We start from the raw sequence: 57671 nt of genomic DNA, 5'->3' as shown, positions 1-57671 counted from the left end.
CGGTGCTGCAGGACGTAACGGATCAGGAGAAGCTGGAGCAGGCGAGGCGCGAATTCGTAGCGAACGTATCACATGAGCTGCGTACGCCGCTGACGACGATCAAGAGCTATCTGGAAGCGCTAGATGATGGCGCAATCGAGGAGCCGCAGCTGGCTTCACGCTTCATCAGCGTTACGCGCAGCGAGACGGAGAGGATGATCCGCTTAGTGACGGATCTCTTGCATCTATCGAGGCTTGATTCCAAGCAATCGATGATGAGTAAATCCTCGACGCTTGTGAGCGAGATGCTGGAGGAGGTGGCCGACCGCTTCTCCTTCCAGCTGCAGCAGCGTAAGATTCAAATTCTAATTCATGTGGAGCAGGGCGTAACCAGCTTACTGCTCGATCGGGATAAAATTGATCAAGTACTCGACAATCTCGTGTCGAATGCAATTAAGTATACGGGTGATGAAGGGGCCATTCAGCTTGAAGCGAGGAAGATCGAGAAGGATGTTCTGGAAATTTCGGTTCAGGATAACGGAATTGGCATCCCGAAGAAAGATCTGTCCCGCATTTTTGACCGATTCTACCGTGTGGATAAAGCGCGTTCCCGCAATATGGGCGGTACGGGGTTAGGTCTTTCAATTGCCCGGGAAATAGTAAAAGCACATGGCGGTTCGATCATTTTGGAGTCGGAACTGGGACAAGGAACTCGTGTTGTATTCACACTGCCGATTCAGCAAGAGGAGGAAGATGAGCTATGATCGAGAGTCTGAAATCCATCCTTCTTGTTGTCCTGATTGGGACGAGCTTGTACCAAAGCTTCTATCTAGCTTCTTACACCCCGCCGAAGATTGAGCCTATACAACAAAGTAATTATGTTCAGACGGAGACATTAGGGAAGCAATCGGAGCTGCATGACATGCTGTTCCCTGATCAAATCATCGTTCACTTAGGCAATCAGCAGCACTCTGTTCTGTATCCAAACAATTACTACTATACAAGACTGCTCGAAAATATTAAGCAGCGAAGTTTTAAAGGCTTTCGCAAAACGTCGATGTATTTGGTCAATGTGAACTGGGAAGAAGTTCGAACGAAACAGCAAGGGGTTGAGATTCGATTCCGCGACGGCATCCCTTTTACGATTCTTCAGCAGCTGCTTCGTATTGAAGGCGAAATGCCGATTGATAATGATAAAATCACACGGATATGGATTTACTCTAAGGGCAATAACGAGGATGTTCGTGCCTTCTTCTTTACGGATTCCCCGGGCGTTGGGTATGAAGTCATCGGGGCCGATTTTACCAGTAAAGATGTGGAAAATTTCGCGGCATTTGGTGACCTCACGAACCTATACAAAACGACAAACAGCGGGGATTACTATCTCCCAATAAAGCCGCTTCGACTGCCGAACTATATATTTAGTTATAGCTTGTTGACGGCAGATCAATTAAAACAAAGCCTGTTCGTTGATCCAGGTATTACTAGGTATCTCAAAGAGCGCGACGGTTCTGAAATTTATACGGACAGCAAGCGCGGTTTTCAGCTAAATCGAGATCTGCGGTGGGTCACGTATTCGGATCCTGTAGCGCCAGTAGAAAGTAAAACAGAGGTATTGGAAGACTTGCAGGCGGGTATCAAATTTATTAATCAGCATATCGGTTGGGATGGGAAATATATAGTTTCTCACACGCCACAGAAGCAATTAATCGATAATCACTCGTTCACGTTCCGACAGTACTATGAATCTTTGCCGATTATTACGCCGCAGGCTGAGGGCTATGGTTCCATGAAAATGCAAGTTCAGAAGGGAATTATTTCTGGATTCGAGAGGTCGATGATTATTCCCGATCTGAAGACAGTACAGCGTCGTGATTTTGAAATCATGTCCGGTGATGCTTTGGAAGAAAGGCTGCAGTATTATCAGAAGCGATCCAGTATTGTTACTATTTTCCCAGCATATCGTCCGGTAATAACGGATAAGACGCTTGTATTGACGGCAACATGGGCTATTGAACTGCGTGATGGCACATACGATTTTGTGGAGTAAACAGGTTCCATTTCTGAGGAAAGGTTGGTGAGATCATGAATTGGAGTCGGGCTAAAACGATTTTGATTTGTTCCTTTTTGATGTTGAATATGATTCTTGGTTTCCAACTTTGGTCCACCAATCGTTCCAATCAGACGGAAATCGCTTTGGATACATCAAGTACTGTAGAAGAGCTGAATAACGCGCTCCGAAATAAAAATATACGGCTAATGGATGAGTTACCGACGGATCAACTGAAGTTGAAGGTCATCACGGTGAAGTACGACGATAGTATAAAGCCAGGTGAGCAGAAAACATTGAAAACACCCATTAACATGAGCCTTCTCCTTGGTAAAGGGGCTAGTAAAGAAATTCAAGCGCAATCGGAGATTCCACACTTTGGTCTGTACCAATTGGATTCGATGAGAAAAAATGGTGTCTATGTGTTCACACAGCTATATGGCAAGCTTCCGCTCTTCGACGTTTGGGTGGAGCTGAATGAACAAAATGGAGAAATTACCAGTTACCGTCAAGCTTACGTTGAAGTAGAATCAGGAGTAGAACAGACGGAGCAGAAGCTGATCCCTGCCCAGTTAGCTGTTCGCAGCTTAGTGGACAATTATTTGAATGACGGCGCTATTATTACGGAAGTCAGACTGGGGTATCACGGACAGCCGTATAACTCAGAAACGCAACCGATGTTTCCACATTGGCGGATTACGATCGATAACGGAGATATTTATTATTTACAAGCTTTCAATGGAGCAGTTGAGTCTCCGCAGAAAGGGTCTGAACTAGCTCCATTTGGTACGCAAGTGGATGGTGCGAAAACAACGGAGAACCCTGAAAATAGCGGGGACAAGAGCAAGGATAAGAAGTAGGCAAGTGTGATAGTCAACAATGGACGGCTAGATGGATGACATGTAGGCATAGAGGAGTAGGGAAGATGGGTATGAGGTTTACGGTACTGTCGAGCGGTTCGACGGGTAATGCGACGGTGGTTGACAATGGTGAAATCAAGCTGCTGATTGATGTGGGATTTAGCGCCAAGAAGATGGAGCTGTTAATGAAGGAACGTGAGCTCGAGGCGAGCAGTATTGATGCCATTCTGGTCACACACGAGCATTCGGATCATATTAAAGGGCTGGGAGCGCTGGCTCGCAAATATGATTTGCCTATCTATGCGAATGAGAAGACTTGGGAAGAGCTGGACCGTCAAATCGGTGTGATCGCGGAAGGCAACAAGAAGGTGATGGAAACCGGAGGTATCGAGGAATTCGGTACGCTTCGTGTTGAATCATTCGGAATATCACATGATGCAGCGGAGCCGGTGGGGTACTGCTTTTATGAAGGGGAACAGAAGTTAAGTGTTGTAACGGACTTGGGATACATGAGTGAGAAAGTCAAAGAAAAGATTACGGATTCAGATAGCTTGGTACTCGAGACGAATCACGATGTGGACATGCTGCGCGTGGGGCATTATCCATGGAGTATTAAGCGTCGTATCCTTGGGGACAAGGGTCATTTATCCAATGAAGCTGCAGGGGAAGCGCTCTGTGACGTGTTGACGAACAAGACGAAGTCTGTCTATATGGCGCATTTAAGCCGTGATCATAATTTAATGGATTTGGCCAGGCTAACGTTGAATAACATAGTACAAGAGCGTGCCCCTGAAGCTAAACAGCTGCGGCTGATGGATACATATTTTGACCGCTCTACGAAATGGGATGTATTGGATTCGGAGTAAGCGCAGCGTCGAGCTCTTTGGATTTGAGCTGGATTTCTTGCGCAGTGATGAGACCCTTATCGATCAGAACTTGAATGAGAGATGAGAGGACGAGTGACTGGTGGTAGTGACTATCTTTAAGGTCAGCGAGCTTACCAATCATGTTAATTTCATCAAAATGGGAAGGAATACGGTTCATTCTGAGCATTCTCCTTTATTTGTATGATTTAAAATTTCAGTTAACTCTAGTATTTCGTTAAGAGATTTGGTTTACTATTATTGTAGGCAAGAAGTGAACGAAACATTCCTATTATTTGAAAAATAACAATTCAAGGCGAGATCGAAAAGCAAAGGCAAGATCGAAGACAATTCAAGGCGAAGTCGAAAAACAATCCAAAGATAAAAATAGAACAATCCAAGATTAGATCGAAAAACAATTAAAGATAACAATAAATGATCCAAGGCGAGAGCGGCATAGCTTAACCCCTATCAGCGAGGAGGGACCCGATATGAGTTTGTTTGATGATGATTTTTATTCTACCAAAAGGTCCAGGCAGCGTCAGGATTCTTGGCGTCCCAAAGGGACAGGGGCATTCACTAGCTTCGCGGGACGCAGACGGAATGTGGCCCTCATTGCTGGAGTAGGCGGAGCGCTAGCCATGCTTTTGCTGGTCGGGGTATTTGGCGGCTTCGGGAAAAGTGACTCATCTGGGGCAGCGCTAGCTATACCAGCTTCTGCGGCAAAAGCCGAGGTGCATCCGATGAATAGCAACGATTCTGTTGTAGCGGCAACGGAGAAAATAAAGCCTGCTGTGGTCAGCGTTATTTCCTCGAAGAAGGATGATAAAGGGCAAGAGACCGGACTGGGGATTGGGTCGGGTGTTATTTTCGCACGGAATGGTGATAAAATTCGAATTGTGACGAATAGTCACGTTGTTGAGAACGGGAACCAGTTCGAAATCGTTAATTTTCAAGGTGAGCATCGCAAAGCAACCCTAATCGGTCGCGATCGGATTACAGACCTGGCTGTGTTGGAAGCGGATGGGAAAGACATTAAAGTGCTTGCTGAATTCGGTGATTCTGAAACGCTGCGAGCAGGAGAGATGGCGATTGCGGTAGGCAACCCGCTTGGACTTGGATTCTCGCCGACCGTTACCCAAGGTATCATTTCTTCGCCAAAACGAACGATACCGGTTTCGCTGACACGTGAAGGCACGGATTACGACTGGGAGATGGATGTTATCCAAACGGATGCGGCTATCAACCAAGGGAACAGCGGCGGACCTCTGGTGAACATCGAGGGCAAGGTTATCGGAATCAATTCCATGAAGATATCAGATACGGGCGTGGAAGGGTTAGGTTTTGCCATTCCTATTAATAGTGTGAAGCCGATTATTGAGAGCTTGATCAAGGATCATAAGGTGAAAAGACCGTTGATGGGTGTTTCGACGCAGGAACTGCAAGCTTTTAAAGGGACGGATGTATTAAAGCTCCCTACGGATGTTAAGACTGGAGTTATCGTCTTCGATGTGTCGGGACCTGCCAAAGAAGCGGGCCTCAAAGCTCAGGATGTCATTGTCCAGTTGGATGACCGCAAGATTGACAGTACGATCTCGCTGCGGAAATATTTGTATAACGAGAAGAAGATTGGCGATAAGGTCAACGTGGTGTACTACCGCGGCGGTAAGAAGCTGAATGCGGTGGTTACTTTGGTTGAAGCGATGGATAAGTGATGAAAGATAAAAGATGAAAAAGATGAAAGATAAGTGATATTTGAAGAGATACAAGATATGCGTGGATAGAAACATTGCGGATGAGAGGTACTTGCATGCATGTAGTTTGTAAAGATCATGTGGAAATCGCGATTGATGAGTTTGTTGATGAGTATGAGGAAGCTCCGGACATTGTGGATCTGCAGAAGACCCACTTTGCTAGTTGGGAGCCACCGACGCACTGCGAACACTGCAAGGAGTTAGCGCGATTTCTAGTTGTATGAGGAAGGCGGAGGCCTTCCTTTTTTGTTTGGATTGGGAGCGGGTCGATCAACACGAACTGGACGAGTTTGATTGGATTAGATCCAATGAAGTCTCCTGACATCCGCGGTTGGGGTTAGTTCCATTGGATTTATACAGTGGAATATGTGGAAACTAGCTCAGAGGAGCTGTTTTTGGAGCATTCTGTTGGATTAACTCCAATGAAAGCGTGGAAATAGGGTGAATGAGCTCGATTTGATTGTATTTTATCCAATGGAGCAAATGAGGGGAGATTGTCGGTTATGCATTTACAGATATTAACCGTAGGGAAATTGAAGGAGCGCTATCTCGTGGACGGGATAGCGGAGTATGTTAAGCGCCTTGGGCCGTATGCCAAGGTGCAGATGATTGAGGTGCCGGATGAGAAGGCACCGGAGAACATGAGCCCTGCTGAGGAGCAGCAGGTGCGTGTGAAGGAAGGCGAGAGGCTATTAGCCAAGCTCGCTGCGGACGTGTACGTCGTGGCGCTGGCCATCGACGGCGAGATGTGGTCGAGCGAGCAGCTGGCAGGCTCGCTCGACAAGTTGGCCACCTATGGGCGGAGCCAGGTGGCCTTCGTGATCGGCGGCTCGCTGGGGCTATCGAGCGAGCTGCTGCGCCGTGCGGATATGCGGCTGTCTTTTGGCCGCATGACGCTGCCGCACCAGCTGATGCGGCTGGTGCTGGTGGAGCAGATTTATCGCGCGATGCGGATAAATCGGGGGGAACCTTATCACAAATGACGGCAAGTTTTTGATGAAAGATTTAGGGTGCATATCGAATTGAGCATTAAATCATATGTGATGTATGATTGCGGAACCAAAAGAATGGATGCCATTAAGCAGGAAATTCATTCTTTGGAAAAGGACACTACCGATACGGATTGAGAACTATTAAAAACTGGACAAGGAAACAGAACATACAACTAGGAGATACTACATGGAAATGTACACATCATTTTTATTGCTGAGCCTCACTTCATTCTTTACACTCATTAATCCACTTGCCATTATGCCAATCTTTATGTCGATGACAGCCGATCTTGAATCACAGAAGAAAGTCCACACTGCTCGTAAAGCAGTAATTGTTTCATTTTTTATATTGCTCATATTTTCAACTACTGGCGAATGGGTATTTCACTTTTTCAACATTTCAATTAACAGTTTAAAGATTGTCGGTGGGGTTATTTTCATTTTAATGGGACAGGATATGCTTCAGGCACGACTTGTTCGTACAAAGGTTGATAAAGCGGATGTCGATACATATGTAAATGATATTTCCATTACTCCATTGGCTATTCCAATGATTTGTGGTCCTGGGGCAATTACTAATGGAATTGTTCTTATGGAATCTACGACAAATTTGATGGAGAAGATTATATTAATAGTTGTGATGGCGGTTGTACTTATGCTTACTTACATTGTCCTTGTTAACTCAGCTAAAATTTATCAATTGATTGGGCCAACAGGCAATAATGTGCTAATGCGTTTAATGGGACTAATTGTTATGGTGATTGCCATTGAGTTTATGGTAAGTGGAATTACGCCGATTATCCAGCAAATTCTGAAAATTTCGCCCTAGCGATGGTCAACAGCGCAAGCTATTGACCGAGGTGTATATAATTGAAGCGTCGAAGAACAATTGTGTGTCTTTGACGCTTTTTTGGTCTGATTTATTCAAAAGTTAGGGAGCGGGGCCCGTGTATCGTCAATCTTATGTGGAGGGGCATTTTTTGTGTTAGCTGCAAGCCTAGGGAAACTGAACATAAAACGAAGTAGTCTCATTCAGCACGCTTTTCGCGTAAATCTTTCCTTTATGCTGTTCGACAATTGATTTGGCTATAGCGAGTCCCAGGCCATATCCGCCATGCTTGCGTGAACGAGATGAATCAGCGCGGAAGAAGCGGTCGAAGATTCTTTCTAGATGCTCTAGTGGGATGCCTTCGCCTGTATTGGTCACCTTTAGCATAATATCGTTATGACGCTTCTTTAAGGTGAGCGAGATAGATCCTTTAGGATTGGTGTATTTGATGGCATTATCCAAGAGAATCATGACCACCTGCTTGATTTGCTCGCTGTTGCCGTGAAGGGGCAAGTTAGGTTCAATCTCGTAATTTAATGAAATATTTTTCTCGAACATAACGGCTTCCATCGTTAGAATGACGCTTTCAACGGATTCGCTCACGTTGAAGTTCGTGAAGATCATTCTTGCTCTGGAGTCATCCATTTCGGTTAGGTATAGGAGATCGTTGGTCAGCGTCTTCATTCTTTCCGTTTCCGATTTGATATGGTGCAACCACTTCGATTGATTGTGAATCGTATCTTCGCTATTGGATAAGAGAACGTCCGCATTGGTGTTAATGACGGCTAATGGCGTTTTCAATTCATGGGAAGCGTCGGCGATAAATTGCTTCTGTTTATTGAAGGCTTCTCTGACAGGAGCGATGGAGCGGTTCGCGAAAAATCGGCTCGTAAAGTAGATGACAATGAGCATAATCAATCCCACGACAGAGAACGTATACACGAGATTCGTAAGGATGTTCTGCCGAGCAGTGACGTCAAGGTATACAACGGAATACCCTGTGGCATTTTTTTGCACGATATAAGCCCATGAATTGCCATCTAGTTTAAATTGGCCGTCATCCGAGTTATTGGAGGCGGCTTTCTTTATCGCCAGGTCGTAGAACTCGGTGTCCATGTCAAATCGGGATTTGGTGGCTGTGATCTTCCACTGTGCGTCTGTTTGCAATAAGAAAGAGACTGAGCGTTCCGGCGACAGGTCGGCATTTACCTTGGACTCTTGTGGAGGATGATCCCCATCTGGTCGCGGCTCTCCCTTTTTTCCGCCAGGCTTGAGGTAGAAGTCGGATACTTTATGCAGCTCCATATCGATATCGCGCCGTACGTTCTGATAGGTAATCGTATAAATGGAAGCAAAGGCCAAGAGCATGATGAAGGAGATGATGACCAGGTTAGCGATAAGAAATCGATTGCGAAGCTTGCTGAACATTAGGTGGTCACCTCCAAAACATAGCCTACGCCTCTAATGGTGTTTATTCGGACCGATGAATTCAGAAAAGCAATTTTTTTCCTCAAAAAAGAGATGTAGACTTCCACGTTGTTATGTTCAACCTCGGAATCGAAGCCCCAGAGCTTTTCGATGATCTGTTCTTTCGATGTTACCGAAAGCTTCCTCGACATTAGCAGCTCCAGCAATTCGCTTTCTTTTAAAATCAGCTTGAGTTCCTTTCCTTTGCACGTAAGCTTGAGATTCCCCGTATTCAATTCGATATCTCCGAACTTTAACGCATCTTCGGGCATGACCTCGCCTTTGCGCCTTAAAGCCGCTCTAATTCTCGCGAGCAGCTCCTCGGTCGAGAACGGTTTGGCAACATAGTCGTCAGCGCCGTAATCCAGACCTGAAATCTTATCGGATATTTCCCCTCTGGCTGTAAGCAGGATAACGGGAGTCGAAATCCCTTTGTTGCGAATCGTCTTCAATAAGGTGATGCCGTCCATCTCAGGCAACATAATGTCGAGCAATAACAGATCATATATGCCGCTTAATGCATTATCCAGTCCAGATTGGCCATCATGGACAGCGTCGACGGAGTAATTGTGTTTTTTTAAAATTTGGGTTAAAGCCTCCGCTAAATGAACCTCATCTTCTACAATTAAAATTCTCATGATTGCTTCCCCTTTTTGTGTCAGTTTGGTAAAGCCACGCTGCATGACTTCATTATAGGGATCGAACCTTTAATCAAACTTAATCTTAACACTTGTCTAGAGCTTAATAAAAAATTTACATGAAATCCATCATTTAAGTTTCACTAAAGGTTCGAGGGCTAATATACAGACATGAAGCAGCAAGCACTCGCAAAGGAGAAAGGGGAGCATCCCAATGGCGATCGAAGTGTTCAACCGATATGAAAATAAATATCTGATGGATAGCAAAGCCTTTTACGTTATATATAACCGATTGCTTGAATATATGGAGCTCGATGAATACAACAAGAATGATAAGTTCTATTCGATAAGCAACATGTATTACGATACCGAACATGATTCTTTAATCAGGAACAGCTTGGCGAAGCCAAAATACAGGGAGAAACTCCGAATAAGAGCCTACGGCATTCCTGAAGAAGATGGCAAGGTGTACTTGGAGCTTAAGAAGAAGGTATTCGGTTTAGTGAACAAAAGAAGGACGGCGCTAATGCTGAACGAGGCTTATGATTTTGTCCGCTCTGGTGTTGAGCCGGAATTCAAGGCTTATATGAACAAGCAAGTCATCCAGGAAATCAAATACTTCCTTCAAAGATATGACCTGCAGCCCAAAGTGTATCTGGCTTATGACCGAATTGCGATGTTTTGCAAAAATAACCGGGATCTGCGGATTACTTTTGATACGAATATCCGATCTAGGCGGTATGACCTCAAGCTTGAAAATGGGGATCAAGGAGAATCGCTGATCAGCCGCGGGCAATGGTTAATGGAAGTGAAGGCGGAGAAAACGGTGCCCCTCTGGCTATCGAAAATGCTGTCTGAACACCAAATGTTTCGAACAAGCTTCTCCAAGTACGGTAATGAATACAAAAAAATGCGAAATGAAAGATTAGCGGGGGAGAGAATTCAATTATGATAGAATCCATTTTGGCTTCGGCTCAGGTAAGTTCGGATTTAACCTTAGTCAATGCGTTGTTAACTATCTTGATTTCTTTCGCACTAGGTGCGATTATCAGCTTCACTTATATGAAAACTCAACCTATGTATAATCAGAGCTTCACTTTGACGATGATTGTATTGCCTGCGATCATAGCGGTTATCATCCTGTTGATCGGCAGCAACATAGCTAGAGCCTTTAGTCTTGCCGGAGCCTTCTCCATTATTCGGTTCAGAAGCGCTCCTGGAGATCCGAAGGATATCGCGTTCGTCTTGTTTACGATGGCGGCTGGACTTGCATGTGGTGTCGGTTCATTCGGTTACGCGGTGCTGTTCACAATAGCTCTTTGCTTATTAATGTTCTTCCTGAAAGCTATCAAATTTGGAGCAAAAAGATCCTCGCAGAAAATGCTGAAAGTAACAATCCCGGAAAATCTGGGGTACGAGGAAGCTTTTGATGAGATCTTCAAGACATTCAAGATTGATTATGAGTTGAGAAAGGTCAGAACCACCGAACTGGGCAGTTTGTATGAGCTTGTATATCTGGTTACCATCGATCATCTCACGAACCAGAAAGAATTCCTCGATGCCGTCAGGTGCAGGAATGGAAACTTGGATATTACCCTAACGATGAGTCCAACCGTATCAGAATACTAAAATTAGAGAGGTAGATGAGATATGAAAAAACTTTTAATAACAAAACAAGCCGGTGTAGTTCTATTATGTGCTGTTATAGCATCAGCATGCAGCGATCAAACCGCCACAACAAATTCCAATGCGGAGGCTTCTTCGACAGCATCAGCGTCAAGTACGAAAGCAGCCAGTACCGATCTAATCCAGAAGGTCGAGTATGCTGATGATGACAAGTACACGGATTGGAGCTCGTCGAATCCGACCGAAATCAAGCTGAATGGTACCGGTGCAAGCATTAACGGTTCAGGGGCAGAGGTGAAGGAAAGTACGGTTTCGATCACAGCGGCTGGAACCTATGTGGTGAGCGGGAAACTGGATAACGGTCAAATCGCGATCGACGTAAAGGATAAAGGAACCGTTCGTTTGGTATTGAACGGAGCGGAGATTTATAACAACAGTACCTCGGCTATCTTCGTCGAAGAAGCAGGGAAGACAATTATCTCGTTGCAAGAGGGAACAAATAACCTGGTCTCAGACGGAAAAACTTACGTCTACCCGGATGCGTCAACAGACGAACCCAATTCGGCTATCTTCAGCAAAGACGATCTTACGATCAATGGTGCCGGAAAGCTCGTCGTTCAAGGAAATTACAACAATGGTATTACCAGTAAGGATAAGCTGAAAATAACCGGAGGAACGCTTGATATTCATGCTATTGACGATGCACTTATGGGGCGCGATTTAGTGGCTGTCCAAGAAGGCAGTGTGACCATCGAAGCTGGCGGACACGGAATCAAAACAACGAAGGATACAGAGGGTTCCGAAGGTTACATTGACATTGCCGGCGGTTCGTTCAACATCAATTCCGGCGAAGATGCCTTGCATAGCAGCGGCGGTCTTCACATAAATGGGGGAGATATGCATATTAATGCCGGCGACGATGGGATTAACGCGGAGGTCTCGATCGCTATCGCGGGAGGTACGATTGATATTGCCAAAAGCAATGAAGGGATCGAAGCCCCTACGGTCGTGATCTCAGACGGTAAAACAAGTGTTGTCTCGAGTGATGACGGCGTGAATATCTCATCGGGAGATGCCGAAGCCGCTGGTGGAGGTGGGCCTGCTGGACCTGGTGGAAATCAATCCGGCGCGGCTTCAAGCAACAAACTTACGATTAGCGGAGGGAATCTTACTGTCGATTCGAAAGGCGATGGTTTAGATTCGAACGGTTCGATTGCAATGACCGGCGGTACCGTTATCGTTAACGGTCCAACTGAGAACGGCAATGGCCCCTTGGATTACGACGGGACATTCGTAATGACGGGTGGATTCCTGGTTGCCGCAGGCAGCTCCGGCATGGCGCAAGCTACATCCGAGCAATCGACACAGCCAGGCGTTCTGATGACCTACTCGAAAGCGCAGCAAGCAGGCGCTATGGTTCATCTGGAAGATAGCGATGGCAATACGGTTCTAACATTTACTCCACCGAAAAGCTATCAGTCTTTGTTCGTCAGCTCCCCGACAATCAAGAAGGATGCTTCATATACGCTTAGCTCGGGAGGAACGTCGACTGGTAGTCAAGTGAACGGTCTCTATGACGGCGGCAAGTACCAAGGGGGGACGAAGGTGGTTGATTTTACAACCTCGAGTGTCATAACCTGGTTGTCCGAATCGGGTGTGACCGCGGCAAGAAGCGGGATGGGAGGTCCCGGCGGCAATCGAGGACAGGGCGGAGGCAGAGGTGGAATGCCACCAGCAGGTGGTGGAGAACCGCCGCAAAAGACGCAGTAATTGATCAAGTTAGCTAACAAAGTTCCGTGGGTGATCGAGGCTGTATTCGAGGATCACTGCGAATCTAAGGGCACCCAATTTGGGTGCCCTTAAAATTCGCCTTTTTAGAGTGATACAGAGAGGCGTGGAGAGATGCAATTTATAAATATCGCAGGGATACGCTCGAATGCAGTATGCCCATACCGACGCTTATTATCAATACCTCGATGCCGCCGTGGCCTATCCCTACAGCAATGCCATCTTTGCGCTCTTTGCGCTTTTTTAATAGAAAAGAGAAGCCTATCCAACGTCCACCGTTTTCAAATATACCTGCGGCCAGCCCGCCGTAGATGATGACTATCTATGCAAGAGCGCTGATTTAATCATCATCCTTGTAATTCGCTTGCTCGCCGATTGCCAATAACAGGCCGATCATTGTTTTGGTAATCGAGCCAATTTCATACAGGTATTTGGATGAATCAACTCCGTTGCCCTGTCCCGAAGTCCAGATCGAACGCGTGGAATCGTGAACTAATCCGACTGTTAACTGATGGTTGGGACGCTCCGCCCACCGCTGAATACGCTTTTCTGAGAGATATAGAGATTTCTCGCGCTACCCTAGATGACAAGGAAAAGGACCTGAAAGCTAATCCTAAAGTGTATCTCATAGTAAAAATTTATTAGGTAGTTAGTAGGGGTAAAGATAGGGAATTTTGCAATCTTTATGAAAAATTAACCAAATTTAATAAAAAGGTACTATTAATTAAAGAAATTACATTGTATAATTTAGCCATTATTGAGAGATGGGGTCGAAATATGTCGTCACTTTTGCAAAAACAAAACTTAACAACGGAGCAACTTCAATTACTTGCATCCGAGATGAGTAAGAAACAAAAAACGGGTGGTATTGCTTGGTTACTTTGGTTCTTTACAGGTGGTATCGGAGGGCACCGTTTTTACCTAGGCAGAGTTGGAACAGGGGTTGCCATGTTACTTACGCTTGGTGGATTAGGAATATGGACATTAATTGACTTATTTCTTTTGTCCGGTATGATTAAGGATACCAATGAAAAGATTGAGAATGAGATCCTTTCTGAGCTTCGTCTGATTAGTCAAGCAAGAGCTAACTCAGAAGTAGCCGCGGGATAGGTTTACGAGTATAAGAAAATGGATAACTTACAATTATTGCGCACTTTAACTTTGGAAGAGCTAGGCATATTAGAGGCAGAATTACTCAAAAAGCGAAAATCTAAAGAAGCAGTTTGGGGCCTTTGGGCAGGATTACACTTCTTTGGTGCTCACAGGTTCTATACTGAAAACTATTTGTATGCAAGCATAATGTTTGCGACTACATTTGTTCCAAGTATCGCCATAATTTTATTAGCTGTTTACACTGATTTAGAATCGTTCAATTACTTCATGTTGTGGGTGCTCATCTTCATACTAAGCGGATCCTTACTTTGGAGTTGGATAGATGCTTTTTTCCTAAATAAGCGTATAGAAGAAATGAACCATGAGCAGGAACGGAATATCATTCATCGAATTAAAGGAATGGATCATTAATAACCTGAACAATCGTAGCCCTATCTTATGAGATAGGGTTTTGTGTTTTATATTCCCGCTCGAATAAACGACCTCACTCACGGAAGCGAGGAGCAGGGGGGGAAACAGGGCATGTGGGTAAGATTACCACGTGTCCTTTTTATATGGGTACCTAGGGGAGGTTTTATGAGTGCAACGTCGAATGATTGTGTTACAAGATCGATCTGTAAAATCGTATGGAAGATATCAACATTAACGGAGGTGTTTTTACATGAAAGCGCTATTTATCGGAGGCACAGGGACGATCAGCTCTGCAATCACCAAGCAGTTATTAGAAAAAGGATGCGAACTTTATCTTCTGAATAGAGGCACAAGGAATGAGGACTTGCCGGCAGGCGTAAATATTATAAAAGCAGATATTAAAGATGAAGAGCAAGTATCTAAGCTTATTGCGAACTTGGAATTTGATGTCGTTGCTGATTTCATAGCATTTGAACCGGCTCAGGTGGAGAGAGATTATCGCTTATTTAAGGGTAAAACGAAACAATTTATGTTTATTAGCTCAGCTTCTGCCTACCAGACGCCTTTATCCGACTATAGAATTACAGAGGGAACTCCTTTATCAAACCCATATTGGGAGTATTCCAGAAATAAGATTGCTTGTGAAGAATATTTAATGAAGCAGTATCGTGAGAATGGTTTTCCGATAACAATCGTAAGACCAAGTCACACCTATAGTGAACGTTCGATCCCACTTGGCGTACATGGAAGTAAGGGTACCTGGCAGGTTGCTAAGCGAATGCTGGAGAACAAACCCGTGATCATTCACGGAGATGGTACTTCCCTGTGGACAATGACACACAATAGTGATTTTGCAAAAGGTTTTATTGGTTTAATGGGCAATATACATGCGATTGGTGAGTCCGTTCATATCACTTCAGATGAGACGGTTACTTGGAATCAAATTTACGAGGTAATTGCTGATGCTCTAGGAGTAAAGCTTAAAGCTGTCCATGTTTCGTCTGAATTTCTGGTTGCCTGCAGTAAGGAGGATTATAGGGGTGGGTTGCTAGGAGATAAGGCTAACTCGGTCGTATTTGATAATTCAAAACTGAAACGACTTGTTCCTGAATTTGTTGCAAGCACACGATTTGATCAAGGGATTAGGCAAACGATCGCATATATATTAGCCCATCCTGAACATCAAAAAGAGGATAAGGAATTTGATAGTTGGTGTGATAAAGTTATCCATGCATTAGATGCTGCTATAAGGAATATATCTGAATAGGTCATTCCAAAGGTAGGGATCAGCCATGTATTGGTTATTTTTAATCATTATTTTGATAATCGTTCTAATTTTTTTGGTCCTGTTTGCACGCAAGGCTAGAGATAAACTTGAGACAAGAAAAGTAGTTCAATTATCACTTAAACAAAAAAAGAATTCGGTGAATAAACAAACTTGTAGTTTTTGTCGTAAAAAAGCCAAACGTCTTCATTTTTATTCATCAGAAAGCGGTCAGGTACTAGGAGTATGTGATCAATGTAAACCACAAGCGGAGCGACGAGCTTTGATGAGAATATAACTAATTATGAAGGCATTCGTTGGTGACATATAATAGTCAAAGAACAGGTCGGGAGAACTTTTTCCTGGGCTGTTCTTTTTGTGTTGATTAAAGATAATTCCTCCCATAATGCTAGAATTATTCAAGCAGGTAATAGGAGGAATCTAGTTGAGTATAATTGGAAATTGTCGTTTTATGAGATTTTAGAACAGGATATTCTTCTTTAAGCTATTTGAAACTTTTTCCCATCGACAGTTTAAAAATCGATCGTTCTTTTGCAAGTAATATCTTTGCGGATTCAAAGGATGCAGCACTTGTTCAAATGCCGCTTCCGTTATTATTTAACCAGATCCTCAATGGAAGTAATGTTCATATATTTCGGAACGACTAGACCGAGCTTGGTTCCTATTAGGTTGGGTCCCAAGTCCTCGAAGTTACCTTTAAACTTCTCATAATAATCTTTATGCGTGGTTGGCAGCCAAGCAGCTACCATGGCATCAGCATCCCCGCTAGCGATGCCGGCCCACATAGGTCCAGCCTCAACCTGAAGCATATCCACTTGGTATCCCAGCTTGCTCTCCAGCACGTATTTAACCACATTTGTACTGGCAATTTCTGAATCCCATGCTACATAGGCAAGCTTTAACTTCTTCCCTTCCACCTTGGGGATACCGCTAATCCACGCATTTACCTTATCCGGGTTAGTCTCCACCCACTGGGCAGCGGATTCCTCTGGCTTCTGGCCATCTTGGATGTTCGCCATCACCATTTCCATATCGGCAGGTTTCCACTGAAATTTATCGAGGAATTGATAGGCCGAAGGTTGATCGGCTTGCAAATGGAGACGTACAATCGTGTGAATCTCTTCATCTCCGCCGAATACGTTTTTCGGATCTGCCAAATATTTCAGATCATACTTAGAAAACATCCAGTGTGGTGTCCAGCCTGTCACAATGATGGGCTTGCCTTCCTTATAGGCTTTGTCCAAGGCAATAGTCATAGCTGTACTGGAACCTTCAACTAGCTTCCATGAGGAAAGATTATAGGCCTTAAGTGCTTTGTCCGCAGCATTCATTAAGCCGGAACCAGGGTCAATGCCAATAATGCTGTAATTTACCTGGTCTCCAACAAAAGTACTCGTTGAAACAGGAGATTTCTTCCCTATTCCTATAAAGATAGCAACGACACAGAAAGTGGCTATAGCCGCGATTACCAGGGGCTTCTTTAAGGCGAAAGACTTTTTCCCTGTTCTCTTCTTTCCAATGACGCTTTGTGTTAATCGGTCCAGTAGGATAGCCAAAACGACAACAGCAAGTCCTGCCTCAAACCCCTGTCCTGTCTTCAATTGAGTCACAGCTCGGTATACGTCTGCTCCGACGCCCTGTGCTCCGATCATTGAAGCAATGACTACCATCGACAGAGACAGCATAATGGTCTGGTTGATCCCGGCTAATATGGTTGGCAGTGCCAAAGGAAACTGTACTTTGAAAAGCTTCTGAGCCGGGGTTGACCCAAATGCATCAGCAGCTTCTACTAAATCGGCTGGTACCTGTAGAATACCAAGGTTCGTTAAGCGAATGGTCGGTGGGATCGAGAAAATAACCGAGGCGATAACGCCTGGAACCACGCCAAGACCGAAGAAAGTAACCGCAGGAATGAGGTATACAAACGCAGGCATTGTCTGCATAAAATCCAGCATCGGGGTCAGTGTACTCCTCACCGAGCGGTTTCTGGCACACCAGATCCCGAGTGGCAGTCCAAGAACGATGGAAATAAGGGCGGAGGTTAATACCAAAGCCAATGTGTCCATTGTGGAATCCCAGTATCCGAGATTAAGGATAAGCAGCAATCCGAGCACGGCAAATAGTGCCAGCCGCCACTTGCCGAAATAGTAAGCAAGGAGCGTTAGAAGTATGATAACAACGATAGCGGGGAAGGCATGAAATAAGAAAGTAAATCCGCCTACGATCCCGCTTATGATAGATGAGAAGAAATTAAACAGGAAGGCAAAGTTGGTATTGAACCAACTGATGATGGATTCGACCCAGCGGTCCAAAGGAATTTTCGTGAACATTAGGGGTTCACCTTCTTGTCAGTAGTATCATGGGTGCCTGCGATAGCAGCTAGGACTGCGCCACGAACTATAATGCCTAGTAAACGGCCTTTTTCATCGACCACTGTAACCGGAATTTTGGCACCGCTAATAAGCTCGAAGCATTCATTTAAATGGATATCAGGCGGGACTGTAAGCACATCACGAATGACGATATCCCCAATCGTTTTATGATCTTTGACTGCAAGAACTGCATCTTCTGCAGTAATGGCGCCAATGAGCCGTTTTGCTTTGTCCACAACGTACAGGTTTGAAATCCCACTATCCTGCATTAACTGCAAGGCAACCCTAGGTCCTCGTTCCAAAGTGATTGTTTCTGGCCTGCGCATCACGTGTGCAGCCGTTAATACTTTGGACAGATCGACATCCTCTACGAATCGTTCCACGTACTTGTTCGCTGGATTCATTAATATTTCTTCTGGAGTCCCAATCTGGACAACGGAACCCTCTCGCATAAGAGCGATTCTGTCACCAATTCGCAAGGCTTCATCCAAATCATGTGTAATAAAAATAATTGTCTTTTTCATTTTATCCTGGAGCTCCAGCAGTTCATCCTGCATATCCTTACGAATTAAAGGATCCAGTGCACTGAACGCTTCATCCATGAGCAAAACATCAGGATCGTTCGCTAAAGCGCGCGCTAGTCCAACCCGCTGCTGCATGCCTCCGCTCAGTTGGTCGGGATGGCTGTCCTCCAATCCTTTTAAACCGACAAGCTCCAAAGATTCCAGCGCCTTTTGCCGATTGGCCTGCTTGGAGCCGCCTTGAATCTCCAGTCCAAACTCCACATTCTCAATGATTGTTTTATGCGGAAACAAGGCGAATTTCTGGAAAACCATACTGATCTTGTTGCGCCTAACTTGGCGAAGCTGTTCATGGTTCATCGATACAATGTTCTCGCCATCAATGAGAATTGTTCCAGAGGTGGGTTCAATCAGACGATTCAATAGACGGACCAGCGTAGATTTACCGCTTCCTGACAATCCCATAATCACGAAGATCTCGCCCGCCTGTATGGTTAAATTGACCTTATTTACACCAACGGTATGCTTCGTTTCTTCGTATATTTTCTTTTTGGACCATCCTTTATCAAGAAGTAAAAGGGCCTTCTTGGGATCTTGTCCGAATACCTTCGTCAAATTATTGACTTCAACAATATGCATAGCTACCTCCTGTTGTTTAGTTGAAATCAGACTATCCTTAAATCAGAAATTCCCTCTCCGATCAAAAAAGCCGTAATAAAAATATAAACATAATAGCGGGAATTGAAACACGAGGTCTAAAAAGGGATAACAAGTGCGAGAGGTTTTTTTGTTTCTGGATTCTTGGAAAGGCGAAACAGGCGAGCTATATACGAGTATGGTGTAATCATTGACGTACCAGAAAATGAGGAATTATTATTTCTCACAGAGTGAGGCTGATTGGCGAAACGGAGTTCTGCATTTTTATAAAAGGGGCTTTCCTAAGAGTCTAAGACTTAAAAGGTAGCCCCCTAAAGTTTTAAGTTGATGTTTGTTGGGAGCCAGGAGGAATGAAAAACGGCGGCATTTTAATCCACCCGCGTTTCATCATTAATTGTTTTAATTTTGCCCCCAACATGACTTTTTCCGCTTGGAATTGAAGAAACATTAAGCCAAAATCGGTCCGAATCGATTCTGCATTGGCACCTGCGGCACGGAGAATCAAACTAACGATTTTAAAAGATAATTCGTTGGCAAGTACTTCATCCGTCAATTTAACGCCAAGCGGAATACTATTAGGATCCGAGTGAGGCATATTTTCATGAGCAGGAGGTAAAGTAATTCCTTCCTTAAGCATGAATTCATAGAGGCGTTCCCGTTGACTATGATTGAGTTCCAAATCATCCTTAAGCATGGCTTTCAGATCCTCATCACTCGTGGTGTTTATACCCGCTTGAACAGTTGCTTTGGCTATTTCAAGGCCTGCTAAGTAAATCCAACAAGCCATCACCTCTCCTACATGAAGAGGTTGGGGTTTTTCTTCATCAGTTAAAGATTTGATTGTAGTAATTGCTGCTTCCAATATGCCAACCATTGTGATTCCTCCCGACATTGTCATTTATTTGCATATTGTTTACTTGGCAATCTTTTTTATTCATACTATAAGTGCAATCTATAGAACAGCCAATCAGTTGTAAACAAAGGAAATGGGTTTGACTGAAACTGAATTGAAAAAAGTGCTTAACAGGCAAACAGCGATTCTTTTCTTCGCACCGATTGTTGTGGCGCTTGTCCATGGGGCCGTGGCACTTACGGCATAATTTTTCATCGTTCGCTTTTTCTATACGAAACAAATTAAAGCTGTCATTTAAAAGGAGAATGACGGCTAAGCTTTTATTCAAATGAGGGATCATGTATGTTAGTATAAAGCATTAGAATTTTAGTTCATGGGTAGCGGATAAAATCTGACCCCCCAAGTAGGTGCGAATCGAAAGATGCAGAATTTGGTCAAAAACGAAAGATTGCAAATAATCGTCATCGCTATAGCTACGGCCACTGGCGCACAATTCAAGATAAATCCTTTTAGCAACGATTATTTTCGCATTGGTCTTGGGGTTAGTATCTTTTTGTTTTTTTTATTGCTCATGCCGCATCTACCCTATGTGAAGACGGGTTTCCTAACGGGGATCGTTAGCATGATCGTTCAGTCTGGAGATTGGATCTCTCACGTGCATTCATTTACGATCTTGGAGAGCTTACAGAATAATGCAGCAGCCGGTTGCTACTATGTTGTATTTGCATTTGGAATGAGTAAGCTTCGAAAAAGATTGAACGAATTTCACCCCCTCATGTTAGGTGGATATATCGCATTAATTGACTTCGTTTCTAATGAAACGGAGCTCTTATTGCGTGGGGTATTCCTTGGTACGAATACCTTTTATTTTAAAGAATGGTTCCTTATAATGGTCATAGCCGTAGTACGCAGTTATTTTGTTATCGGTCTGTACAACAGCATCGTTATTAATCAGATGCGGTTTCTCCACGCTGAGCAGGAAAAGCGGATGGAGCAGATGCTAAACATCAACTCTGGTTTGTATGGAGAAGCCTTTTATTTAAAAAAAGCAATGGATACCATAGAGGGGATTACCGCGGATAGCTATGACCTCTATCGGAAATTAAATGAGGACAATCTTAAAAGCTATAGTCAGCGTACGCTAGGAATTGCTCAACAAATCCATGAAGTTAAGAAGGACTCCCAACGTATTTTGGCAGGTTTATTAAAATTATTCGATAGTGAAGTTGTCGTTCATATGAGTCTTTCGGAGATCATGCACTTTGTCGTAAAGGGAAATCAAGAATATAGCGAAATGTTAAGGAAAAAGGTTATCATTGAAAAAGAACTGGCATTTAATCTGAACACTACGCACTATGTGCCTTTGCTGACGATCATAAATAACTTAGTTGCCAATGCGGTAGAAGCTATAGAGAAAAATGGAATCATACATATTCGGGTCTTTGAAAAAGAAGACGACGTATATGTTATCGTCATAGATTCAGGAAAAGGAATTCCTGATCATAAGAAGGAGCTTATTTTCGAACCAGGTTACACGACAAAATACAATGAAGAAGGGATAGCAGCAACCGGGATCGGTCTTTCTCATGTACGCGATATTGTTCATTCCTTTGGGGGGAGTATCGCAGTAGCATCAATGGAGAAAGCAAGCGGTACTCAGTTTGTTGTTCGTCTCCCAATAACAAGTCTAAGTAAAGAGGGTAGAGTCGATGGCACTTTCAATTATGATCGTTGATGATGATATCGTTTGCAGAAGTATGCTGCAAGATATTATTGATGAATGCGGCATTGGCGAGGTTATGGGGACAGCGGAAGGTGGAATTGAGGGGACTCGAATGATCCTTAAATCGAAACCGGATGTCGTGTTGATTGATTTGCTGATGCCTGATCAGGACGGTATTGAGACAATCACGCAATTAAAAAACAGTGGGTATGACGGAAAATTTATTATGATTTCACAAATTGAGAATAAGGACATGGTAGGAGAAGCTTATCAAAAAGGAATCGAGTTCTTTATTCATAAGCCGATTAATCGCGTGGAAGTAGAGCACGTATTGAGCAAAGTCAATGAGCAGTGGAAATATGAGCGGTATGTTTCTGAGATCAAGCAATCTTTAGCTAAATTAGATATCGCTGGACCGTCCTCTCCTCGTAAAGAACGAAAAGTTCGTGATGTGGTGAAGACAATTCTAATGGATTTGGGAATCATCGGTGAGATAGGCAGTAAAGACATTATAGCTTTAATGGAGAATGCCATCGAACATAGAGAAGCAACTAGTTTCCCTCCTTTAAAAGAATTGTATGAGTCTGTCGCCCACACCTATAAACAAAGCCAGAAAGATATTGAGAAAGAAAGTAAGGCGATTGAACAACGCATTCGACGGACGATCATGGCTGCATTAAATAATATGGCTTCCATTGGTTTAACCGATTATAGTAATCCTAAGTTCGAATATTATGCCCCGCTGTACTTTGATTTCCAGGATATTCGGATGAGGATGAAAGTCATGGACGAAGAACAGCATCCCGATAAAGGAAAAGTAAATATCAAAAAATTTTTACAAGTTTTTTATATGGAAATACTAGAAAAATTAAATAGTTGAGTAAGGAATTCAACCTCTCAAGTCTGGAGATAGTAAGGACTGAAGGTTTGGATTCCTTTTTTTATTTCGCTGTTATATATCATCACATGAGATAGATGCCGATACGAAATGTAATCGGATACAAATTTTTCAAGTAAATTTAATCGTCGCGCATGTAAACTTTATTTTCATGTCGTGTAATTGTTTTTGTAGGATTCTGTATGTTGCTGTAGAGCGGGAGGTAGTATGTAATTACAAACAGATCGAATCCATCGATCTCAATTTTAATAGAAGAAAAGGGGTTCTTACATGAAAAAAGGTTTATCAGTAGTACTGGGAACGGTTATAGCTTTAACACTTAGTGCTTGTGGAAATGGTGCAACTACGGATAATAAGACTACGCAACCCGCACAAACAGCAACAGCTAAAAAATACACGTTTGGTACAGATGCGACGTATCCCCCTTTCGAGTTTCAAAAAGATGGCAAGTACATTGGAATAGATATTGATTTAATCAACGCAATAGCCAAAGAAGAAGGATTTGAAGTTGACTTAAAACCTATGGACTTCAAAGGAATTATACCTGCTATTACATCGAAACAATTGGATGGCGCTATCGCTGGTATCAGTATTACGGACGAACGTAAACAGGTTGTTAGCCTTTCGGACCCGTATTACCAAGCCGGACTTTCGCTAATCGTTCGAGAAGATAACACAACAATCAAAACTCCTGAAGATTTGAAGGGGAAAGTCATTGCTATTAAAAAAGGAACTTCCGGAGCAAAACTTGCCGATGAATATGGTAAAAAATATGGCGCGACAATTAAGTATTTCGATGATAGTCCGGCCATGTATCAGGAAGTCGCCAATAAAAATGCAGATGTAACGTTGGAAGACTTTCCGGTTATCTCTTATAAGATTGCAGTTGATCCCAATTCCAAACTGAAAATCGTTGGGGAACGTTTGAACGGGGATTACTATGGTATCGCGGTAAGAAAAGATAACGAAGAATTGATGAAAAAAATTAATGATGGACTCAAGAAGATCAAAGCTAACGGAAAATATGATGAAATTATCAGCACTTATATGGGAAAATCCACAAAATAGATAACACAAGCGCTAACCTTTTGTCACCCAATGTTCGCTGGGCTTCAGAAGGTTAGCGTCATTATGAATTCCATTAAAAAGGAAGGGTTGGGATCCGGTGACTTCCTCGTTGCAGGTTATTTTAGATGCACTACCCATGTTGTTGAAAGGCGCTTTAATCACCTTTAAAATTGTTATCATCTCTTTACCGATCGCTTTTCTTATAGGTCTAATTACGGGTTTGATGAATGTTTCTTCTAGTAAAATTCTTCGGACTATTGCTACCTTTTATGTTGATATCATTAGGGGAACACCGCTATTAGTGCAGGTCTTCTTTGAATATTTTGGTATCCCTGCTTTCTTTGATATTCGAATACCTGCAGAGACCGCAGGTATTATTGCCATCAGTTTAAATGCGGGCGCTTATATATCGGAGATTTTCCGTGCAGGTATTGTCTCTATTAACAGGGGACAGATGGAAGCCGCGCGCTCGTTGGGATTAAGTAAATGGTTGACGATGCGATTGGTCATTTTACCACAAGCCATTCGCCGGATGGTGCCTGCTTTTGTCAACCAATTCATTGTAAGTATTAAGGATACTTCCCTTTTGTCCGTCATTGGAATTAGCGAGTTGACACAGAGCGGGGAGATTATTATCTCTGCGAACTATCGTGCTTTTGAGATATGGGGAGTCGTGGGTGTCATCTACTTTATTATCATCTATGCTTTATCCCGCTTAGCTCGCGTATTTGAGAGGAGGTATGCTTCCAAATGATCGTCGTACAAAACTTGAAAAAGAAATTCGGTACGAACGAAGTACTGAAAGATATTTCTACTACGATCCGAGAGAAAGAAGTGGTTTGCGTCATTGGACCCTCTGGATCAGGAAAGAGTACATTCCTACGTTGTCTGAATCTTCTTGAGGATGTGACGTCTGGAAAAGTTGTGATCGGCGATGTCGAAGTTACTTCACCTAACACGAATATCGATCAACTGCGCCAAAATGTAGGAATGGTATTTCAACTCTTTAACTTATTTCCTCATCTGACCGTATTGGAAAATATCATGCTAGCCCCGAAGCACATTAAAAAGGTAAATAAGCAGCAAAATGAACAAAAGGCCATGGAACTGCTGAACAAAGTGGGCTTGGCCGGGAAGCGGGATGCGTACCCTGACCAGTTGTCTGGTGGACAACAGCAGCGTGTAGCCATTGCCCGTGCGCTGGCTATGAATCCACGCGTGATGTTATTCGATGAACCGACTTCGGCCTTAGACCCCGAGATGGTAGGCGAAGTGCTGCAAGTGATGAAGGATTTAGCCCATGAAGGGATCACCATGATTGTCGTTACGCATGAAATGGGCTTCGCTCGCGAGGTGGCAGATCGTGTAATCTTCATGGATGGAGGGTATATCGTAGAAGAAGGAACACCTTCCGAGTTATTCGATTCCCCCAAACACGAACGTTCTCAAGCATTTCTTAGCAAAATCCTATAAATGGATTTATAATGGTTATAAAAACTCACCTCTAGCAGGTCGCTCATCTTTGAACGGCCTTGATAGAGGTTTTCTACATGTTGCTCTTTTATGTAAGCGGAAACCATGCGAAAGGAACGTTTCTATGAAAAAGATACTTTTATTAGCTACGGGTGGAACCATTGCATCTGTGGTTGGGGAGGATGGATTGACCCCGGGGATGACGGCCGATGAACTGATAAGCTATTTGCCGGCACAAAATCACCTGTATCAGGTAGACAGTAACGTACTGATGGAAATTGACAGCACGAATATGCAGCCTGAATTTTGGGTCCGTATCGCGGAAGCCATTTATAAGAATTATGATGAGTATGATGGATTTGTGATCACGCATGGAACAGATACGATGAGTTATACATCGGCCGCGCTTTCCTATATGCTGCAAAATATGAGTAAGCCGGTTGTAATTACAGGTTCTCAGGTTCCAATCCACAACAACCACACAGATGCCATCCATAACATGCGCAATGCTGCCCAGTTTGCGTGTGAAGACATTGGTGGTGTATTTATTGTTTTTGATGGCAAGGTGATTAACGGGACAAGAGCCGTGAAAGTGAGAACCCGCAGTTACGATGCCTTTGAAAGCATTAATCATCCTTATGTGGCTTACTTTGAAGGCGATGAAATCAAGTACACTACGTCTGTTGTACCTGAACAAAATAAAGAGATAAAGCTGGATATATCGCTATGTCCCGATGTTTTTTTGTTAAAGCTGCATCCAGGTACGAAGCCTGAACTTTTTGACTATCTGAAACAAAACTATAGAGGCGTGATTATCGAAGGCTTTGGTTTAGGAGGGGTTCCTACCCAAGGTCGCAACCTTCTTCCGAAAATCATTGAGCTTATAGAAGCAGGAGTCGCTGTTGTCATTACGACACAATGTCTGGAAGAAGGCGGCGATCTGACGCTTTACGAAGTTGGGCGACGAGTAGGCAGAGAACAGATTATTTCGTCGAAGGATATGAATAAAGAAGCAATTGTTCCGAAATTAATGTGGGCTTTAGGCAAGAGCAATGACCTCAAAGAGATAAAGGAATTGATGGAAACGTCGATCGCCGATGATACCACTTTATAAAAAGCGACTTATCTCGATAGCGATCTTATTTCACTTATTTACATCATACAAGTAAAACACATAATCACTAGATACACCTGCATGTCCGAGCTGGCGGAGCATAGAAGTGATGTTGCCGCGGTGGTAAGTGCCGTGATTAACAACGTGCTGGATAAGCTCTTCGTTGCTGGCATGCAGGACGCCATAGGTTGGATGCGGAAAGTCTTTCATGGCTTGCCAATCGGCATCGCTATTCAGAAAGGTTTTGTAAGTCTCGGCTAATTCCGAGAAGGCGGCCTCTAGTTGTTTTAAGCTTTTCCCTTTGGTCTTTTCTTCAGCAGTGACGATCAGCTCTCTGGTCTGCTCATAGCTGCTTCCCCTCATGCCGGACAACCAGACAGTATCCACTCTGAAGATGTGCACAAGGCCGGCACAGATGGTTGGAAATACATTGCTCATCTCCTGCAGCAAAATCTCCTCCGGCAGTTCCTCTAAACGAGCGAAAACCCGCTTATTAGCCCATACATGATACTCGTAATTTTTGAGAATTTGAGTAGACATCGGATCAATCCTCCTTCTTATTTGCTTGATAGAGTTCTATTAATGTGCCATCCGCATCCCGAAAATGGGCAAGTCGTCCATTCCATGTCGGATGATTAAATGGTTCTTTGACGAATTCGATGCCTTTATCGGATAAACGATTGTAGGTATCATCTATATTTTCAACTTCAATATTGAGTACAAAATTCGTTGCATAGCTGCCGCTTTGCACCAAATCTTCTCCCAGTGCTTCGCCCATGGCTTTGCGGGACAGCAGCTCGATACGAGCAGCTCCCGTGTTAAACAAGGCGTATTCCATCGACTCCTCATACCAGTCAGCTTTTAACTCTAATTGATCCCTATAAAAAGCTGCGCTTTTGTGAAAATCATTTACCAAAATACGAACTTGTAATAAATTCATGGTCGTTCCTCCTTAGGTTTCACCTAAGACCCATTGTAGCCCATCTTCACTGACAGAAACGGTCAGTCAAGCTGCGCCGCCGCATAATAATTGTGTAAATTTTTAGTTACCTCAATCATTTGGTTTTGGAGCAGCTGCGGTTCTTTAATGCGAAGGGTCCCCCCATAAGTCAGAAGAAAGTATGGAAGATCATACAGGATGTATCGCTCTTCCAGTTTAAAATGTGCTTCAAGCTGCGAACGTTCTACCAACGCATGGGCCAGAAACCAATGACCACATAGATCATCTAGTGCTTGCTCTCTTCCTGTAATTTTGACAGATATGAGCTCATCTAGCTTATCCGAATCAGGCAGCACACCTGAAAGGATAAATTTGCGTGCCGAGAAATCAGCAGGCCGTTCAAAAGTCTTCTCCGTCGTATCCAACTTTCGAATACGATCGATACGAAAGCTTCGAATTTCTTTGCGAAGATGACAATGCCCTACCACATACCATTTGCTTTTCCAGCAAACAAGCCCGTAAGGATCCAAATGACGAGATTCTGTTACAGATCCGTAGCCTTTTTGATAATGCATAAATATCATTACGCTCTGAGCCACCGCGATTTCCACTTCTTGAAGCAGGGATACTTGCGAGGCATCAGCTTGAGGAAGAATGACGTCAAGACCTTGCTCATGTAGATTGATTTGATGGCGTTGTTCTTCATTGGAATACATTTTGAGCTTAGCGACGGCCTGACTCAATTTCTCTCCAAACGGATACCCCGCCTCCTGGGCAAAAGCGGCCGCATGAATTAACGCTTTTTGTTCATCTAGATCAAATATAAGCGGAGCTTCATTGAACTGACCTAGCAAGCTATAACCGCCATGATGCCCGGAATCGGCAATAATCGGGACTCCGCTGGCACATAATGCATCGATGTATCGATAAACGGTTCGGATGTTAATCTCCAGCTTCTCAGCAAGCTGCTTAGCTGTTATTCGCTTCTGAGATTTGAGCAACCACAGGATAGTAAGCATATGATCTGCTTTTGACATAACCCATATTCCTTTCCGAGGAAATGCTTTCCATATGGGTTCATCATACCACTGACAGACCGATGAAAAAACACCCAATCTCATTGAGATAGGGCGCTGGGTTTATAAAAATATATCGTTAAAATAACGTTATGCCGTACTCCTCAATTTTACGATATAGCGTCGTTCTTCCTATTTTCAATTGTCCGGCGGCCTTACTAAGGTTCCATTCCGAGGCCTTCAGCGCCTTCTTGATCGCCGTGATTTCCGCGTCCTTCAACGTGAGTGTGTGATCTTTGCCTGATCCTGCTTGCACAGACCCATCGGATTCTTCGAACGATAGATGCTCAGCGTCAATCGCCTGGCCTCCAGCTAGGAAGACTGCTTGCATAAGAATGCCGCTCTAAGCTCTCTTATATTGCCCGGCCAGCTGTAGGTTAACAGCTTTTGCTGCGCTGCTTCCGTTATGAATGGACAGGGCGAAGCATGCTTCTGGAGTAAATGCACGGCTAATGTCAAAATATCGCTTCTTTCTCGTAATGACGGCAGCGTAATATGTATCCCTTTCAACCGGTAATACAGATCAGCCCGGAATCGGCCTGCCTTTATCTCCGTGGCCAAGTCCTTATTCGTTGCTGCAATGACTCTAATGTCAATTGCTTTGCTCTTCGCGCTGCCTACCGGAGTAATCATGCCTTCCTGTAGCACTCTTAATAAAGCAGCCTGCGCACGAAGAGGCATGTCGCCTATCTCATCGAGAAAAATAGTACCCTTGTGCGCGGCCTCGAATTTCCCGGCATTGCCGTCTTTGTTCGCTCCCGTGAAAGCGCCGCGAGCATATCCGAATAATTCACTCTCGACCAGGCTGTCCGGGATGGCGCTGCAATTCAATGCAATGAACGGCTCCGCCGACCGGGTGCTAGCGGTATGAATGGATTGCGCGAACAATTCCTTCCCCACGCCGCTTTCACCCAATAATAAGACGGGAAAATCAGTCGTAGCCGCCTTCTTGGCTAGTTCTTTCTTCTGTATGATGGTCGGACACGTGCCGACAATATCCCTAAACGCATACAAATGCTGCTCGTTTGCCGCTTGCTTCTGAATGGAGACGAACTGCCACAGCTTCTGATGCTCATTATGAATAGTTTTGACAGAAAAGCCTTCCAACTTCGTAAACACTTTGCCAATTGCGTCACTACCAACAATGCGGATGGCGGCATGATTAGCACGAAGGATGCGGTTATCCCGGCTTAGAGAGAGCAGTGGTAAAGGATGATTTTGTGAGGAATGCTCGAGTTCTTTGAGGGTAATGAGATGCTCCTTCTTCGACTCTTCCAGCAGAATTTTGTTCTGCAGGGAATGGGCTGCCATACAGGCAAGTGTAAACGTATAGGCGTGGTAATTCTCTTGTTTGCCGCTAATATTGATGATACCGATCAGCTCGCCGATTGAATTGAAGACGGGTGCTGAGGCGCAGGTCAAGAAGTGATTGGAGTTGAAATAATGCTCTTCGGCATGCACACGTACGGGTTTTTTCTCTGCGAGGGCGACACCAATGGCATTTGTTCCTTTTCTTCTCTCGGCCCAATTTGCTCCTACTTGCAGCTGAACCGCTAACGCCCGGCGGGAGAAATCGATATCTCCGACTGTGTGAATAATGGTTCCCTCCGAATCGATAAGCAGTGCCATCTGGCCGGATTGCTTGATGCTTGTGTGCATTTGCTCGAATATTTGCTCCGTGTAATGTATGGTTTGCTCGTTTTGCCTTAATAGAGATTGAATGTGGTTTCCGGTTAAGATGTCATCGTCAATGGGGTCGGTGTGCATTAAACCAAGTTCGTGACAGCGCTTCCAAGATGACGCCGCCGCTTCTGATAAAAAGTTATTTTCCACGGATAGCAAAAATAAACACCTCCATTGCAATCGGTTTCCTAATCCGATCATATCATAGATGCTTTTATTAATGGAGTACTGAAAGAAAGAATGTCCCAAAATGGAACACTTCCGTTGTTTCAGAGCGGAACAAAAACTAGTAAGCGCTCACCATATTGCCTTATTGGACGGTATTTAATATGTTGGCACGATCCTTGCTTATATATTTAACGTATTCCATTTTAAGGAGGCTGAGCTAGATGATTTATGCACAACCTGGACAAAACGGATCAAAGGTTACGTTTAAAAAACGGTACGAAAATTTTATCGGAGGAAAGTGGACAGCGCCTATTAAGGGCCAATACTTTGACAATCCATCACCTGTAAATAATCGCGTTTTCTGCGAGGTTCCTCGTTCATCTTCAGAGGATATCGAGCTGGCTTTAGATGCTGCGCATGCTGCAAAGGACGCATGGGGGCGCACGTCCGTTGCGGAGCGTGCCGTCATTTTAAATAAAATTGCCGATCGCATGGAAGCGAATTTGGAAATGCTTGCGGTTGCCGAGACCTGGGATAACGGGAAGCCGGTTCGGGAAACGCTTGCGGCTGATCTGCCACTGGCGATCGATCATTTTCGCTATTTTGCAGGATGCATTCGCGCCCAGGAGGGTTCGCTCAGCCAATTGGATGACAATATGGTGGCTTACCATTTTAATGAGCCTCTTGGCGTCGTCGGTCAGATTATACCGTGGAACTTTCCACTGCTTATGGCGACATGGAAGCTTGCTCCGGCACTTGCGGCCGGAAATGCGGTCGTCCTGAAGCCCGCTGAGCAAACGCCGGCATCCATACTGGTGCTGATAGAGCTCATTCAAGATTTGCTGCCGCCGGGCGTACTTAATATCGTCAACGGTTTCGGACTTGAAGCCGGCAAACCGCTTGCTTCGAGCAGCCGGATCGCGAAAATCGCCTTTACCGGCGAGACGACGACAGGCCGCTTAATTATGCAGTATGCTTCGCAAAACCTGATACCGGTCACCTTGGAGCTGGGTGGCAAGTCGCCGAATATTTTCTTTGAGGATGTGGTCGCAAGTGATGACGCTTTCTTCAATAAAGCGCTCGAAGGCTTTGCGATGTTCGCCTTGAATCAAGGAGAAGTCTGCACCAGCCCGTCACGCGCATTAATTCAGGAATCGATTTATGATCAATTTATGGAAAGAGCTTTGAAGCGAGTCGCTGCCATCAAACAGGGCAACCCTCTGGATACGGAAACGATGATTGGCGCACAAGCCTCTACCGAGCAGGTTGAGAAAATTATGAGCTATATCCATATCGGTGCACAGGAAGGCGCCGAATGCCTGATCGGCGGAGGTCGGGCAAAGGTAGAAGGAGATATTTCCGACGGCTACTACATTCAGCCGACCGTTCTGAAGGGGCATAACAAAATGAGAATCTTCCAAGAGGAGATTTTCGGACCGGTTCTTTCCGTTACGACGTTCAAGGATCAGGAAGAGGCGCTGGCGATCGCCAATGACACGCTCTATGGTCTTGGCTCCGGCGTATGGACGCGCGACATGAACACGGCCTACCGGATGGGGCGCAGCATTCAAGCCGGCCGCGTATGGACGAATTGCTACCATGCGTATCCTGCCCATGCGGCCTTCGGCGGCTATAAGAGCTCGGGCATAGGCCGCGAGAATCACAAAATGATGCTCTCCCATTACCAGCAAACCAAAAATCTACTCGTCAGCTACAGCCCCGACGCACTGGGCTTCTTCTAAGAGAGCTGTACGATGACGATAGAAGTGAGCAAGGTTGTTGCTACCGATGCCGCTCTAGAGCTAATCGAAATCGTAAAGGCCAAGCATGGCCCTGTCATGTTCCATCAATCCGGCGGCTGCTGCGATGGCAGCTCTCCGATGTGTTACGCGCAAGGGGAGTTTCTTATCGGCGACAGCGACGTATGGCTAGGGGAAATAGGCGGCGCACCCTTCTATATGAGCAAGTCGCAATACGACTATTGGAAGAATACGATGCTCATCATCGACGTGGTGCCCGGCAGAGGCGGGATGTTCTCGCTTGAGGGGCCGGAAGGGCGGCGCTTTCTGACTCGTTCGAGGATGTTCTCGGATGAGGAGCGGCGTGTGTTGGGTCTCTAAGCTTTTTTATAGGATACGATGAAAACCCTGTTCTCTTCCTTGACGAAGGGAGCAGGGTTTTTTGAGCTGCAGCCAGAGTTTTACAAGAAAGGCTCCTCTCATATTAGGCCTATGACTATGAAGCAAATCGCAGAAAGGCTGTATGTGCATGATTCAACGGTAAGCCGTACCGTAAATAATGGCAAGTTGTACAGCGTGCAACAATTTCCTTGATTTCTTCCAGGCAAGCTAAGGATGTTGTATGTTGTACAACAATTTAGCCTCTTTATATGAGTTAGAGCTACTTTTGGCAGGAATTGTTGTGTTTTTTGCAACATTCGCAAAGTTTAAACTTTACATTTAAATCCTAAACTTTAAAGCTTAAATCTTAACGTTTAAATCGTACAAGTTAAAGTTTAAATCTTAAACTTCAAATTTTAAACTTTAAACTTCATTCCAACTAGCTGCTAAAAATACCAATTTCTCCAAATACCCTCTCAATTGGCCCTTGTAACGCGAATCTTTATATAAACTCAAATAAGGCCACCGGAGAGGGGAATAGACTTGACAAAGAACGAAGTCTTAACCACTACCATCACGCTGTCTATTGATAATGGCAGCAGTCACGTTAAAGTGATTTACGACCATTTGGACAATAACTTTATTTTCCCTAATGTACTAGCGCAACCGTTTGGTGAACGATTTCTTTTGATGGAACAAGGTGATCCCCTGGATTTTCTTGACGTACAGATTACATCGCCTTCGATAGAGAGCGATCAGTACCGACATGTTTACGTGGGTAACTTAGCGATCGGTGACGAAGGGATTATTCATGAAATTGTAGGGGATAAAGCGGTGCAAAAGAAGGCCCAGAGACCCGAAACAATGGTGACACTCCTTACGGCTGCGGCGTATGCCATTGCCAAGAAACATGAGGATGCCATCAGGCGGGGGAAAAAGCGGATAAAAGCCGCTGTCAACTTGGGTACAGGTCTGCCGATTCGTGAAATAACGAAATTCCGCGAGGAATTTGCTCATAAGATTACAGGAGGCGTACATTCCGTTACATTCGGGACGACCCCCGTATTTAAAGGGATAACGGTGGAAATGGAATTTTCGCTTCCTACCGATATCAGCATAGACGATGTTTCCGGTGTTTACGACCTTGAGGCTACTTCCAAATCACATCTATCCCACAAAGGCTTCGGCATTGCGGATGTAGGCGGTGTCGACATGGATATCGCGTTCTTCAAACCCGGTCTCGATCTGGATCAACGGCACTCTACCGGCGCTAAGATCTACCTCAATGATGCTTTAGAGAGCATTCGCAACGAGGTTAATTCACAAGGCGAGGAATTAATCGCAAGCACGGCGGAATTGACCCTCATGTTGGTCAACAAAGAGTATGAGATTTATGCGGAGGGTAAGGTTGTTTTTGACATGACAAGCCTTATTAACCGGCATATGCGCATATTAGCGGAGAAAGTGCTGAAATACGCCCGTAACTCTTGGAAGCATGTACGCTACGCCAATGAGTTTTGGTTCATCGGCGGTGGAGCGGTCGTTTTGCAGCCTTGGATTGAGAAATTAAACGCCGAGCTGGGCCTGCCCATTAAGTTTGATACCGTGGAACACAGCCAATTCCGAAATGTGCGAGGCACCTTTCTTATGCTTGACCACGCGCTGAAACATGCGGACGAATCCGCGGCGGCTAGTGCTGACTCTGAAGGAGTATCCGAGAGCGGGAGCGAATCGGATTGAAAAAGCGGAGATCCACCGTTTACGTTCGTTCAGGTAAGGATGTTACCCTGTATATTCCGTCAGACACACCGCCTGAGGTCATCGATTATTTAAACCAATTGAAAATGGAAGGCATTTTCAGTCAAGGAATCATGGATATTTTGACAAGGTATGTTCGAGAAGAGCAATCGGGTAGGAGACCGATTACGGAATTATTTCCCGGGAAAAAAATGGTCTCGGACATGGATGAGGCCGTTTCTCTAGCAGACAGCTATAGTGACATGGAGTCGGCAGAGCCTATTGAACCTGCTCATGAAGCGAATGATGATTTCAACCAGCCAAAGAAGGAGATCCCGGATGCCAATGATCAGAAAAAATTCAGTTTGGCGCAAATATTCCGGCAATCTCGGCACAATTCGGGAAAGCTAGTACAGCCCTCGGATCATGGCAACAATAATGAGTAGGTGAACTCCATGGTAATGAAAAGGAGGACATCAGATGGACAACGGACAAGCTAAGGACGCAGCGCGTCATTTTAATCTTTCAGATGAAGTTTTTCACCATCCCGGCATGGATATTTATACACAAATGACCTTTATCGTCTTGAAATGTTTTTCTTCGGAATCGAACATTCCAGGATTATCTGATATTGCTAAGCTCGGTCGCATGAATCTCAAGCAGGCGACTAAAGCTTTGCAGCAACTCGTAGAGCTGAGAATTGTCTCGCACAAAATATTCCGCCGTATGGTTGGAGATTTCCAAGACGATCGGCTTTCCTGGGCTGCTAAGGGCTTGCTTACGTTTTGCAAAGAGAACCCGAACATCAACCTAGACGATCTAGTGGAACTATCCAGTGAATCGGGCGAGGATGAACATAGCATACGCAAGGCTCTTAAGGAATTGAACGAATATGGGTACTTGGAAGAGTACCCTGTATGGAGCAAAATTGCTAACTAAGGTATAGCGGAAGGACAGAATTAATTTTGTGAAACACTCTGGAAGTCTGAGGGTACTTAAAATAGACCATGCTATCTACGTTTGTAGAAGCATGGTCTATTTTTTGTTTGAAAGACTCTAAATAGTTCAATGTTTATCTTGTATACAACATTATATGTAAGGGGTATCAATTCAAATATTGTCGAATTTACAATGTTAGTTTCATAAATATAGGAAAATCATTGAATTTTAACTAATAAAGAAGATCAAAAGTACTAGAATATATGCGGATCATGAATCTTATAGTTAAATTTACCTATTCAAATTACTAGGAATATAGTATTATGGCAGAGATAGAAGTATCGAAATCTCAAGTGAAAAGGGCAAATTACAGGAAACTGTGAGACGCAAAGCCAAGGGCCTGAAACGCGTATTAAAAAACGTGCATGGTAGCCGGTTACCACAGGGAATCATAGTGTTTTTCTATGAACCTTGTTTAAGGTTCTTTTCTTTTTTTGAGATCTATCAATCCTTATTATAAGAAGGGAAGGGAGTCAGATGTCAATGAAGAAATCAAGACAAATGTCTATGGTTCTCACACTGCTTTTATTTGTTCAATTAATCTTTCCAGCCTTACATGCGTGGGGAGCAACAGACAACGGAACCATCTTACCTCCAAGCAATCTTGCTACTCAACTTCTAACGCCTGATGATGTGAAATTAACGTGGAGCCCGGTGTATGGAGCTACAGGATACACTGTATACAGCATCACCTATGGGCAGCTTATTAATGTCGGGACAACGACAACAGCTTCTTTTACCATAAATGACCTGACAGAGGGCTCATACAGTTATGTAGTGTCTACTTTAAGTTCAGGTGGCGAATCGGGCCCATGTGCTCCGGTGAATATCAATATCACTTATCCTGATATGATTGCCCCGGCTACATTAACGTACACCATACAAAATGGTAACAATATCGTTTTGAACTGGGGAACTGCTCCTAATGTACAAACATATAATTTGTATGTAAATCAAGAAGGCGGAAGAAAGTTAGTCTATTCGGGGACAGCGAGAACTTTTACCGTCAACAACGCCGCAGAGGGAATATATACATATACAGTAACAGCTAGCCATCCTTTGTATGGCGAATCTCCAAACTCAACAGCAGTAGAAGCTGCTATAGGAAATCTGACGATGACGGCTCCTAGCGGTTTAACGTATACGGTGGCTACCGATGACGTTACACTAAAGTGGAATACTGCTGCTTATGCAACCGGCTATAACGTCTATCAAATTATTGATAATCAAAAAGTATTAAAAAGCAGTAAAATAACGGGAAAAACCGTATCCTACATGAATTTGCCCGCTGGAAATTATACATACATGGTTCACTCTTTCAGTGACCGTTTCGGAGAGTCTGTCGAGGGCAGCACGATTTCATTAACCGTAGGAACGATGGTGCCGCCAAGCAACCTGACTTTTAAACTTCAAAATGTGAACGACGTGGTACTTACTTGGAGTGCTGCGACCAACGCAACCTCTTATAAAGTTTATCAAGTAATCGATGGAGAAAAAGTGTTGAAAAACACAGTAACCGGTACGACGGTTACATTTACGAATATGCTGACCGGCGATTATGTATATGAGGTCCATTCGCTAAGCAACTTGTTCGGCGAGTCAACAGACGGTAGCACCGTTTCCTTGACTGTAGGATCGGTCACGATGACGCCTCCGGCAACGTTAGCTTCCAAATTACAAAACCTAACCGATATCGTGCTGACTTGGACGGTTGCACCGAATGCTACCTCCTACAAAATCTATCAAGTTATCGGTGATGAAAAAGTACTGAAAAGCACGGTAACAGGCACGACAGTTACCTACGTCAACCTGCCTGCGGGTGATTATTTATACGAAGTTCATTCTGTTAGTACCCGTTTTGGTGAGTCTGCCGAAGGAACCCAAGTTGCCTTAACGGTAGGGGAAGTAGTTATGGCTGCTCCTGGTAATTTCGCATACAAATTCCAGAATGTAAATGATGTTGTACTGACCTGGACGGTTGCACCCAATGCTACGGCTTATAAAGTGTATCAAATCGTAGATGGTTCGAAGGTACTTAAAAGTACAGTAGCCGGAACGACCGTGACCTATACGAATCTGGCATCAGGGAATTACACATATGAAATTCACTCCAATTCCACACGATATGGAGAATCGGCTGAAAGTGCCCAGGCAACTTTCTCTATCGTACTTCCAACAATGCTGCCGCCATCTAATTTGGTGCAGAGTGTAACATCGGCTACGGCGTTTTCATTAAACTGGGACGCAGCAGCAAACGGTAACAGCTATAAAGTGTATCAAATTGTTAACGGTCAAAAAGTATTGAAAAGTACAGTAGCGACAACAAAGGTATCTTATAGCAACATGGAGCCTGGTGATTATACGTATGAAGTTCATACGGTTTCAACACGGTTTGGAGAATCTCCAGAGGGAACGATATTGACATTCACTTTGAACGACCAAACGATGCAAGCTCCTGCTAGCCTGACTTACAGTTTGGCGAATGCGAATGATCTTACATTAAAGTGGACCTCTGTACCTAACGCAACAAGTTATAAAGTATACCAGGTTATTGATGGCCAAAAAGTCTTGAAAAGTACGCTGACAGGCTTAACGGTAACCTATGCAAACATTCCTGGTGGGGACTATCAATATGTAGTAGATTCCTATTCAACGATTTTAGGAGAATCCCCAGAGGGAGCAGAGGTTAGCTTCAATTTGATTCTGCCGACAATGGTAGGACCGGGTAATCTGGCAGCTAAGGCGCAGAATGGTAACGACGTGGTTTTAACATGGGTTGCAGCACCTTATGCTAACAGCTATAAAGTTTATGAAATTATTAATGGTGCTGAGGTTCTAAAAAGTACAATGACCACGTTAGCAGTAACGTACACGAATGTGACAGCAGGGGATCATACGTATGTTGTTCACTCTGTTAGTACTAAATTTGGAGAGTCGCTGGAAGGAAGCAAAGTGAGCCTATCCATAGTTTTCCCAGTGATGCAAGCGCCGGGAAGTCTGACCCAGACGATTGCAAATGGTAATGACATTACTTTAAAGTGGGGAACTTCAACTTACGCTACATCTTATAAAATTTATCAAGTAGTTGATGGTGAAAAGGTGTTGAAAAGCACACTGACAGGAACAACTGTAACATATACCAATATGCCAGCAGGTGACTATACCTATGAAGTGCACTCTTATAGCAGTCGCTTTGGTGAGTCTCCGGAGGGAGAAGAGCTCTTATTCAAGCTGGTACATCCGATCATGGAAGCACCGGGTAATGTGACGAAAAGTGTCACGAATGGCAATGATATTACTTTAAAATGGGGAACCGTAACTTACGCTACGGCTTATCGTGTCTACCAAATCGTAGATGGTCAAAGAGAATTGAAAAAAACACAAACGGGTACAACTGTAACGTTTACCAACATGCCAGAAGGTGACTACAATTATGAGGTTTACTCCTATAGTGATCGATTCGGTGAATCTCCGAAGGCAGTGATCTCAACTTTCACTTTAACTTGGCCGGTACTTCAGCCTTCGCAATTGAAAGGAACAGTCACGAATGCTAATAATCTAACATTAACTTGGATGACGGCAACTTGGGCAAATGAATATCGCGTTTATGAGGTGACAGGCGATACTCGCCAATTAATGTACAAAGGTGCGGCTTTAACAACCCAGCTATTCAACCTGACAGAAAAAACCCATTATTACGAATTAGTGATTTATAATACACGTTTTGGAGAGTCTGCACCTTCCAATCGGTTAAATTTTGATATTATTTTCCCTGACATGCAGTCCCCAGTGGCAAGTTCGAGGCTGCTAAGTCAAACGAGCGCTGTAATTACATGGAATTTTGTCACATACGCTAATGGTTATAACGTGTATGAAATTGTAAATGGACAACCGATATTGCTAGTTAAAAACTTAAACAACTTGTCCTATACAGTAAATAACCTATCTTATGCGAACCACCTATACTATGTATCTTCGTATAGTAATTCATTTGGTGAATCGGATCCTTCCAACACAGTTGAGGCAAAGCTGATTGTCGATACTGAAGCACCGGTAACGACAGCAACTGCACCAACGGATTGGACGAATCAAAGTGCTGCAGTAACATTGTCGGCAACCGATAATGAAACGGGAGTAGCAAATACGTTCTATTCATTGAACGACCAAGCTTTCGTACCGGGGACTGCCGTTACTGTTAGCCAAGAAGGATCGAATAAAGTATCTTTTTATTCTGTAGATAAAGTAGGTAACAAGGAAGCGACAAAAATCATTTATGTAAAGATTGACAAAACGGCTCCAGTAACAAAGGCAAGCAATATTCAAGGATGGTCTAAGGAAGCAATTGTGACGCTGGCGGCAACAGATGATCAAAGCGGCGTAGCCAAGACGTTGTACTCCGTGAACGGCGGAGACTATGCAGAAGGCACGAGCGTGACGGTGAGTCAAGAAAACGTGAGCCAAGTGAGCTTCTACTCGGTTGACCAAGCGGGCAACGCAGAGAAGGCACAGACCGTAGAAGTGAAGATTGACCGTACAGCACCAGTGACTACAGCGACGGCGACAGAAGGCTGGACGAAGTCCGATGCAATCGTGACGCTGGCGGCAACAGATGATCAAAGCGGCGTAGCCAAGACGTTGTACTCCGTGAACGGCGGAGACTATGCAGAAGGCACGAGCGTGGCGGTGAGTCAAGAAGGCGTGAGCCAAGTGAGCTTCTACTCGGTTGACCAAGTGGGCAACGCAGAGAAGGCACAGACCGTAGAAGTGAAGATTGACCGTACAGCACCAGTGACTACAGCAACGGCGACAGAAGGCTGGACGAAGTCCGATGCAATCGTGACGCTGGCAGCTGCGGATAGCCAAAGCAGCGTAGCCAAGACGTTGTACTCCGTGAACGGCGGAGACTATGCAGAAGGCACGAGCGTGACGGTGAGTCAAGAAGGCGTGAGCCAAGTGAGCTTCTACTCGGTTGACCAAGCGGGCAACGCAGAGAAGGCACAGACCGTAGAAGTGAAGATTGACCGTACAGCACCAGTGACTACAGCGACGGCGACAGAAGGCTGGACGAAGTCCGATGCAATCGTGACGCTGGTAGCTACGGATGGCCAAAGCGGCGTAGCCAAGACGTTGTACTCCGTGAATGGCGAAGGGTATGCAGAAGGCACGAGCGTGACGGTGAGTCAAGAAGGCGTAAGCCAAGTGAGCTTCTACTCGGTTGACCAAGCGGGCAACGCAGAGAAGGCACAGACCGTAGAAGTGAAGATTGACCGTACAGCACCAGTGACTACAGCGACGGCGACAGAAGGCTGGACGAAGTCCGATGCAATCGTGACGCTGGCAGCTGCGGATAGCCAAAGCAGCGTAGCCAAGACGTTGTACTCCGTGAACGGCGGAGACTATGCAGAAGGCACGAGCGTGACGGTGAGTCAAGAAGGCGTGAGCCAAGTGAGCTTCTACTCGGTTGACCAAGCAGGTAACGAAGAGAAGGCACAGACCGTAGAAGTGAAGATTGACCGCACAGCACCAGTGACTACAGCGACGGCGACAGAAGGCTGGACGAAGTCCGATGCAACCGTGACGTTGGCAGCTGCGGATGGCCAAAGCGGCGTAGCCAAGACGTTGTATTCCGTGAACGGCGGAGGGTATACAGAAGGCACAAGCGTGACGGTGAGTCAAGAAGGCGTAAGCCAAGTGAGCTTCTACTCGGTTGACCAAGCAGGTAACGAAGAGAAGGCACAGACCGTAGAAGTGAAGATTGACCGCACAGCACCAGTGACTACAGCGACGGCGACAGAAGGCTGGACGAAGTCCGATGCAACCGTGACGCTGGCAGCTGCGGATGGCCAAAGCGGAGTAGCCAAGACGCTGTACTCCGTGAACGGCGGAGACTATGCAGAAGGCACGAGCGTGACGGTGAGTCAAGAAGGCGTGAGCCAAGTGAGCTTCTACTCGGTTGACCAAGCAGGTAACGAAGAGAAGGCACAGACCGTAGAAGTGAAGATTGACCGCACAGCACCAGTGACTACAGCGACGGCGACAGAAGGCTGGACGAAGTCCGATGCAACCGTGACGCTGGCAGCTGCGGATGGCCAAAGTGGAGTAGCCAAGACGCTGTACTCCGTGAACGGCGGAGGGTATACAGAAGGCACAAGCGTGACGGTGAGTCAAGAAGGCGTAAGCCAGGTCAGTTTCTACTCGGTTGACCAAGCAGGTAACACAGAGAAGGCACGGACCGTAGAAGTGAAGATCGACCGCACGGCACCGGAAATCACAATGAATTTGAATAACGAGTACAAACTCAACACGATGTTAACAGTAAGTTATTCTACACGAGATATATTGTCAGGCGTTGTTTCCGATAGTGTGACAATTAAAGAGCCAGGCGAATCTGTGGGTAAACCAATTGCTAATGAAAGTGCAATTAAATTGGATAAGCCTGGGACCTATACAATCACAGTAAACGCAAGTAATGCTGCAGGCTTAAGTACTACGATTCAAAAACAGTTTGTTGTTTACATTGCGGGTTCCATTGAAGTAACACCAACAGTAATCAAAGGCAATAATGGTGTGTTTACCGTTCGTGTGAATTTACCGGAAGGGTTCAAAAGCGAAGGATTTGACCTTAATACGGTTACACTTAATGGTGTTAAAGCATTAACAAGCAACAATGGTTACTATAACCAAGCGAAGAACGGACAATTCAAATTCGAACGCTCCGATTTTACTTGGACAGGACCAAATGAAAACCTAGAATTCCAAGGCTATTTAAATGGATTTTTGGTAATCGGTCAGACCATCGTGAAAGTACAAAAGTAATGTAAAGAGGGCTTGCAGGTGAAAAGTTACCTGAAGAAGCACTAAAAGAAGCAGATAAGAAAACGAAATAAGTGCAAAAATCCCCAAGTTCACTCTAATGTGAGCTTGGGGGTTTTTGCGTTTAAACTCCAATTACAGTAAAGCCCTAAGCTCACGCTGATACTTATTCAAATGCGCGACTGTAGGAATAATCTCTTTGGCCGAACGAATACCGCCAATCCGAATGTTCCGGACCACATGATAAGGTGCAGATAAAAGTGCATGAAGAAGGCAGAGATCAGAAGAGCTCAATGGACGATATCTCTGATAATAATCAATCCAACGAAGCATCTCCGAACCGTCCCAGAGGCAATTTCGGTGAAGAATATGGGACAAATCCTTCATTCTGGTGTGTAGCGAAGTGTTGTCAAAATCGATCAAATGCAGCTTCCGCCGTTTGTCTTTCATGAGATTGGGATAATTGTAATCGCCATGAACAAAGGCAGAAGCTTTTTGTTCCGTATCGATGGCCTCTATCACTTTGGGCTGTTGTAAATGGGCAAGTACGTCCTCACTAAGTGCTGCTAAATGTGCTGTAATTTTGTGTGAACTGAGCAGGGTTTTATATTCGGTAATTTCGTGATCCAGCCCCATATATCGAATTCTTGCTTCCGGAGCTTCGACTGTAGGAAATCCTTCCGCTATGGAATGGAACTTAGCTAAAGTTCGAATGCCTCTCTTTAAGTCTTTCCTCCTCGTAAAGTCCGGCCTCTGTCCATCAACCCAATTCGTTAACGTGTAGAAAAGGCCATCATGAGTCATGTACGGGGAGTGCTCCACTGTAGGAGAAACCTTTTGACTGCGAGTAAAACCACGCTCATCCATATAGGATAGAATCCGGGTAATAAACCGGACCTCCTCTTCTGGGAAAGCGTAACTTTTTAAACAATAAGTCTCGTTCGTGGTCCGAATCTTATAAATATCTTTTATTTGAAAAGTTTCTTTAATTTTTATGCCATATATTTGTTCAACCTGTGACTTCATTGACGACTTCATGGACATCTTCATGCTCATTCTCCTTAGGGATTGATTTTGTCCATTCATCTAATAAATCCATTGCTTTTAACCGGGGATGCCAGGTTTTTTCCAAAATATCAAGCATTTCACGGCTTCTAGAGTGATTAGGGAACCGAGTAGCGTGCCAAGCTTCCCGTGGTAATCCATATAAGGACGAAATTAATTTGCGCTCGGTCTCGTTTAAAGGACGGCGTTCTTCGTACCCCTTTAACAACGCTAATATGAAATCGGGATTGAATTGTGTTGTGTTCATGAGCGCTTTCGCTAGATCCACATAGATGGAACCAACTTTAACACGGTCCCAATCGATAATGAAGAGCTGGCCGTTTTCAGAAATGATGACATTAGGGGAAGTAATATCGTTGTGTATCAATGCGGGATGCTTCGCTTCCTTATCCAAAAGAGTTTTGATCTCGGGGCTGCTTAAGTTAGCCCATGCCCGATTGGTAAGGCGCTTACAGTATTTTCCGTATTTTTTGTACCATTTGCGGTTCCGTTCATGCGTTTGGATAGCTGCTGCCATTCGTCTACGAAAGAGTCGATCTTGGATTTTCCATAATTCGATTTGTTTATACGTGAAGGGCCCTTTAGTGTCAAGGAGACCACTGGATGTAGTATGTAGAGTGGCAAGGGCCCGGCCAAGCTCTTCAAAATCTTCGTTCGTTGCCAGATTTCTTCCGTTTATCCATTCCGTCATATAGAAGGGGCGTCCGCGATGTAAAGTCCATAATTTCCCAGAATGGGTAGCGAGCCATTTGGGCATGTAACTGAATCCGCTATTCATCAAGAGTTCTATATACGCTGCCGTTGTTTTCATTTGATGAACGGTACTCGTGCGGAGGAGTGTATTTCGAAAAAAGGGTTTCATGGCATAGGTGCCAGTTTCCGTTTGTACTTGAATAATAGCGTTTTCTCGGTAAAAGGAAGCAACCATGCCTGATCTCAACGGCAGCAGGCCGAAGCGGCGAGTAATTTTGCGAATTCGGTGTTTCGTATAGGGATTTGCCATGTAGCAACCTCACTTTATTTAAGATGGGTAAGGAGTAGCTAATAGCTAGACTATTCATTAAGGGATACGTCTGTATGGTCTAATACCATGAGTGCAGCAAAAAACTTTCCGTTCGGACAGTGTGGGAAACGAAAAAATGACCGGAAGGCTGTGAGCCTTGCGCGGTCATTTCCTGAAACAAGTGTTTCGTCACTAATTTGTGCTAATCTTTAATATCCATCTGTACGCTTTCCTGAGTTCTCTGCAATTTCAGCTCCATCTCTTTCAGAAGCGGAACCGAGGTGTGCTGAATCGACGTTAGCTTGAGCAAGACCTTCAGAAACACGTCGACCGTAATCAGAATCGGCCTTTGTAAAATGCTCGATCATTGTATTCTGGATAATTGGCTTACATATCTTTAGTGCATTTACCAAATTCGCAATTAATTCATCACGTTCCCAATCTTCAAATTTGCGGTAGGTATCTCCGGCTTGTTTGAAGTCATTGGTTCGGCTAATTTTTTCACGGACTAATTTGTCATTATACATAGGCTGATGTTCTTTACCTGAAGGAGTCGCTTCTTTTAACCCGCCAAGCGAGGAGGGCTCGTAATTCACATGCGGATTCTGCCCGGGTGCCCGATCAACCATGATGGCCATTTGCCCATCCCGTTGGTTCGTGGCTACACGTGTTTTGGGGGCGTTAATCGGCAGCTGAAGATAGTTCGTTCCCACGCGGTATCGCTGGGTATCGGAGTAGGAGAATGTTCGGCCCTGCAGCAGCTTGTCATCGGAAAAATCAAGACCATCTACCAGAACCCCCGTACCGAAAGCTGCCTGCTCGACTTCAGCAAAGTAATTTTCGGGGTTTTTATTCAGCACCATTTTGCCCACAGGTAAAAAAGGAAATTGTTTATGATCCCAAAGCTTAGTCGGATCAAGCGGGTCGAAGTCGAGCTCAGGATGCTCGTCATCACTTAAGATTTGAACGCAGAGCTCCCACTCCGGGTACTCGCCTCGCTCAATTGCTTCATACAAATCCTGCGTGGCATGACTTACGTTTTTCCCCTGTATGCCTTCAGCTTCCTTTTGAGTCAGGTTCTTCATTCCTTGCTTCAGCGGTTCCCAATGATATTTGACTAATACGGCTTGCCCCTCTTGGTTGACCCACTTGTAGGTATTCACACCAGAACCTTGCATTTGTCTATAGTTGGCTGGAATCCCCCATGGAGAGAAAAGGAATGTAATCATGTGAGTGGCTTCAGGAGAATTCGATACAAAATCGAACATTTTCTCTGGGTTTTGCAGGTTGGTAACAGGGTCTGGTTTGAAGGCATGAACCATGTCCGGGAACTTCAATGGATCGCGAATAAAAAATATCTTCAAGTTGTTGCCGACTAAGTCCCAGTTACCGTCTTCGGTATAAAACTTTGTGGCGAACCCACGGGGATCGCGAAATGTTTCCGGAGAGTAATTGCCGTGAACGACTGTAGAAAATCGGACAAATACAGGGGTCTGTTTACCTGCCTCTTGAAAAAGTTTGGCACGAGTATAGCTAGATATAGGATCATTACCGACTTTACCATAGGCCTCAAAATATCCATGGGCACCGGCACCGCGTGCATGTACAACACGCTCTGGAATTCTCTCCCGATCAAAATGGGATATTTTTTCGATATAGTGGTAGTTTTCGAGCGTTGAAGGCCCTCTATTTCCAATCGTTCGTATGTTTTGATTATCTGAAATCGGATGACCTTGTCGATTCGTTAAGGTCATCCCTTGGTTATCTTTGTCTTTGTCCATTGTCCCCAAATCATCCTTCCTTAAATTGTTAGTAGTACCTTTTGCTATGTATAGGAAAATTATTCATAATCGAATACTAAACGTAATTTCCGTTTTATCTGCAGGCTTTGTATAATAAGTCTATATTTTTTACTAAACCTCGGGGGTGCTCCATGGCAAATAACAAGTGGACTGTGGGGCTGATAGGCATATTTCTTGTTTTCTGTTATTTTTTATTCCAGTTTTTATCTTCCACGCTTAAGATTGATCACCTGGTCGGGCAAATGGAACAGAGCAAGGTAGAGGATAAACGTATCAAGCACGTTGTACTTATAGCCCAAGAGATTGATAATCCATTCTGGAGAACGGTGGAACTGGGAGCAAAAGAAGCCGCGGCGCAGCTGGGTATGAAGATTGATTACATGGGGCCGATTCGCATAAATCCTGCTGAACAAATGAATCTCCTGGAGAAATCGATTGCTGCCAAACCGGATGCCATTATCGTGCAAGGGATAAAGGAGCAGCACTACGATCAACTGATCAGCAAAGCAATAGATCAAGGTCTTCCTGTGATCACAGTAGATGCGGATGAGCCGGAGAGCCGGCGACTTGCCTACGTGGGAACAGATAATTGGGAAGCGGGCAAACGCATGGGAGAGCTTGTAGTGAAAGCTGCTGGCGGGAAAGGCCGTATCGGCGTCATGATCGGAAGCGAACTGGCGGACAATCAACAGCTGCGTCTAGAGGGTTTCCGTTCAATTATTCGAAGTACGCCAGGCTTTGAAATCGTAGCTGTCCACTCATCGAATATTTCACGGATTCAAGCCGCTAAGCAGACAGAAGCTATGTTAAACCAATACGCAAGTATTCAGACGATGGTCGGATTTAGCTCCTTAGATGCTGTTGGTATTGTGGAAGGACTGAAGGCAGCGAATCGAGCAGATGTAAGCGTGTACGGATTTGATGACCTGGAGGAAACCAAGCAGGGTATCTCCCAAGGAGCAATCCTAGCTTCCGTCGTTCAGCAGCCTAAAGAGATTGGATTCAAATCCGTTTATTTGCTGGCGGAAATTTTCAAAGGGAACTCCATTCCGGTCCAGCACTTCACCACTACGGAAATTCTGGATAGAGACCATTTGAAGGCAAGTGTGGGCAGCCCATGAATATACGTAGAATGCTATTTATTGTCATCCCGGTGCTTTTTATCTTGAATAACGCAGTCGCTTATTTCATCTTTGAAAGCGGAAGAACGGTGCAGCAAAGCTATAATGTGATGCTGGATCGGGTATTATTGTACAAGCAAATTGCCGGACAAACGCAGGGGAATCTTCATGCTCTGAATGTTTACTTAATGGATCGAACGGAGAACAGCCGCAAGACATATATAGGTCAGAGGGATGAGCTCAATCATCTGCGGGAAAGCTTGTCTGCACAGAAGACGACAAATACAACTACTGATCTTACAGTCCGCAGCTATCGCAATATGATCGATACTTTTATAGGGCAAGAAGCGGGTGTAATAGAGGCTTTAAATAGCCAAGGCTCTTTGACATATGCGGCTTTCTACGAAGAGGCTGAGCAGACAGCAGCGTTCATCCAAGATGAAGGACATCATCTTATTGACTTGGAACTCAGTTATTATCAGCCCTTCTACAGACAAATTCTTATCCAAACGGAAGTTATGAATCATTGGGGAGTGGCTATCTTTATCTTGAATACGCTGATAAGCGTGTTGTTTGCTTATTGGATCTCCCTAGGTATTACCCGACCGATCAAGCAGTTGGCCTTAACGGCTCAACAAATTTCAGACGGGAATTTGCAAGCGCCCCCTCCGCAGATTAGCGAGCGTAATGAGTTTGGAATGTTATCTAAGGCTTTTGGGCGCATGCAGGATAATTTGAAAGAACTGATTATGAAAGAGAAAGAAAGCTTGGAAAAGGACAAGCTGGTCAAAGAGTTGGAGCTGGAAGTTTTGCAAAATCAGATAAATCCGCACTTTCTCTTTAATTCCTTGAATGTCATATCCAAGCTTGCTCTGCTTGAGGGTGCTGAGAAAACAAGCGATCTTACGGTATCCATGTCGAATCTTCTTCGGTATAATCTTCGGAAATTGGATCGTCCTGTGACACTCAGGGATGAGGTCGAGCATGCCAAAGAGTACTTTACCATCCAACAGGCCCGCTTTCGCGACCGGATTCAGTTTGTAACGGATATTGACGAGAGCGGACTGGGTGTGTTTGTTCCCATGCTAACCCTTCAACCGATACTTGAGAACGTCTTTGTCCACGGTATTGAGGGAATGGAAGAAGGGGCTGAGATTAAGCTGGTTATTGCATGCGGACCTGGTGAGGTAAGGGTTGCCATATCGGATAATGGGATCGGTATGAGCGAGGAGGTCCGCGAGTCTCTGCTTCACTTCGAATCCGAACCGCTGCTTGGCCAAGAAAAGGGACAATCCACGGGATTAGGGACGCGTAATGTGTTTAAAAGACTCGAATTATTCTATGGTAGGAAGAATCTTGTAGATATTCACAGTGAGCCGGGCCGAGGGACGACTGTTCTTATCCGGATGCCTGCTGCAGGAAAGGAGGATGGAGATGTATCGCCTACTGATCGCAGATGATGAAGCTTTAGAGAGAGAAGGCATTGAATGGATTGTTACCCGAATGATGCCGAATACCTTTGAAATTATTCATGCAGAGAATGGTCGCGTGGCTATTCAAAAGGCAGATGAATTTCGGCCGCATATCGTGCTGATGGATATCAGGATGCCGGGCATTCAAGGCCTTGAAGCGTTAAAGGAAATTAAGGCTCATAGTCCGCAGATCAAGATGGTTCTGGTTACGGCCTATGAACAATTTGAATACGCTAAAGAAGCCCTTTCCTTGGGGGTAAAGGAGTACTTGATTAAACCGGCAAAGCGTGATCAAGTCGTCGCACTCCTCCAGCGGATGGTAGCTGAAATAGATCAGGACCAAAGAAAACGCGATGAGGAGTTCGCAATGCGCGATAAGTACTTCCAGCTGCTTCCGCTGGCGGAAACGGAAATGGCTCTGGTCTTTATGTCAGATCAAGTGAATGAAACCGAGGTGGGGTATCTGGCTGATATCCTCGAGCTTGCCATAGACAAAGGATGTGCGCTTGTGCTCGCCTTGCCGGAATTCGGGCATACATCCGAGCAGGAATTAGGCATCGAAAAGAAAAAGGTTTACGAAACGGTAAAAAACTGCGCCAAAGGATTTATCAAGAATAGGGTCGGTTGTGTGGTCAGTTCTATGGTCCATCGGCATATGGTCATTTTTCTTCTCGAGAAGGCAGAAATCAAGGATGAGATACTGCAAGAAGAGGCTCACTTCCTAGGCGCTAAGCTGGTGGAGACACTTCATCAACAACGTAGTATAGACGCGAATGTAGGCATCGGATCCGTCCAAGTGGATATTGAAGGAATAAGGAGATCGTATTTTGAAGCCGTCTTCGCATCTACTTATCCTAAAAATTGGGGTAACCTTTGTTCTTTTGAGAATTTGAAAATGCTTTCCCTAGAAGGGGAGCGGGAAACGGCTGATAAGTTGATTGCAGACAATACTTCTGAACGTACTTACGTGGAATTGGCAATCAAACGAATCCGCGAGGAACGTGAACAGCGAACATGGAGTGTCCTAGACAACGCCATCACGTTCATTCAAGATAAATTCCGTGAGGAGCTTTCCCTCGAAGACGTGGCTGAGCATGTCCACTTGAACCCGTATTATTTCAGCAAAGTATTCAAGCAGCAAACGGGAGAAACCTTCATTGATTATGTGACAAGGCTGCGGATCGAAAGGGCCAAAGAATTCATAAGGGACGGGCAATTCAGCTTAAAGGAAGTCTGTTATATGGTGGGTTATAAAGACCCAAATTATTTCAGCCGAGTATTTAAAAAGGTAACAGGGGTAACGCCTACCGAATACCGCAACCAACTTTAAAAGAGGGTTCATGCTGAGATGCATGGACTTTTTTGTTTTTACCGAACAAAAATGTGCTAGTCTGCTGCCCTATATCTGACGGTTAATTACAGGCATCAATATTATGCTTGTAAACAACAAATAAGTGAAGGGAATTGGCCCCTAACTTGAACAAAACGCATGGTATAATGAGTCTCGCATTAGACGATTTACGATTTGTTCATGATAAAAGACTCGCATGAAGGTGCGGATAAGTCAGGAGGGATAATCGCTTATGAGCTCACATATAAACAATCAAGACCAACAAGTAAGCATGAAGTTTGTAACGCTAGTTTCGATGGTTGCCGCTTTGGGCGGTGTATTATTTGGATTTGATACAGCTGTTGTGTCGGGTGCAATCGGTTTTATGAAAGAACGTTTCGGCCTCAGTGAGGTGGAAGTGGGTTGGGCGGTCTCCAGCTTAATCATCGGGTGTATCGTTGGAGCAGCAGGAGCTGGTGTGTTGGGGGACAGGTTCGGCCGGAAAAAAGTGCTGATTATGGCTGCGATCCTATTTATTATCGGTTCCATTGGTTCCGCCATTCCAGATACGTTCACCGGTTATATTATTGCCCGCATTATTGGCGGACTTGGGATTGGTATTACCTCAACGCTATGCCCTCTTTATAACGCAGAAATAGCGCCTGCCAAGTATCGCGGCCGTCTTGTTGCCCTCAATCAGTTCGCAACGGTGACCGGTATCTTCCTCGTATATTTCATTAATATGGGCATTGCGGGGTATGGCGACGATGCGTGGGATATTTCAACAGCTTGGCGGTGGATGTTCGGCTTCGGGGTTCTTCCGGGCTTACTCTTCTTAGTACTGCTTTTCTTTGTGCCTGAAAGTCCGAGATGGTTGATCAAGCAGGGGAAAGCAGCAGAGTCTCTTCCGATTTTGCTTAAGATTCACGGCGACGAACTGGCCAGACAGGAAGTATTGGATATCAAGGAATCGTTCATACAGGAAAGCGGATCGATCCGCCAACTGTTCAGCCCTGCTTTGCGGCTTGCATTAATCGTAGGTGTGGGGCTTGCTGTTCTACAGCAAGTTACGGGAATCAATGCGATTATGTACTATGCCCCAGAAATTTTTAAAGCAACGGGTGCTGGCACGAATGCTTCGCTGATTCAGACCATTTTGGTCGGTTTGATTAATTTCCTCTTCACCATTCTTGCTATCTGGCTCATCGATAAGGTAGGACGTAAGGCTCTTTTACTTGTAGGATCTGCCTCCATGACAGTGTGCCTAGTCGTTATAGGCGCCGCCTTTCAAACGGGACAACCTTCAGGGCCATTGGTGCTAATCTTTATTTTACTGTATGTGGCTTCCTTTGCTGTATCGCTTGGGCCTGTCGTGTGGGTGATTATGTCCGAAATTTTCCCGAACCGTATTCGTGGAAAAGCTACGGCGATAGCTTCCATGGTACTATGGACAGCGGATTATATCGTATCGCAGACCTTTCCTCCGATGCTTGGTTCTGCAGGGCCAGCGGTGACATTCTGGATATTCGGTTTCATGTCCTTGCTCACTTTCTTTTTCACTTGGCGTCTTGTGCCCGAGACAAAGGGGAAATCGCTGGAGGAAATCGAAGCCTTGTGGTCTTCCAGAAAAGCTTCTAATTGGAATAAAAGCAAAGAAGAAGGCATCCCATATAGAACTTTTCCCAACACGACTGAATCCTGAGCCCTCGTCGTGGTGCGGTAGGGCGGTTGTCGAGCCCCTTTTACCATGAAAAGGAACGACGGATCGTTATTTTGAGCAAATGAGAGCTAAACAGGCATCTCACGGAACGTGAAGACCTTATTTGTTTAAAAAACACGCTGCAGACGCAAAAACGGCCAAATAACGAATCGTCGTTCCGCTTGAACCCAAATTTGAGCAGATCTCAGTGAAATAACGCCTCCTCGTTCCGTATAGATGGGTGGTATTAGGAACAGGTCACACCTATGATGTGAAAAGAACCTCGACTCCACAAAAGGAGCTTGAGGTTCTTTTTTTCACATCGCATCTAGGTTGAGCCAGGTAACAATTATGAAAATCCCTTGGTTGCTGCCAGTTACTACGGCTTCATAACACTTTAAAGCTTTCTTCCCGAATATAAGAGAGCAATTCCTGCGTCATATCAAAAAACGCTTTGGTATGTTTGATTTCATAGTTTCGGGGCCGATCAAAGGGTACAGCTACGGTTTGCTTAATTTTACCTGGTCTCGCTGTCATGACATGCACAATATCTCCAAGAAAAATCGCTTCGTCGACGTCATGTGTAATGAAGAGAATAGTCTTTTTGGTGCCTTCCCAAGCTTTGAGTAAGATTTCCTGCATAATCAAACGGGTTTGTGCATCCAATGCGCCGAATGGTTCGTCCATCAATAATATTTCGGGATCATTGGCAAGCGCTCGAGCGATGGCAACACGTTGTTTCATGCCTCCTGAAAGCTGGGCGGGAAAGTGATGCTCGAAACCGGTGAGTCCGATTAAGTTCAAATAATGGCGGGCTATTTCTTTACGCTCTGCTTGCCGAATTCCTTTCAATTCTAGGCCGAAGGAGATATTGTCCTCTACGGTCAGCCATGGAAATAGGGTATAGGTTTGAAACACCATTCCACGATCAATACCGGGTTCTGTTATTTCTTTTCCTTTAAAAGTTACTTTTCCTGAGGAAGCTTGCTCTAGCCCCGCGACAATTCTTAGAATGGTTGATTTTCCACAGCCGGACGGACCAAGAATAGTAATGAACTCGCCTTCATTAATGGTCAGGGATGTTTCTTGAAGGGCTGTTACATCCCCTTTTTTCGTAGGAAATACTTTGGAAATTTGTTCGATGACGAGTTGATTCTTTTTGACCAAATGCAGCGAGGATGGTATCGTTTCTTGTTTTTTAGGTAGAGAAGACAAGTTTATTTCCCCCCTTTATTGAGGTAGGCGAAGGCTTTTTTATAAAATAATTTGAACAGCAAATCAGTGATTAAACCCAACAAACCAATAATGATAATGCCCATAATGACTTTATCGGGACGCAGAAAGCGAGAGGATTGCATGATCATATAGCCTAAACCTGAGCTTGCCCCAACAATTTCGGCAACGATTAGATACGTCCATGCCCATCCAAAGGTAATACGCAGTGTGTCGACAATGCCTGGTTTGGCTGCTGGATAGATGATTTTGCGGAAAATTTGCCAGTTTGTCGCGCCTAAGGTATAAGAAATTTCGACTAAATCTTTGGATACATTTTTGGTGACATCCATAATCATTAGCGTTAGCTGGAAAAACGTTCCGAAGAAAATAATCGTCATTTTTTCCGATTCGCCGATTCCAATCCATAGAATGAATAAGGGGATGAAAGCAGAAGCCGGCATGTAACGGATAAAGCTGATCATGGGTTCAAAAAAGGACTGCACGGAGCGCAAACATCCCATGAACAAGCCTAAGGGAACGGCAATAATGGCAGCAAAGGCAAATCCTAAAACGACCCGTAAGAGACTATCCCATATATCGCGGTTCAGGCTGCCTTCCTTCATCAGATTCACAAAAGTATCCAATACTTTGCCTGGAGACGGTAGAAATATAGGTTTGACCCAACCGCTGAACGTCATCAATGACCATAGCAGAATCAGTAGGACAAACGCGGAAACGCCTAACCGCATGGCGGCAGCTTTTGGGATTTCTTTCATAGGTGAGAACCACTTCTTTATCATGGGCTTGCCTCCTTCATCCGAGGGATTATCGATTATTTCAATTCACGAACGAAAGAGGGAACAATTAATTGATTCACATCAGGCGCTTTTTCAATCAACTTTTTGGAAAAGTAGAAATCAGCTGCTGATTTAGCCGTGCTGTAGATAGGACCTGGTTTATCAGCTGTCCCCATTTGTACTTTATTATCTTCCAATCCATAGAATTTAAGCGATCCTACGGTTGCTTTGAATTCTTCCTCACTCATTTTCAAACCGTTAGCCATTATTTTGATGGATTCACTATCATTTGCTTTCCAGTAAACCATTGCGTCATTCATGGCAGCTACAAACGCTTTCATTTTCTCTGGTTGATTCTTAATCACATCGCTGGCAAAGCTAACCGAATCTACAATGATTCCCGTTAAATCTTTACTGGAAACCAGTACTTTCCCACCGGCAGCCGTCCCTTTGGATAACCATGGCTCCCAGGTTACAGCCGCGTCTACCTTGCCTGCAACAAAGGCTGCGCCGGCATCTCCAGCGGACATTTGCACGATCTCCACATCTTTATCAGATAACCCCGCTTTCTCAAGAACTTTTAATAAGAAAATATGACTGGTGGAACCCACTTCCAAGGCAATCTTTTTCCCTTTCAAATCGGCAGGAGATGCAATTTCTTTCTTAGCCAAGATGCCATCCCCGCCATATGAATCATCAAATACCCAAACGATGCCAAGGGGAACATAGCTGGCTGCTACGGATACGGTAACATCCGTTGCGGTAGCCATTCCCTGAACTTTCCCGCCAGCTAATGCCTGCTTTCGTTCACCTAATCCATCAATAATCGTAAGATCGATGTTAACACCGCGCTGTTTGAAGAAGCCTTTTTCTTTGGCCAAGAACAGCGGACCGTATCCCGGCCAAGTAGGAAGCGTAACAGTTAGAGCTTTATCATCGGCAGCAGCTTTCCCTGTGACTTTATCTGTAGCGGGTTTAGAACTGCAAGCGGTTGTCAATGTAATAATGGAAGCTAATGTGATAAGAAATATCTTTTTCATGTAGACCCTCCTAATTAATTGTAGTTGTATGCGGTTACAAAGTCATTCGGCTTTTATTGGATTCATCATAACATTGAATGAAAATGTGAAACTAATTGAAAAACTGTATAGTTACCATTACAAATCTCAATGATTGGGCCCGGTACATCAGCTTTACCAATGGTTACTATTAAGAATTGCAATTTTTTAAACGCTAAAGCCATGTGCTATCCTGAGAAAAACAGCAACGATAGACGAAATGTTTCAGGCTGGAAAGGAGAGGCATATGATTCTGTGCACAACGCTTGATTTTAGTGAGAAGCATTGTCTTCAGGTATTAGATAAGACTGGCAAACAAATTCAAGTATCCAAAGACTTTCCTTCCATAACGAATAAAGATGAAATCAAAATACTCCTTACTTATGGCAACTACGATGACATCATTACGGAATCCGATCTGAAGCAATTGCCTAACTTAGAGTGGATTCAACTATTTAGCGCTGGATATGATAGTTTGCCGCTTGAAGCGATGTCCAGAAGAAATATCAAACTGACGACAGCAAGCGGAGTTCACGCTAAACCGATCAGTGAATATGTGTTAAGTATGATTCTTTATTTCTATAAGGATATTTCGAAATATTTAAATAGTAAAGGCAATCGGCATTGGGACGGTACGGATGAAGCCGAAGAGTTGGAAGGAAAAACCATCGGCATTCTAGGAACTGGCCATATTGGAAGCGAGATAGCAAAGAAATCCAAAGCATTGGGTTTGAGAACCATCGGATTAAATAGGGATGGCAGAATGGTTCAGGATTTCGACGCTGTCTTTCCTTTTCAACAAATTGACGCTCTGCTTAGCGAATGCGATATTGTTTGTTCCGTGCTTCCATCTACTTCATCTACGATTGGACTAATGGACCAAGAACGCTTCCGTGCTATGAAGGACGGCGCCATTTTCATAAATGCAGGGCGTGGGGATTTAGTAGTTGAAAGCGATTTTATTGCGGTTATGAAGCAAGGCAAATTGAAAGGGGCGGCTTTGGATGTGTTTGCAGAAGAACCGCTTCCTCCCGATCATAAGCTGTGGGGCATGGACAACTTGATGATTACACCGCATATCTCAGCAAGAACGAATCAATACATGAATCGATGTGTGGATCTGTTTTTGAAAAACTTAGCGTTATACGAGTCCCAAGAATGGGATCAGATGGTCAACATCATTGATATTAAACTTAGAAGTGAAAGACTTTGAGCTACGCTCAAAGATCCCAAAGCGGAGAGACTTTGAGCTACGCTCAAAGATCCCTATATTAGGAGGCATATCATGATTAAATATAAGCCGGACGCATCATTTAAGCAACCTCGCTTTAGCGGGATTACCACATTTATGCGATTGCCGCATGTTCAGACACTAGAGGAAATTGATTTTTTGGTGGCAGGTGTACCTTTCGACACGGGGCAAACCTTTCGTACAGGGGCTCGATTTGGCCCGAAAGCCATTCGTGAATCTTCGGTTCTAACCCGAACATTCTCACCCTATCATCAATTGAACTTGTTTGATTACGTTTCAGGTGTAGATTATGGAGACATTTCGGTGATCCCAGGGTTCATTAAGGAAACCTATGACAAAATGGTAGAGGAATTAACGCCAATTTATGAAAAGGGGATTGTTCCAATTATCATCGGCGGAGATCATTCGATTACTTTGGGAGAGCTGCGTGCAGCCGCCAAAACCTATGGTCCGCTTGCGCTTCTCCAATTCGATTCACACTGTGATACGTGGGATACTTATTTCGGCCAAAAGTATACACATGGCACACCATTCCGTCGAGCAGTAGAAGAAGGACTTATTGATACCGCACATTCCATCCAAATTGGGATTAGGGGATCGTTAAACCATCCTAACGACGTGCAAGATGCTAAAGATCTTGGCTTTCAAGTCGTTACGACAGAAGAACTTGTGGAGATGGGGACGGACAAAATCGTCTCTATGATTCGAGAGAGAGTGCAAGATCGTCCCGTATTTATGACGTTTGATATTGATTTTATTGATCCAGCGTTTGCTCCGGGAACAGGCACGCCCGAAGTCGGCGGTGTCATGTCCCGTGAAGCGTTGGCTATCCTGCGCAGGTTGAACGAAATCCGCTTTATCGGCTTTGATCTTGTGGAGACATTGCCTGCTTATGATCATGACCAGATTACTTCCGCTTTGGCGGCAAACCTCATTTTTGAAATGATTTCGCTGATCGCTCTGCAAAAAAGAAAGGAACAAGCACTTGCGTTAGCTTTGGATGTCCCAAACGCCTTGTAATAAATCCGAGAACGACTTAATTGCAGGTTCATGGGCTCGGCTTTTTAAATAAATAACGGATGTTTCCACTTGGTTCGGAAAGCGTTCAAGAACGGTGACTGCACCTGTATTGATCTCTGATTTCATCAAATCTTCACTAACTAAAGCGATTCCCATTTTATTGATAACCGCCTGTTTAATCGTTTCTTCGCTCCCTAGTTCAATGATGGAAGAAGGGGAGTAGGTCATATTGGATAAGCAGCTGTTGACCAATTCGGTAAAATTGCAGCTGTGTTGATAAGAAATAAACGGAAAATTTTTAAAAATAAAGGATAAATCGTTCTCTGGGGTCAAATTGCTTGCTGCGGTCAAGAGCAGATCTTCTTTTTTGAGCAGGATGGCCTCGATTTCTTTAGAGTCGCAAGCACCTGCAATGATGCCGATGTCCGCCGTACGGGAAGAAATCATTTTAATCGTGTCGTGACTGTTGCATGAAACGAGACGCAAATTGATCTGAGGATAAGCTTTCAAGAAATCACTGATGATGAAGGACAAATAATGACTGCAATAAAACTCTGGCGCAGCAATAACAAGGGATCCATGCGGAAGATCTAATTGCTTTAATCCTTCTTCCATTTCTTGAACAACGAGCATCAGCTTGTCCGTATATTGCTTCAGTAGATTTCCAGCGGGCGTTAAAAATGTTTGTTTACCGATACGATGGAATAATTTATGACCGATTTCTTTTTCGAGAAGTTGAATTTGTAAAGTGATAGTTGGCTGCGTATAGCCTAGGTGTTCGGCAGCTTTGGTTAAGTTCATATAGTCTGCAGCGACTTGAAACGATTTTAAGTTTTTGAGTTCGATCGCAAGCAGCCTCCTTCAACTTCAAACAATGTGACTAAATTATAAACGAACCAAGATTGAAAGAGCAATCTGCTGATTAATAAATTTAATGGAAAAGGTGATGGCACATGAACAAACTGCT

The 57671-nt window shown here is 44.4% G+C and carries 52 protein-coding genes, 2 pseudogenes and 1 riboswitch (2 of these 55 running past the window's edge); of the genes and pseudogenes, 35 read left to right on the top strand and 19 right to left on the bottom strand.

Features of this window, described 5'->3' with window-relative positions:
* The 4 genes from walK to QFZ81_RS34030 form a co-directional block, all read left to right on the top strand.
* Positions 1 to 743: the end of a cell wall metabolism sensor histidine kinase WalK gene (gene walK / locus QFZ81_RS34045; RefSeq protein ID WP_307436928.1), read on the top strand. The gene continues 1090 nt to the left of window position 1, outside the view; 743 of the gene's 1833 nt are visible here — the last part of the coding sequence; its start codon lies off the left edge, out of view; the stop codon is at positions 741 to 743.
* Positions 740 to 2029 carry a YycH family regulatory protein gene (locus QFZ81_RS34040; RefSeq protein ID WP_307606297.1) on the top strand — a complete coding sequence of 430 codons (1290 nt, stop codon included), beginning with the start codon at positions 740 to 742 and terminating at the stop codon, positions 2027 to 2029. The genes walK and QFZ81_RS34040 overlap by 4 nt, the downstream gene beginning before the upstream one ends.
* A gap of 35 nt (positions 2030 to 2064) precedes the next feature.
* Positions 2065 to 2889 carry a two-component system regulatory protein YycI gene (gene yycI / locus QFZ81_RS34035; RefSeq protein WP_307606295.1) on the top strand — a complete coding sequence of 275 codons (825 nt, stop codon included), beginning with the start codon at positions 2065 to 2067 and terminating at the stop codon, positions 2887 to 2889.
* Positions 2890 to 2954: 65 nt separating this feature from the next.
* A complete protein-coding gene (locus QFZ81_RS34030; RefSeq protein WP_307436938.1) occupies positions 2955 to 3755 on the top strand; it encodes an MBL fold metallo-hydrolase in 801 nt (266 codons plus the stop codon).
* Here QFZ81_RS34030 and QFZ81_RS34025 read toward each other — a convergent pair.
* Complete coding sequence (locus QFZ81_RS34025) at positions 3724 to 3933, bottom strand: hypothetical protein (RefSeq protein ID WP_029196124.1); 210 nt, start codon at positions 3931 to 3933, stop codon at positions 3724 to 3726. The genes QFZ81_RS34030 and QFZ81_RS34025 overlap by 32 nt on opposite strands.
* Positions 3934 to 4243: 310 nt before the next feature.
* Here QFZ81_RS34025 and QFZ81_RS34020 point away from each other — a divergent pair, with 310 nt between their 5' ends.
* The 4 genes from QFZ81_RS34020 (at position 4244) to QFZ81_RS34005 (ending at position 7327) form a co-directional block, all read left to right on the top strand.
* Positions 4244 to 5467, top strand: a complete 1224-nt coding sequence (locus QFZ81_RS34020) for a S1C family serine protease (RefSeq protein ID WP_307436942.1) — start codon at positions 4244 to 4246, stop codon at positions 5465 to 5467.
* 95 nt (positions 5468 to 5562) lie between these two features.
* Positions 5563 to 5730, top strand: a complete 168-nt coding sequence (locus QFZ81_RS34015; protein WP_063860151.1) for a CxxH/CxxC protein — start codon at positions 5563 to 5565, stop codon at positions 5728 to 5730.
* 279 nt (positions 5731 to 6009) lie between these two features.
* On the top strand, positions 6010 to 6489 hold the full coding sequence (rlmH, locus tag QFZ81_RS34010; RefSeq protein ID WP_307436950.1) for a 23S rRNA (pseudouridine(1915)-N(3))-methyltransferase RlmH: 480 nt from the start codon (positions 6010 to 6012) through the stop codon (positions 6487 to 6489).
* Between the two features lie 196 nt (positions 6490 to 6685).
* Complete coding sequence (locus QFZ81_RS34005; protein WP_307606293.1) at positions 6686 to 7327, top strand: MarC family protein; 642 nt, start codon at positions 6686 to 6688, stop codon at positions 7325 to 7327.
* A gap of 168 nt (positions 7328 to 7495) precedes the next feature.
* Here the strand turns inward: QFZ81_RS34005 and QFZ81_RS34000 are convergent, their stop codons facing one another.
* Complete coding sequence (locus tag QFZ81_RS34000; RefSeq protein WP_307606292.1) at positions 7496 to 8755, bottom strand: sensor histidine kinase; 1260 nt, start codon at positions 8753 to 8755, stop codon at positions 7496 to 7498.
* Positions 8755 to 9432 (bottom strand): response regulator transcription factor, encoded by a 678-nt coding sequence (locus QFZ81_RS33995; protein ID WP_307436960.1) that lies wholly within the window; start codon positions 9430 to 9432, stop codon positions 8755 to 8757. Before QFZ81_RS33995 ends, QFZ81_RS34000 begins: the two co-directional genes overlap by 1 nt.
* A gap of 214 nt (positions 9433 to 9646) precedes the next feature.
* Between QFZ81_RS33995 and QFZ81_RS33990 the strand changes: the two genes are divergently transcribed.
* The 3 genes from QFZ81_RS33990 to QFZ81_RS33980 are packed head-to-tail and all read left to right on the top strand — an operon-like array spanning position 9647 to position 12828.
* A complete protein-coding gene (locus tag QFZ81_RS33990) occupies positions 9647 to 10384 on the top strand; it encodes a polyphosphate polymerase domain-containing protein (protein WP_307606290.1) in 738 nt (245 codons plus the stop codon).
* Positions 10381 to 11061 carry a DUF4956 domain-containing protein gene (locus QFZ81_RS33985; protein WP_307606288.1) on the top strand — a complete coding sequence of 227 codons (681 nt, stop codon included), beginning with the start codon at positions 10381 to 10383 and terminating at the stop codon, positions 11059 to 11061. Before QFZ81_RS33990 ends, QFZ81_RS33985 begins: the two co-directional genes overlap by 4 nt.
* 21 nt (positions 11062 to 11082) lie before the next feature.
* Entirely contained in the window at positions 11083 to 12828 is a 1746-nt protein-coding gene (locus QFZ81_RS33980) for a carbohydrate-binding domain-containing protein (RefSeq protein WP_307606286.1), read from the top strand.
* 190 nt (positions 12829 to 13018) lie between these two features.
* Here the strand turns inward: QFZ81_RS33980 and QFZ81_RS33975 are convergent.
* Positions 13019 to 13168 (bottom strand): annotated as a pseudogene (locus QFZ81_RS33975) (YhfC family glutamic-type intramembrane protease); the annotation flags it as partial.
* Positions 13169 to 13623: 455 nt separating this feature from the next.
* On the opposite strand from QFZ81_RS33975, the gene QFZ81_RS33970 reads away from it, so the two are divergent.
* The 4 genes and pseudogenes from QFZ81_RS33970 to QFZ81_RS33955 all read left to right on the top strand — a co-directional run.
* A complete protein-coding gene (locus tag QFZ81_RS33970) occupies positions 13624 to 13956 on the top strand; it encodes a TM2 domain-containing protein (RefSeq protein WP_307436969.1) in 333 nt (110 codons plus the stop codon).
* Positions 13957 to 13974: 18 nt separating this feature from the next.
* Positions 13975 to 14370 (top strand): NINE protein, encoded by a 396-nt coding sequence (locus QFZ81_RS33965; RefSeq protein ID WP_307436974.1) that lies wholly within the window; start codon positions 13975 to 13977, stop codon positions 14368 to 14370.
* Positions 14371 to 14620: 250 nt separating this feature from the next.
* On the top strand, positions 14621 to 15637 hold the full coding sequence (locus QFZ81_RS33960; RefSeq protein WP_307606283.1) for an SDR family oxidoreductase: 1017 nt from the start codon (positions 14621 to 14623) through the stop codon (positions 15635 to 15637).
* Positions 15638 to 16122: 485 nt separating this feature from the next.
* Positions 16123 to 16302 (top strand): annotated as a pseudogene (locus QFZ81_RS33955) (hypothetical protein); the annotation flags it as partial.
* On the opposite strand, the gene QFZ81_RS33950 reads toward QFZ81_RS33955, so the two are convergent.
* From QFZ81_RS33950 to QFZ81_RS33940, 3 genes are all read right to left on the bottom strand, one after another.
* The gene (locus tag QFZ81_RS33950) at positions 16249 to 17985 is read right to left on the bottom strand and encodes a glycine betaine ABC transporter substrate-binding protein (RefSeq protein WP_307606279.1); all 1737 of its coding nucleotides are present in this window, start codon (positions 17983 to 17985) and stop codon (positions 16249 to 16251) included. The pseudogene QFZ81_RS33955 and the gene QFZ81_RS33950 sit on opposite strands and share 54 nt — an antisense overlap.
* The gene (locus QFZ81_RS33945; RefSeq protein WP_307606277.1) at positions 17985 to 19187 is read right to left on the bottom strand and encodes a quaternary amine ABC transporter ATP-binding protein; all 1203 of its coding nucleotides are present in this window, start codon (positions 19185 to 19187) and stop codon (positions 17985 to 17987) included. The genes QFZ81_RS33950 and QFZ81_RS33945 overlap by 1 nt, the downstream gene beginning before the upstream one ends.
* A 337-nt stretch (positions 19188 to 19524) precedes the next feature.
* Complete coding sequence (locus QFZ81_RS33940; protein WP_307436986.1) at positions 19525 to 20079, bottom strand: DUF3231 family protein; 555 nt, start codon at positions 20077 to 20079, stop codon at positions 19525 to 19527.
* A gap of 400 nt (positions 20080 to 20479) precedes the next feature.
* On the opposite strand from QFZ81_RS33940, the gene QFZ81_RS33935 reads away from it, so the two are divergent.
* From QFZ81_RS33935 to QFZ81_RS33910, 6 genes are all read left to right on the top strand, one after another.
* The gene (locus tag QFZ81_RS33935; RefSeq protein ID WP_307606275.1) at positions 20480 to 21793 is read left to right on the top strand and encodes an ATP-binding protein; all 1314 of its coding nucleotides are present in this window, start codon (positions 20480 to 20482) and stop codon (positions 21791 to 21793) included.
* Positions 21768 to 22661 carry a response regulator gene (locus QFZ81_RS33930; protein ID WP_307606272.1) on the top strand — a complete coding sequence of 298 codons (894 nt, stop codon included), beginning with the start codon at positions 21768 to 21770 and terminating at the stop codon, positions 22659 to 22661. Before QFZ81_RS33935 ends, QFZ81_RS33930 begins: the two co-directional genes overlap by 26 nt.
* A 288-nt stretch (positions 22662 to 22949) precedes the next feature.
* The gene (locus QFZ81_RS33925) at positions 22950 to 23747 is read left to right on the top strand and encodes a transporter substrate-binding domain-containing protein (RefSeq protein ID WP_307606269.1); all 798 of its coding nucleotides are present in this window, start codon (positions 22950 to 22952) and stop codon (positions 23745 to 23747) included.
* A 97-nt stretch (positions 23748 to 23844) separates the two neighbouring features.
* Positions 23845 to 24501, top strand: coding sequence for an amino acid ABC transporter permease (locus tag QFZ81_RS33920; protein ID WP_307436999.1), 657 nt, complete (start codon positions 23845 to 23847; stop codon positions 24499 to 24501).
* On the top strand, positions 24498 to 25220 hold the full coding sequence (locus QFZ81_RS33915; RefSeq protein WP_307437002.1) for an amino acid ABC transporter ATP-binding protein: 723 nt from the start codon (positions 24498 to 24500) through the stop codon (positions 25218 to 25220). Before QFZ81_RS33920 ends, QFZ81_RS33915 begins: the two co-directional genes overlap by 4 nt.
* Before the next feature lie 124 nt (positions 25221 to 25344).
* Entirely contained in the window at positions 25345 to 26334 is a 990-nt protein-coding gene (locus tag QFZ81_RS33910) for an asparaginase (RefSeq protein ID WP_307437005.1), read from the top strand.
* 30 nt (positions 26335 to 26364) lie between these two features.
* Here the strand turns inward: QFZ81_RS33910 and QFZ81_RS33905 are convergent, their stop codons facing one another.
* The 5 genes from QFZ81_RS33905 to QFZ81_RS33885 form a co-directional block, all read right to left on the bottom strand.
* Positions 26365 to 26874, bottom strand: a complete 510-nt coding sequence (locus QFZ81_RS33905; protein ID WP_307437008.1) for a DinB family protein — start codon at positions 26872 to 26874, stop codon at positions 26365 to 26367.
* Between the two features lie 4 nt (positions 26875 to 26878).
* Positions 26879 to 27274: a VOC family protein gene (locus tag QFZ81_RS33900; protein ID WP_307606267.1), complete on the bottom strand. Its 396-nt coding sequence runs from the start codon at positions 27272 to 27274 to the stop codon at positions 26879 to 26881.
* A gap of 62 nt (positions 27275 to 27336) precedes the next feature.
* Positions 27337 to 28311 (bottom strand): helix-turn-helix transcriptional regulator, encoded by a 975-nt coding sequence (locus tag QFZ81_RS33895; RefSeq protein WP_307437014.1) that lies wholly within the window; start codon positions 28309 to 28311, stop codon positions 27337 to 27339.
* A 118-nt stretch (positions 28312 to 28429) separates the two neighbouring features.
* Positions 28430 to 28681 (bottom strand): helix-turn-helix domain-containing protein, encoded by a 252-nt coding sequence (locus QFZ81_RS33890; protein WP_307606265.1) that lies wholly within the window; start codon positions 28679 to 28681, stop codon positions 28430 to 28432.
* Entirely contained in the window at positions 28663 to 30183 is a 1521-nt protein-coding gene (locus tag QFZ81_RS33885; RefSeq protein WP_307607120.1) for a sigma-54-dependent Fis family transcriptional regulator, read from the bottom strand. Before QFZ81_RS33885 ends, QFZ81_RS33890 begins: the two co-directional genes overlap by 19 nt.
* Positions 30184 to 30422: 239 nt before the next feature.
* Between QFZ81_RS33885 and adh the strand changes: the two genes are divergently transcribed.
* From adh to QFZ81_RS33850, 7 genes are all read left to right on the top strand, one after another.
* On the top strand, positions 30423 to 31943 hold the full coding sequence (adh, locus tag QFZ81_RS33880) for an aldehyde dehydrogenase (RefSeq protein ID WP_307606263.1): 1521 nt from the start codon (positions 30423 to 30425) through the stop codon (positions 31941 to 31943).
* A 12-nt stretch (positions 31944 to 31955) separates the two neighbouring features.
* Positions 31956 to 32321: a DUF779 domain-containing protein gene (locus tag QFZ81_RS33875; protein ID WP_307606261.1), complete on the top strand. Its 366-nt coding sequence runs from the start codon at positions 31956 to 31958 to the stop codon at positions 32319 to 32321.
* Positions 32322 to 32339: 18 nt separating this feature from the next.
* Complete coding sequence (locus QFZ81_RS33870; protein WP_307606259.1) at positions 32340 to 32534, top strand: RNA polymerase factor sigma-54; 195 nt, start codon at positions 32340 to 32342, stop codon at positions 32532 to 32534.
* A 330-nt stretch (positions 32535 to 32864) separates the two neighbouring features.
* Positions 32865 to 34061, top strand: coding sequence for a ParM/StbA family protein (locus QFZ81_RS33865; RefSeq protein WP_307437021.1), 1197 nt, complete (start codon positions 32865 to 32867; stop codon positions 34059 to 34061).
* Positions 34058 to 34504: a hypothetical protein gene (locus tag QFZ81_RS33860; protein ID WP_307437023.1), complete on the top strand. Its 447-nt coding sequence runs from the start codon at positions 34058 to 34060 to the stop codon at positions 34502 to 34504. The genes QFZ81_RS33865 and QFZ81_RS33860 overlap by 4 nt, the downstream gene beginning before the upstream one ends.
* A 34-nt stretch (positions 34505 to 34538) precedes the next feature.
* On the top strand, positions 34539 to 34997 hold the full coding sequence (locus QFZ81_RS33855; RefSeq protein WP_307437027.1) for a hypothetical protein: 459 nt from the start codon (positions 34539 to 34541) through the stop codon (positions 34995 to 34997).
* Between the two features lie 351 nt (positions 34998 to 35348).
* A riboswitch (cyclic di-GMP riboswitch) is annotated at positions 35349 to 35441 on the top strand.
* Between the two features lie 99 nt (positions 35442 to 35540).
* A complete protein-coding gene (locus tag QFZ81_RS33850) occupies positions 35541 to 41873 on the top strand; it encodes an OmpL47-type beta-barrel domain-containing protein (protein WP_307606257.1) in 6333 nt (2110 codons plus the stop codon).
* 132 nt (positions 41874 to 42005) lie between these two features.
* Here the strand turns inward: QFZ81_RS33850 and QFZ81_RS33845 are convergent, their stop codons facing one another.
* From QFZ81_RS33845 to QFZ81_RS33835, 3 genes are all read right to left on the bottom strand, one after another.
* A complete protein-coding gene (locus QFZ81_RS33845) occupies positions 42006 to 42920 on the bottom strand; it encodes a phosphotransferase (protein WP_307606255.1) in 915 nt (304 codons plus the stop codon).
* Positions 42880 to 43938, bottom strand: a complete 1059-nt coding sequence (locus tag QFZ81_RS33840) for a phosphotransferase (RefSeq protein WP_307606253.1) — start codon at positions 43936 to 43938, stop codon at positions 42880 to 42882. The genes QFZ81_RS33845 and QFZ81_RS33840 overlap by 41 nt, the downstream gene beginning before the upstream one ends.
* 209 nt (positions 43939 to 44147) lie before the next feature.
* Complete coding sequence (locus QFZ81_RS33835) at positions 44148 to 45719, bottom strand: catalase (RefSeq protein ID WP_307606251.1); 1572 nt, start codon at positions 45717 to 45719, stop codon at positions 44148 to 44150.
* A gap of 152 nt (positions 45720 to 45871) precedes the next feature.
* Between QFZ81_RS33835 and QFZ81_RS33830 the strand changes: the two genes are divergently transcribed.
* From QFZ81_RS33830 to QFZ81_RS33815, 4 genes are all read left to right on the top strand, one after another.
* Positions 45872 to 46861, top strand: a complete 990-nt coding sequence (locus QFZ81_RS33830) for a substrate-binding domain-containing protein (RefSeq protein ID WP_307437041.1) — start codon at positions 45872 to 45874, stop codon at positions 46859 to 46861.
* Entirely contained in the window at positions 46858 to 48321 is a 1464-nt protein-coding gene (locus QFZ81_RS33825) for a sensor histidine kinase (RefSeq protein WP_307606249.1), read from the top strand. Before QFZ81_RS33830 ends, QFZ81_RS33825 begins: the two co-directional genes overlap by 4 nt.
* Complete coding sequence (locus tag QFZ81_RS33820; protein ID WP_307606247.1) at positions 48296 to 49663, top strand: AraC family transcriptional regulator; 1368 nt, start codon at positions 48296 to 48298, stop codon at positions 49661 to 49663. Before QFZ81_RS33825 ends, QFZ81_RS33820 begins: the two co-directional genes overlap by 26 nt.
* A gap of 253 nt (positions 49664 to 49916) precedes the next feature.
* Positions 49917 to 51365: a sugar porter family MFS transporter gene (locus QFZ81_RS33815; protein ID WP_307606245.1), complete on the top strand. Its 1449-nt coding sequence runs from the start codon at positions 49917 to 49919 to the stop codon at positions 51363 to 51365.
* A 384-nt stretch (positions 51366 to 51749) separates the two neighbouring features.
* Here QFZ81_RS33815 and QFZ81_RS33810 read toward each other — a convergent pair whose 3' ends face one another.
* The 3 genes from QFZ81_RS33810 to QFZ81_RS33800 are packed head-to-tail and all read right to left on the bottom strand — an operon-like array spanning position 51750 to position 54414.
* The gene (locus QFZ81_RS33810; protein ID WP_307606243.1) at positions 51750 to 52577 is read right to left on the bottom strand and encodes an ABC transporter ATP-binding protein; all 828 of its coding nucleotides are present in this window, start codon (positions 52575 to 52577) and stop codon (positions 51750 to 51752) included.
* Between the two features lie 2 nt (positions 52578 to 52579).
* The gene (locus QFZ81_RS33805) at positions 52580 to 53377 is read right to left on the bottom strand and encodes an ABC transporter permease (RefSeq protein ID WP_307606241.1); all 798 of its coding nucleotides are present in this window, start codon (positions 53375 to 53377) and stop codon (positions 52580 to 52582) included.
* A 32-nt stretch (positions 53378 to 53409) separates the two neighbouring features.
* The gene (locus QFZ81_RS33800) at positions 53410 to 54414 is read right to left on the bottom strand and encodes an ABC transporter substrate-binding protein (RefSeq protein WP_307606238.1); all 1005 of its coding nucleotides are present in this window, start codon (positions 54412 to 54414) and stop codon (positions 53410 to 53412) included.
* A 265-nt stretch (positions 54415 to 54679) separates the two neighbouring features.
* Here QFZ81_RS33800 and QFZ81_RS33795 point away from each other — a divergent pair, with 265 nt between their 5' ends.
* A complete protein-coding gene (locus tag QFZ81_RS33795; protein WP_307606236.1) occupies positions 54680 to 55645 on the top strand; it encodes a D-2-hydroxyacid dehydrogenase in 966 nt (321 codons plus the stop codon).
* A gap of 72 nt (positions 55646 to 55717) precedes the next feature.
* On the top strand, positions 55718 to 56704 hold the full coding sequence (speB, locus tag QFZ81_RS33790) for an agmatinase (protein ID WP_307606234.1): 987 nt from the start codon (positions 55718 to 55720) through the stop codon (positions 56702 to 56704).
* Here speB and QFZ81_RS33785 read toward each other — a convergent pair.
* A complete protein-coding gene (locus QFZ81_RS33785) occupies positions 56675 to 57550 on the bottom strand; it encodes a LysR family transcriptional regulator (RefSeq protein ID WP_307607118.1) in 876 nt (291 codons plus the stop codon). The two genes, speB and QFZ81_RS33785, sit on opposite strands and share 30 nt — an antisense overlap.
* Before the next feature lie 107 nt (positions 57551 to 57657).
* Here QFZ81_RS33785 and QFZ81_RS33780 point away from each other — a divergent pair, with 107 nt between their 5' ends.
* A protein-coding gene (locus QFZ81_RS33780; RefSeq protein ID WP_307606232.1) for an aspartate aminotransferase family protein crosses the window boundary here: on the top strand, positions 57658 to 57671 show its start. The gene runs 1273 nt beyond the window's last position; 14 of the gene's 1287 nt are visible here — the first part of the coding sequence; its start codon is at positions 57658 to 57660; its stop codon lies off the right edge, out of view.

The sequence above is a fragment of the Paenibacillus sp. V4I9 genome (genome assembly GCF_030817295.1).
Classification (GTDB): Bacteria; Bacillota; Bacilli; order Paenibacillales; family NBRC-103111; genus Paenibacillus_E.
This window is presented reverse-complemented; position numbering and strand designations above follow the sequence as displayed.

Coding starts and splice junctions, on each gene's coding strand:
- QFZ81_RS33900 (WP_307606267.1), bottom strand. CDS start 27,274: ATGAATTTATTACAAGTTCGTATTTTGGTAAATGATTTTCACAAAAGC.
- QFZ81_RS33925 (WP_307606269.1), top strand. CDS start 22,950: ATGAAAAAAGGTTTATCAGTAGTACTGGGAACGGTTATAGCTTTAACA.
- QFZ81_RS33895 (WP_307437014.1), bottom strand. CDS start 28,311: ATGTCAAAAGCAGATCATATGCTTACTATCCTGTGGTTGCTCAAATCT.
- QFZ81_RS33875 (WP_307606261.1), top strand. CDS start 31,956: ATGACGATAGAAGTGAGCAAGGTTGTTGCTACCGATGCCGCTCTAGAG.
- QFZ81_RS33905 (WP_307437008.1), bottom strand. CDS start 26,874: ATGTCTACTCAAATTCTCAAAAATTACGAGTATCATGTATGGGCTAAT.
- QFZ81_RS34005 (WP_307606293.1), top strand. CDS start 6,686: ATGGAAATGTACACATCATTTTTATTGCTGAGCCTCACTTCATTCTTT.
- QFZ81_RS33815 (WP_307606245.1), top strand. CDS start 49,917: ATGAGCTCACATATAAACAATCAAGACCAACAAGTAAGCATGAAGTTT.
- QFZ81_RS33850 (WP_307606257.1), top strand. CDS start 35,541: ATGAAGAAATCAAGACAAATGTCTATGGTTCTCACACTGCTTTTATTT.
- QFZ81_RS33800 (WP_307606238.1), bottom strand. CDS start 54,414: ATGAAAAAGATATTTCTTATCACATTAGCTTCCATTATTACATTGACA.
- QFZ81_RS33935 (WP_307606275.1), top strand. CDS start 20,480: ATGCAGAATTTGGTCAAAAACGAAAGATTGCAAATAATCGTCATCGCT.
- QFZ81_RS33930 (WP_307606272.1), top strand. CDS start 21,768: ATGGCACTTTCAATTATGATCGTTGATGATGATATCGTTTGCAGAAGT.
- speB (WP_307606234.1), top strand. CDS start 55,718: ATGATTAAATATAAGCCGGACGCATCATTTAAGCAACCTCGCTTTAGC.
- QFZ81_RS33940 (WP_307436986.1), bottom strand. CDS start 20,079: ATGGTTGGCATATTGGAAGCAGCAATTACTACAATCAAATCTTTAACT.
- QFZ81_RS33995 (WP_307436960.1), bottom strand. CDS start 9,432: ATGAGAATTTTAATTGTAGAAGATGAGGTTCATTTAGCGGAGGCTTTA.
- QFZ81_RS33795 (WP_307606236.1), top strand. CDS start 54,680: ATGATTCTGTGCACAACGCTTGATTTTAGTGAGAAGCATTGTCTTCAG.
- QFZ81_RS33835 (WP_307606251.1), bottom strand. CDS start 45,719: ATGGACAAAGACAAAGATAACCAAGGGATGACCTTAACGAATCGACAA.
- QFZ81_RS33945 (WP_307606277.1), bottom strand. CDS start 19,187: ATGCATATTGTTGAAGTCAATAATTTGACGAAGGTATTCGGACAAGAT.
- QFZ81_RS33825 (WP_307606249.1), top strand. CDS start 46,858: ATGAATATACGTAGAATGCTATTTATTGTCATCCCGGTGCTTTTTATC.
- QFZ81_RS34000 (WP_307606292.1), bottom strand. CDS start 8,755: ATGTTCAGCAAGCTTCGCAATCGATTTCTTATCGCTAACCTGGTCATC.
- QFZ81_RS33960 (WP_307606283.1), top strand. CDS start 14,621: ATGAAAGCGCTATTTATCGGAGGCACAGGGACGATCAGCTCTGCAATC.
- QFZ81_RS33915 (WP_307437002.1), top strand. CDS start 24,498: ATGATCGTCGTACAAAACTTGAAAAAGAAATTCGGTACGAACGAAGTA.
- QFZ81_RS33965 (WP_307436974.1), top strand. CDS start 13,975: ATGGATAACTTACAATTATTGCGCACTTTAACTTTGGAAGAGCTAGGC.
- QFZ81_RS33890 (WP_307606265.1), bottom strand. CDS start 28,681: ATGCAAGCAGTCTTCCTAGCTGGAGGCCAGGCGATTGACGCTGAGCAT.
- QFZ81_RS33855 (WP_307437027.1), top strand. CDS start 34,539: ATGGACAACGGACAAGCTAAGGACGCAGCGCGTCATTTTAATCTTTCA.
- QFZ81_RS33910 (WP_307437005.1), top strand. CDS start 25,345: ATGAAAAAGATACTTTTATTAGCTACGGGTGGAACCATTGCATCTGTG.
- QFZ81_RS34020 (WP_307436942.1), top strand. CDS start 4,244: ATGAGTTTGTTTGATGATGATTTTTATTCTACCAAAAGGTCCAGGCAG.
- yycI (WP_307606295.1), top strand. CDS start 2,065: ATGAATTGGAGTCGGGCTAAAACGATTTTGATTTGTTCCTTTTTGATG.
- QFZ81_RS33845 (WP_307606255.1), bottom strand. CDS start 42,920: ATGAAGATGTCCATGAAGTCGTCAATGAAGTCACAGGTTGAACAAATA.
- QFZ81_RS34040 (WP_307606297.1), top strand. CDS start 740: ATGATCGAGAGTCTGAAATCCATCCTTCTTGTTGTCCTGATTGGGACG.
- QFZ81_RS33990 (WP_307606290.1), top strand. CDS start 9,647: ATGGCGATCGAAGTGTTCAACCGATATGAAAATAAATATCTGATGGAT.
- rlmH (WP_307436950.1), top strand. CDS start 6,010: ATGCATTTACAGATATTAACCGTAGGGAAATTGAAGGAGCGCTATCTC.
- QFZ81_RS33870 (WP_307606259.1), top strand. CDS start 32,340: ATGAAAACCCTGTTCTCTTCCTTGACGAAGGGAGCAGGGTTTTTTGAG.
- QFZ81_RS33980 (WP_307606286.1), top strand. CDS start 11,083: ATGAAAAAACTTTTAATAACAAAACAAGCCGGTGTAGTTCTATTATGT.
- QFZ81_RS34030 (WP_307436938.1), top strand. CDS start 2,955: ATGGGTATGAGGTTTACGGTACTGTCGAGCGGTTCGACGGGTAATGCG.
- QFZ81_RS33805 (WP_307606241.1), bottom strand. CDS start 53,377: ATGATAAAGAAGTGGTTCTCACCTATGAAAGAAATCCCAAAAGCTGCC.
- QFZ81_RS34015 (WP_063860151.1), top strand. CDS start 5,563: ATGCATGTAGTTTGTAAAGATCATGTGGAAATCGCGATTGATGAGTTT.
- QFZ81_RS33970 (WP_307436969.1), top strand. CDS start 13,624: ATGTCGTCACTTTTGCAAAAACAAAACTTAACAACGGAGCAACTTCAA.
- QFZ81_RS34025 (WP_029196124.1), bottom strand. CDS start 3,933: ATGAACCGTATTCCTTCCCATTTTGATGAAATTAACATGATTGGTAAG.
- QFZ81_RS33950 (WP_307606279.1), bottom strand. CDS start 17,985: ATGTTCACGAAAATTCCTTTGGACCGCTGGGTCGAATCCATCATCAGT.
- adh (WP_307606263.1), top strand. CDS start 30,423: ATGATTTATGCACAACCTGGACAAAACGGATCAAAGGTTACGTTTAAA.
- QFZ81_RS33985 (WP_307606288.1), top strand. CDS start 10,381: ATGATAGAATCCATTTTGGCTTCGGCTCAGGTAAGTTCGGATTTAACC.
- QFZ81_RS33840 (WP_307606253.1), bottom strand. CDS start 43,938: ATGGCAAATCCCTATACGAAACACCGAATTCGCAAAATTACTCGCCGC.
- QFZ81_RS33830 (WP_307437041.1), top strand. CDS start 45,872: ATGGCAAATAACAAGTGGACTGTGGGGCTGATAGGCATATTTCTTGTT.
- QFZ81_RS33820 (WP_307606247.1), top strand. CDS start 48,296: ATGTATCGCCTACTGATCGCAGATGATGAAGCTTTAGAGAGAGAAGGC.